Below are 57,671 nucleotides of genomic sequence, written 5' to 3'. Positions count from 1 at the left end.
CCCTGGAAGCTTTGCAGGAGGAGTGTTAGGCGGACTGACAGCTGGTGCATTAACAGGTGCAACAAGTGGAGGATATTATCCAGCTCCATATCCAGTAGCTTATCCATCACCATACCCTGTAACGTATCCAATGCCATACCCAGGTTATCAGCAAATACCATATTCGTATTAAACTAAAAAAGAGGCTATCCTCTTTTTTAGTTTAATACGGTATTTATTTATAAAATACTTCCAAAATTAAGGTGAAAATATGTTAATATTTTGTTATTGTAATTCAAAAACATATACATTGATATAGAGTTTTATATTATTATTCGTGAATAGTTATGTAGTATGGTCTAATTTCTATTTCGTTATTAAAAACAAAGAGATCAGATGTGAGTGGTATTAGTTGGAAACAAGGCTTGCATAGAGCCACTTAAAGAGATTGCAGTATAATAAGGCGCGAAATCATTAGGGAGATGAGAAGCTACTAGTTATAATTGGAACGGTATAATATTGCTTTTTATTACAAATAATATTATGTTATTTTAATCGGTCTATTTAAAAAGATAATTTATGTAATGGGCTAGTATTAGAAAATGAAATATCTCTATTTCTATGAAGAGAAACAGGTTGTGTTTTAGTCAGATAGAAGCAAGGAGAGATGCGCATGCTAGAACAGAGAGGTCATGCATTATATGACTCTTCATTGCGAGATTTAAAGTTAGCATTAGATGAGTCTTCAATTGTTGCAATTACAGATCGAAAAGGTCTTATTACATATGTAAATGATAAATTTTGTGAAATCTCTAAATACAAAAGAGAAGAATTAATTGGAAAAGATCACCGTATTTTAAATTCAGGACATCATCCAAAAAACTTTTTTCAAGAATTATGGAAACGTATTTTGAATGGGAAAGTATGGACAGGTGAGATTCGGAATCGAGCAAAAGATGGTACATATTATTGGGTCAAAACAACAATTGTTCCATTTTTAAATGAAAAAGGAGAGCCATACCAGTTTATCGCAATTCGAAATGATATTAGTAGTAGAAAAGAAGCGGAACATAGATTGCGGCTAAGTGAAAGTCGTTATAGGGAACTTGCCTATCATGATGCCTTAACGAGTTTGCCTAACCGTTTACAATTAATAACGACCGTTAATAAATTGATTGCAGATAAAAAAGAATTTGGTATGATTTACTTTGATTTGGATCGTTTTAAATTAGTAAATGATACATTAGGTCATATGATAGGGGATTTACTTTTAAGCGAAGTTGCTTCAAGGTTGCATTATGTACTAGGAGAGAAAGATGTTCTGGCTAGGCTAGGTGGCGACGAATTTGTGCTGTTAACAAAAAATCATAGACAAGATGATATGAGTCAGTTAGCGACATCTGTGTTGTCATGTTTTCAGGCACCATTTATGCTGGAAGGCCATGAAGTATACATTTCAGCTAGTCTAGGACTTTGTTCTTATCCACAAGACGGACAAGATGTGGAAACTTTATTGAAAAACTCTGACTTAGCTATGTATAGTGCAAAAGAACAGGGGAGAAACGCTGCATGTTTCTTTACAGATGAGCTACGTGCGAAAATAAATCGTAGAATGAAAGTTGAGTTTGCTTTGCAAAAGGCAATTCGTGACGAAGAGTTAGATGTAGCATTGCAGCCTATTATTGATTTGAAAACGAAGAGATATTCTGGTATAGAAGCTCTAGTACGTTGTATGACAGAAGACGGACCTATTTCACCAAGCGAATTTATCCCTGTAGCTGAAGAGTCTGGACTTATTATAAAGCTAGGAGACTGGGTATTAGAAAAATCATGTCGCTTGTTTAAAACATTGCCAAATTATCAAGAAGGACTAAAGTTATCTGTGAATTTATCTATACAACAATTAATGCAGAAACGTTTTATTTTGTCCGTACGTAGCATTTTAAAGAGAACTGGTTTTCCTCCGAACCGTTTAATATTAGAAATAACGGAAAGCATTGCAGTCCGCCATTTTGATTATATTATTGCTACATTACAAGAATTAAGAAATATGGGTGTTTTAATTGCTTTGGATGATTTCGGAACTGGCTATTCTTCCTTATATTATTTAAAACAACTACCACTGGATATTGTAAAAATTGATCGTAATTTTATTCGTGAATTTCATTATGATCACGCACAACCAGAACGAACGATTGTAAAATCCGTTATCGAAATTGCTCATAGTTTAAATTTAGCAGTAGTTGCTGAAGGAGTAGAAACAGTAGAGCAAGAGAGTTTGTTACAATCAATGAGCTGTGATTATGTACAGGGATTTTATTATGCGAAACCTTTATCTGTAGGAGAGCTAAAAGAAAAGTTAATTACAGATTTTTAATAAAAAAGAGAAGCCAGCAGCTTCTCTTTATTTAATCCGTTTTTTGTGAGTCTTTCATTAGTACTGGATAGAGAATAAGGCCTAATACGAATAATCCAATTCCTAAGAAGAATGTTTTTAAATCAGCAGTTCCCGTTTTGATAACCCAAATAGAGTATACCAACGCCAATGTAGTAATGATTCCATCTTTTACTCGAGATCCTGGCAGTATATCATACGTTTCTCCTGTAATAACTAATTTTAATTGGTACAAGGTAGAAACAAGGTATGGAATTAAATAGGCTAATGTTGCTACGACGATAGCGAAACTATACGCTTCTGAAACAGTACCAGAAATCGTTGAAAATAAGAAAATTTGCGTCATTACATTTGTAATCAATAATGATTTTGAAGGACTACCTTTTTTATTTGTTTTCCCGAAAAACTTAGGGAAAAGTCCATTTTTTGCTGCCTGGTAAGGTACTTCTGAACTAACAACGATCCAGCCAACTGTAGATCCAAATAAAGATATAAGAGCGAGTAAAGCCATTATATATGCGCCTTTATTTCCAATTGCTAAATTTAATGCGTCTACTAATGGTTTTTGAGACTCTTTTAAAGCATCTTGCGGAAGAGCTCCCATTGTAAGTAAAGTAATTGACATGTAAATAAGAAGAGCGATAATTAATCCGAAAATCGTAGCTTTTTTTACATCGCGCTGTGATTTTGCACGATTAGAAAGCATAACTGCTGATTCAATACCGATAAATGCCCAGAGTGTTGCAATAGCAGCTGAATTGATTTGTCCACCTAATGAGATTGATTGTCCTGCTTCATTCATAAAGGTTTGACCGTCTCCGAAATTAGAAGCATTGAAAATGAATAATGTAATTACAATAAACATTGTAAATCCGATAATTTTTGCAATGGTAGCAAGTAGATTCATATTTCCAGCTCGATCAATATTTTGAGAAAGAATATATTGAATTCCCCACAGCATAAGGCTACATACGAGGAAAGTTAACCCTTTTCCGAGTTCTAGTGAAAATCCGTTTATTGAAAAAAGAATTTGCTTACTTTGTAAAACTGGAAAGAATGTTGATAAATATCCAGCGAAGGAAATAATAACAGATGCTGTTGCAGCCCAGTTAGCAGCCCAATATCCCCATGCCATACTATATCCTGCAACTTTACCAGCTTTTTTTGAAGGAAACATTGCTTGAGCATAGCTTTGTGGTCCAGCTTTTAATTCTGGTTTACGAATCGCTAAATTTCCAAATACAAGTGCAATCATAAATACGCCAAGGCCTGTAATACTCCATGCGAGTGTAGAACCCATTGGACCTGATACTTGTGCTAAATTTGCTGGAAGCATAAATACGCCACCGCCAACCATATTCCCGATAACAAATGCTGTTAAAACCCATAATCCCCATTTTTTCGTTTTCATTTTTGTTAACTCCTTTGTAGTAAGTTTTGCTTAAACATCATTTTTCACTAGCTTTTTGACAATAAAAAAAGAGCCATGTAGATAAAAAAATACCTACATGGCTCTTTCGCCAAAGCGTAGGTACAACGGGAATAACCCTTGTACCTACGCGTAATTTTTCCGCTAGGTTTCAAGGGTTACGTATGATGATGATGTTTTTGTGCAAATGTAACTACAGTTGTTGTATAAGTAAGCATAGTTCTTTGCTCCCTTTCTCCTCTGATTTTGAAGTTAGTATACTACATGTTTTTTTGAATGAAAAGAAAAATATAAAAAATTTTATAAAAATACGTTTTAAAGATTAAATATTTACCTATATTTTTCTTGTAATGGAAAATAAGTGAGAGATTGGCAGAAGAGTGAAGCATGTTATAATACATATAGAATTATAAGGTGACAAGGGGCTATTGTAGATGATGAGTAAGTATGAACAAATTTATACAGAAATCAGTAAATCTATTGATAATAAACAATTAAAAGAGGGATGCAAAATCCCATCAGAAACAGAATTAATGAAGCAGTATGAGGCAAGCCGAGGCACGGTAAGAAAAGCGGTAGATTTACTGCAAGAGCGTGGATATGTACAAAAAATTCACGGAAAAGGTGTGTTTGTTTTAAAGCGAAAAAATATTGAATTTAATTTTGGTGGTATTGTAAGTTTCCAAGAAGAAAATGAACGTTTAGGGCGTCATTGTATTACAGACGTCGTAGAAATGGAGAAAATTGAAGCGACGAAAGACGTAGCAAAGTTATTAAACGTGAAAGAAAAAACAGTGATTGACCATATTAAACGTGTACGAAATATTGATGGAGAAAAAGTAATTTTAGATATAAACCATTTTGTATCGGAATATATTCCAGGCTTAACGAGAGAAATTGCAGCTACATCGATTTATAAATACATTGAGAAAGAGCTTGGGCTACATATTAGTTATTCACAGAGGGTAATTGAAGTACAGCCATGTACAGAGGATGACAGAAAGTATTTAGATTTAAATGGAACAGACTATGTTGTCGTTGTGAAAAACTTTACACATTTGTATGATGGAAGTCAGTTTGAATATACAGAATCACGCCACCGCTTAGATATTTTTCACTTTTCGGATGTGGCACGTAGGAAGTAAAGAGGTGGAACAAAATATTGTTTCATCTCTTTTTTTTATAAAAAAAACACAAACTCGTACATACGAGTGTTGACTAACTTATATATACGAGTTAATATGTAATTGTAAACGGTATCAAAAAAAGAAAAGAGGGACGGGAATATGGGGAAAGACTATCGTAAAACAGCAGAGGAAGTGTTGCAGTATATTGGTGGGAAAGACAATATTGAACAAGCTGCGCACTGTGTGACGAGGCTCCGTATCGCTTTAAAAGATGAAAGTAAAATAGATAATGATAAATTACAGTCTGTTTCATTAGTGAAAGGAGCTTTTCATAACGCTGGGATATTTCAAATTGTAATTGGTCCAGGGGATGTAGATCGAGTATATGCGGAATTGATAACGCTTGCGGGTATGAAAGAATCGACTGTAGCTGACGTAAAAGATTCAGGTAACCAAAAGTTAAATCCAGCTCAAAAGTTTGTAAAAATATTTTCGGATGTATTTATGCCAATATTACCAGCGATCGTAACAGCTGGTTTACTAATGGGTATTAACAACCTATTAGGCGCAAAGGACTTATTTTTTGATGGGAAAAATTTATTAGATGTTTATCCAAACTTAGGCGGGCTTTGGGATTTAATTAATATGATGGCCAATACAGCATTCGTATTCTTACCAGCACTTGTCGGGTGGTCAGCAACGAAGCGTTTTGGTGGTAGTCCAATACTAGGGATTGTTATGGGATTAATGCTTGTGCACCCGGCCTTATTAAACGCTTGGGATTATGGAAAAGCAGCGACTGGTTTAGAGGGGCAAAAGATTGAGTACTTCAATATTCTAGGACTGTTCCAAATTGAGAAGGTAGGATATCAAGGACAAATTTTACCTGTTTTAGTAGCAGCATTTGTATTAAGTAAAGTAGAAATTTTCTTAAAGAAACATGTACCAAATGCAATTCAATTATTAGTTGTACCAATTACAACAATCGTTGTGACAGGTGTGTTAGCATTAGGAATTATCGGTCCGGTTACACGTCATATTGGAGATTTATTAACAGTAGGATTAGTAGGTGTATATGAAACAGTACCAGTAGTTGGAGCAGTATTATTTGGAGCATTATATGCACCGCTTGTAATTACAGGTATGCATCATATGTTTATTGCAATTGATTTACAATTGATTGCACAACATGGCGGTACATTTATTTGGCCGATGATTGCTCTTTCTAACATTGCCCAAGGTAGTGCGGCACTTGCGATGTTCTGGATTTCTAAAAATCAAAATGATAAAAGTATGGCATCAACATCAGCCATTTCAGCATACTTCGGTATTACAGAACCAGCGATGTTTGGTGTGAATTTACGAAATAAGTTCCCGTTTTATGCAGCGATTATAGGGTCTGCTGTGGCAGCGATATTCATTACATTAAATGGTGTATTAGCACCTGCTATCGGAATTGGCGGATTGCCAGCATTTATTTCTATCATTCCGAAATCGATTCCAATGTTTATTGTCGGAATGATTATCGCAGTTGTAATCCCAGTTACTTTAACATGGTTATTTGCAAAAAGAGTCAAACAGAAGTAGGAGGAAGTTAAACATGAAGGATTGGCATAAAAGTGTAGTCTATCAAATTTATCCGAAGAGCTTTAATAGTTATTACAATAGGGAAACCGGGGATATAAAAGGGGTTACAGAGAAACTAGATTATTTAAAAGAACTCGGAGTGGATTATATATGGTTAACACCGATATACCAATCACCACAAAATGATAATGGATATGATGTAAGTGATTACTACAGCATTGATCCATCTTACGGAACGATGGAAGAGTTTGAAGAACTTTTAGCAGAAGCGAAAGTACGTAACATTGAGATTATGCTTGATATTGTTGTAAATCATAGTTCGACTGAACATAAGTGGTTTAAAGAAGCGAAGGAAGATAAAAATAGTCCATATCGTAATTACTATATTTGGCGTGATGAAAAAAATAATTGGCAGTCTAAGTTTGGTGGATCTGCTTGGAAATATGATGAGAAGACGGAGCAATATTATTTACATTTATTTGATGAAACACAAGCTGATTTGAATTGGGAAAATGAAAAACTTCGTGAAGAAGTATATGATATGATGCGCTTTTGGCTGGATAAAGGGGTAACGGGATTCCGATTAGATGTCATTAATTTAATTTCAAAAGACCAATGCTTCTTAAACGATGAAGGTAATACTGCGACAAGTGATGGACGCAAGTATTATACAGATGGCCCGCGTGTTCATGAATATTTACAAGAGATGAACCGCAATGTTTTTGCAGGAAAAGATGTAATTACAGTTGGAGAAATGTCTTCTACGACAATTGATAATTGTATTAAATATTCTAATCCTGAGCGCAATGAACTGAGCATGACGTTTAGTTTCCATCATTTAAAAGTAGATTATCCGAATGGTGATAAGTGGAAGGAAGCAGAGTTTGATTTCATTAAATTAAAAGAGATTATGTCTAACTGGCAAATTGAAATGCAAAAGGGCGGAGGATGGAATGCGTTATTTTGGTGTAATCATGACCAGCCTCGCATTGTGTCACGCTTTGGTGATGATGGAAAGTACCGAAACGAATCTGCAAAAATGTTAGCGACAGCTATGCACATGCTGCAAGGAACGCCTTATATTTATCAGGGGGAAGAAATCGGTATGACGAATCCTAAATTTGAGTCCATCGAGCAATATCGTGATGTGGAATCGTTAAATATATACGATATAAAGCTAAAAGAAGGGCTATCAAAAGAAGATATTATCGGGATTTTAAAGCAAAAATCTCGTGACAACTCTCGCACTCCGATGCAGTGGAATGAAGAAATAAATAGCGGGTTTACAACAAGTACACCTTGGATTTCAGCGGCTAAAAATTTTAAAGAAATAAACGTAGAGAAGGCACTAGCCGATAAAGAGTCTGTATTTTATCATTATAAAAAACTAATTGAACTAAGAAAAACATATGATGTTATGACAGAAGGAGAATATGCTATTTTAGATAAGAATCATCCTAAGATTTGGGCATATACACGTACTGTAAATGATGAGATATTACTTGTTATCAATAACTTCTATGGAGAAGAAATAAAGTATTCTGTACCAGCTCATGTTCAATTAGATGGAATGAAACAAGAGGTACTACTGTCGAATTATAAAGATTGCAGCAAGGATATTACAAAACTTAACTTAAGACCATATGAATCAATTGTGTATCGATATACGAAATAAAAAGGTTGTATGCCCGAGCGGCATACAACCTTTTTATTTTAAGACACCACTATACAAAATATTTACATCTACCTCAGGTTTGAATTTTACTTTTGCATAATCTTTATTCCAATTTTTTTTCTTCCATAAGTCAGGGTGATAGGCGATAAGGTGTCTTCCGATACCGAAAGCATCACAGTTAGCTTTTTGTAGCTTGTTAGTTATCTTTTTAGCTTCTTTCGTAAGCTGTTTAGACAATTCTTTATTTAGTTTTTTTCTTTCATCCATTTTATAAAGGTTATCTCTTGGAGCTTCAAGCGCTATCACTTTTAGTTGTAGTTTAATGTGAGCATAAACATTTCCTTTTTTATCTGTCGTTATTTTTAAGTCTCGTTTTAACTTTCGATTGCTAATTTCCATTGTTAAATAATCAGATGTCTTCTCTGATTTCTCGCTAGTAAGCTTTTGGGTTATACGCGCACTTGTTCCCATTTTTCCGGTTAATAATACGAATAAAACCGATTGTTTCAAAGGTAAATGCCCAGTTAATTTATCATTGTTAAATAAAGCTAACCCGTTTGTAATTACTTCTTTTCCTTTTATTTTTATGGAAGGGAGTATAAAGTCTTTACCGGGGTCTAACATTTTTGTAGCAGCTGTTTCTAAAGTTTCTTTTGGAAATACACTCATATCTTCTAAGCTTTTCACTTTTTTCTTTAAAAAATCTCCAATTAATAAATTTCCTACTTTCTTTTTTTCGAGTACCTCGGACGTTTCACCATCTACTGCAATAAGCTTTACTAAAGCAGTTGGATTTGTTGGATCCCGAAAACTGACATCTAAATAGGGTAGTATCCCTTTTTTTAGAATTTTGGTTCCTAGTAATTGAACACCATATTTAAAATAGCGAATATTTCCAGTCACATTTTTTTTTAGGGAATCGCTTGTATCTCTTATGTTATGCCCGGTTGCTGAATGTATTTCATTCTCGAATGAAGATTGTTCTCCGCTTGAACTTTTTACGAGCTCGATTGTTTGCTGGAGTTTATTCTCTTCCGTAATATCAGCTCCAATACTATAAGCTAATCTCGCTTCTCTTAATGGTTCTTGATCCCAACAGCCAGAAAGGAGGGAACTAGTACATAATATAAAAAGTAATTTAACTCTTTTTTGGAACATATTGTTCTCCTTTCTTCTTTCTTATTACTGAATAAAGTAGAAATAAAAGAGGGAGGACAACGATGAAAATATAGGTAAACTTATCAGTGAAAGTTGCAATTACTTTTAATTCTTCAGGTGTATCTATAAATAAGGCTACACTAAAAGCAATTATACCAACGATTGGAACAGCTTTTTTATGATTAGCAAGGTTGAATATGTGTCCAATGCCGATAGAAGCAGCACAATAATAACTAGCAATAGAGGCAGCGACAGTTATCATCCAAATTGGTATGAAGATTAGGTCCGTTCGGTCTATAATTCCAATATGCAAGGAGCGTAATAAGTAAGCAACTGGCTCTGGAATAAGCTCAACTTGTTTTGGACTAAATACGATAAAGCAAATCCAAACGGTAAAAGTATAAAAAAGTGTTACAAATCCATTAGCGATAGAAATGGCCTTCAGTTTTGCCACAGAACTCCCGTTTACTTTTGGAAAGGCAATAAGAATAATTTCAAAACCATACATGGCTGTAATTGTTTCTTTCGATGCTTGAATAATATTCCACCACCCAGCCTCTGTAAGTGGGAAAATATAAGAAAAATCAGCTCGGGAAAACCCTAGGGCAATTAAAAGGGCCATTGGAATAATGAGAATAGAGGCCATGACATAAAATCGTACGATGACTTTAAATGTATTATAAGCGACATAACAACAAGCTACTGTACATAATATGAGAATTGCAGACCACGGAGTTGCTTGTAAAACCCATACTTTAATGACATTACAAGCATTTAACATAACCGTCATACCGATAAGTGTAAAATAAAAAACATAAGCAAAACCTAATAGTTTTCCAAACTTATTACCAAATAGCATACAAACACTTTCATACATATTTGCATCAGGAAATCGTTTTAAGAAAAGCCACATAAGTAAAATAATAAGTTGAATTGCCAGACCAGCGATAAGAGCAGAAATCCATCCACCACCTTTTGCTATTAGGTGAAGACGGTTCGGTAGAGAAAGTATGCCCACTCCGATTTGGCATTGAATAACGAAAAAGGTAAATTGAACTAGTGAAATTTTACTTTGCGTGTTTGTCACCGTCCTCATCCTCTCTCGTTACATGTTGGCGTTGCATTTTTTTCGGCTTTGGATCATGTGGTCTTTCCCAAAATGACCAAATTGGTAGTCTTACGAAAGAATCTTTCATATCTTTTATCCGCATCGGGGCAACAGGAGAAAGATATGGTGTATGAAATGAATGTAGCTGACATAAATGAACAAAAGTTATAATGAGACCGAATGATATTCCTAAATATCCGAATATAGCAGCAAGAAGCATTAATGGAAAACGAAGAATGCGAACTGCTGAGCTCATATCATTTGATGGAACGAGAAAAGATGAAATTGCAGTTAAAGCTACAACGATAATCATTGTGTAAGAAACAAGCCCAGCCTTTACAATTGCATCACCAATTACTAAACCACCTACAATACCGATTGTTTGTCCCACTCGGCTCGGCAAGCGAATACCAGCTTCGCGTAACAATTCAAAGATTAATTCCATTAAGAGAGCTTCAAAAATAGGAGGAAGCGGTACTTTCTCTAATGAAGCTTTAATTGTATACACAAGTTCGAGCGGTAACACATCAGGATGAAAAGCGACAGTTGCAATATATAAAGCTGGCAAGAGAAAGGCAATTAAAAAACTTACTAAGCGAATCATTCGGACGAAAGAACCTACAATCCAGCGGTTATTATAATCATCTGGTGATTGATAAAAAGCGAATAACGTAACAGGTACGATGAGCGCTGTTGGGTCCCCATCAGATAAAATTGCAACCCGTCCTTCCATTAAATTAGCAGCGGTCCTATCTGGACGCTCTGTATTTAATTGCTGCGGAAATGGCGAGAAGGACGTATCCTCTATGAATTCTTGTATGTATCCTGGAGGCATAAGTGCATCTGTCTTAATTTTTTCTAACCTTCTTTTCACTTCGGCAACTAGATCGTCATTGGCTATATTTTGCATATAAGCAATTGCCACTTTCGTGTGCATCTCTTCACCGATTGTAAAGTACTTAACAACTAAATTTGGACTCTTAATGAGTTTGCGAATAGAGGTTAAATTCGTTGCTAGATCCTCTACAAAACCAGTATGTGGACCGCGCACAATTCCTTCATTATCAGGCTCTGCTATATCTCTCTTTAAAGATAAAGCTGTTTCGAAAATACAAAAACTATTGACATGTTCATGAAAATATAAGGATTTACCTTGTAATAAAACCTGTACTCCATAATTTAAATTCGTTTCTTTTTTCATATTTAATGTGGAAAAGGCTTTATCTAAGGACAGATCCGATCGAGTTAATAATGGTTCAAGAGCTAATTGATGAATTAAATTTGGATCTGCTAAAGATTCAATATATAAGATTGTTCCTTTTCCGTTTTGAAAAGGGAGATCTAATTTTTTTATATCATCAGAATGAGAAAGTTTATTTTCAATGTAATTAATGTTCTCCGGAAGTGATGGAAACATATGCTTTTGTTTTTTACTCTCTTGTTGTTCTTTTTTCTCTGTCATACTTTCCACCTCTTTTAGAATAAAATTACTTCTGTTAATTTTTGCTTTTTGTGAGAAATTTATGCTTGGATTATTTTTTTAAGAAGAGAATTGAAAGTTACGTTACATTGTCTTTTGTGCATTATTCAATTTCATAGCAGTACTTCTCACGTTTGTGTCGAATTAAGAAGATATATAGGAGGGATATATATGGAAATAGCTGTAGAACGTGTTTTTACAAAGGAAATTTTAGCAAGAGCGGCAAGGGAATTTCATGTAACAGTAGAAGAAAAGCCACTTGGAGATTTTGAAAATTATATTTTTAAGGCAAAGGGTGATAATGATGAAGATTACGTATTACGTTTAACACATTCTTCTCATCGCTCTAAACAAGAGGTAGAGGCTGAACTAGATTTTTTACGATATGTTGCAGAGAATGGGGCAAAGGTAGCAGGACCTCTTGATTCAACGTCTCGAAATCTCGTAGAAGAAATCGTAGCAGAGGATGGAACGTTCTTTTTCGCGTCTTTATTTACATATGCAAAAGGCGAGCAAGTAAAAGGGGAAGGATCACCTTATTGGGGAGATGCTTATTTTGAAGCATGGGGAAAAGCGATTGGACAACTGCATCGCCTAACAATGAACTATCCTAAAACGAATCATCGTGATACGTGGGAAGAAGACGAAAGTGGGATTATTAATGAATTAGAAGATGATCAAGTGAAAAAGATTGCAGCGGTATTAATGGATGAAATTAAGGCTCTTCCAGTTGAAAGAGAAACGTTCGGTCTTATGCACGGTGATATTCATCCAGGTAATTTTCATTATGATGGTAAAGAGCTAACAATCTTTGATTTTGATGATGCGGCTTATAATTACTTTATACATGATTTAGCGATGGTTCTATACTACTCTGTTCTATTTACACCGTGGACAGCAGAAGAGAAAACAGATTTTGCTCGTAAACAGTTACAAGTGTTACGAAAAGGATATGAGTATGAGCACAGGCTGGCGGATAGTTGGTATGAATCGTTACCACTATTTTTACGTTTACGTGACATAGGTCTATACGGCACACTCCAAAAGAAGTTTAAGGGGAAAGATATGCCAGATAACTTCCAAAAATTATCTGAAGAGTTATATGAAAGAATTATAAGCGAAGAAGCAATTGTGAATATATAATACATTTTGTTCAAAACAAAGTATACAAAATAAATGTATACTTTGTTTTTTTATACAAAAATATGTTTGTTTTATTAAAATAATATTGTCCTAGATTCGGTATGCACTTATAATTTTATATATATTCTGAATATTCTTTATAAAGAAGGAGGGGGAATGTTGGAAACTTTCGTAAATTGGTTAAATAATATTGTTTGGAGTCCAGCACTTGTTTATTTATGTTTAGGAGTAGGTTTATATTTTTCCATTCGAACAAAGTTTTTACAAGTAAGACACGTAGGAGAAATGGTGAAGCTGACATTTCAAGGAGAAAAATCAGAGGCTGGTGTTTCTTCATTTCAGGCGTTAGCACTTTCTTTATCAGGGCGCGTTGGGACAGGGAATATCGCTGGGGTAGCAACAGCGGTTGCATTTGGTGGACCAGGGGCTGTATTTTGGATGTGGGCAGTAGCCTTCTTAGGAGCAGGTTCTGCTTATGTAGAATCGACATTAGCGCAAATATATAAGACGAAACATCAAGGACAGTTCCGAGGTGGTCCTGCTTATTACATCGAAAAAGGTTTAGGAGTTAAATGGTATGCTTTAGTGTTCGTTGCAGCGACAATTCTTGCAACAGGACTTTTATTACCGGGTGTACAAGCAAATAGTATTGCTGTAAGTTTAGAAACGGCTTTTGGTATTAATACTACCGTATCAGGGGCTATATTAGTTGTCGTATTAGCTCTTATTATTTTCGGTGGAGTGAAGCGAATTGTTAACGTAGCGCAAGTTGTCGTACCGTTTATGGCAATAGGCTATATTTTAGTAGCTTGCGTCATTGTTGCTATGAATATTGAAAAATTGCCAGAAGCATTTATGTTAATTATAAGAAGTGCATTTGCATTAGAAGCTGCTTTCGGTGGTATTATCGGTTTAGCAATTTCTTGGGGAGTAAAACGTGGTATTTATTCCAATGAAGCAGGGCAAGGAACTGGACCACATGCAGCAGCAGCAGCTGAAGTATCACATCCAGCTAAGCAAGGTTTAGTGCAAGCATTTTCCGTTTACATTGATACATTATTTGTTTGTTCAGCAACAGCATTTATGATGATTATTACAGGCATGTATAACGTATTTGATGCAAGCGGAAAAAACTTTATCGTTAATAAATTAAATGGTGCTCAGCCAGGACCAGGATATACACAGGCGGCGGTAGAATCTGTTTTCCCTGGATTTGGAAACGGTTTCGTTGCAATCTCGTTATTATTCTTCGCGTTTACAACAATTATGGCGTATTACTACATTGCAGAAACGAATATTGCGTACTTAAATCGAGATAAAGATCGTCCTTGGTTGTCTATGGTACTAAAATTTGTTTTTTTAGGAGCTGTATTCTACGGCTGTATTAAAACAGCAGCAACGGCGTGGGCTTTAGGTGATATCGGTGTAGGAATTATGGCATGGGTAAATATCATTGCGATTTTACTATTACAAAAACCTGCATTAGTCGCATTAAAGGATTATGAAAAACAGAAAAAAGAAGGAAAAGATCCAGTATTCGATCCGCAGCCATTAGGAATTAAAAATGCTGATTTTTGGGAGCATGAATACGGGAAAGATAAGAAAGAAGAAGTATCTTAACAGAATAGAAATGAAGAAGCAAAGGGGAAACTCTTTGCTTTTTTTTATGGACAAATTGAAGCTAAAAGTTATTTTTGGGACTATTTTTGAATATAAAAAGAATGTACATGCATTGTTAGGGGAAGGGGGAGTATGTTGATAGAATTTCGTAATGTAAATAAATATTATGGTAACTTTCAAGTTTTGAAAAATATTAATGTGCAAGTGAAAAAAGGCGAAGTGGTAGTAGTTGTCGGGCCTTCAGGATCAGGAAAAAGTACGTTGCTTCGGTGTATAAATCAATTAGAGCCAATTACAGATGGAGAATTAATTGTACAAAATACAGAGGTACACAATAAAAAAACGGACATGAATGAATTGCGGCGAAATATTGGGATGGTCTTTCAACATTTTTATTTATATCCACATAAAACGGTTCTTCAAAATATTACATTAGCACCGATTAAAGTAAATAAAGTTTCCAAAGAAGAAGCAGAGAAAACAGCAATGTTTTATTTAGAGAAAGTAGGAATTCCAGAGAAGGCTAACGTATATCCACATCAATTATCCGGAGGACAACAGCAACGGGTGGCAATTGCTAGAGGACTTGCAATGCAGCCGGAAATTATGCTATTCGATGAGCCTACGTCTGCTCTTGATCCAGAGATGATTGGAGAGGTACTTGATGTTATGAAAGCACTGGCTAAAGAAGGGATGACAATGGTTGTTGTCACGCATGAGATGGGATTTGCGCGAGAAGTAGCGGATCGGATTTTATTTATGGATGATGGCAAAATCATTGAGGATACAACACCGGCGCAATTCTTTGCGAGTCCTGAACAAGAAAGAGCGCGTCTATTTTTAAGCCGAGTGTTAAACCATTAAAGGAGGAGTTTTATGCTTAAAATGAAAAAGTTGTTTATGTTAATCATATTCTCGTGTTTATTCGTACTTGTCGTTGCTGGGTGTGGAAGTAAAAAAGATGAGGCGAAGGAAACAAATACGAAGCAAGGCAGGGCTGTTGAACAAATTAAGAAACGAGGGAAATTAGTAGTCGGGGTAAAGAATGATACGAATTTATTTGGATTAAAAAATCCTTCAACAGGGCAGGTAGAAGGATTCGATGTTGATGTCGCGAAGGCACTTGCGAAAAAGATTCTTGGAGATGAAAAGAAGCTAGAGCTGAAAGAAGTAACGTCTAAAACACGTATTCCAATGCTGAAAAATGGTGATATTGATGCAATTATTGCAACAATGACAATTACGGAAGAACGCAAAAAAGAAGTGGATTTTTCAGATGTATATTTTAAAGCAGGACAATCGTTACTTGTGAAAAAAGGAAGCAATATTAAGAGCGTTGATGATATAAAACAAGGCGTTAAAGTATTAGCTGTAAAAGGATCAACATCTACAAATAACATTCGTCAAAAGTCACCAGAAGCGACTGTATTAGAGTTTGAAAATTATAGTGAGGCATTTACAGCGTTAAAGGCAGGTAAAGGTGATGTGTTGACGACAGATAATGCGATCCTTTACGGAATGGCAAAACAAGATTCTAATTATGAAGTAGTAGGAAAAATTTTTACAGATGAACCATACGGAATTGCAGTGCGAAAAGGGGCAGATGATTTAACGAAAGAGATTAATACTTTAATTAAAGACATGAAAGCAAGCGGGGAGTATGACAAATTATATGAGAAGTGGATTGGACAAAAACCAGAAAAGTAGATAGTAAAAGTGAGAGGATGAGAGTACTCATCCTCTTCTTGTAAAGAAAGAGGGGAGAATATGTGCCTGATTTTTCTATATTAACGAATAACATTGATATGTATTTAGAAGGATTTAAATATACAGTTATGTCTAGTGTAATTGCATTGATAGGCAGTTTTATTTTAGGAGTAATTTTGGCAGTAATGCGTATTGCACCTATTCGTATTTTAAATTGGATAGGATCAGCTTTTGTGGAGTTTGTAAGAAATATTCCACTCGTATTAATTGCATTTATATTCTATTTTGCTTTACCTGTAATAGGAATTACTTTAAATGGTTTTGTAGCAGGAACAGTTACGCTTACGGTATATACGGCAGCTTTTATTGCGGAAGTAATTCGCGCTGGTATTTTATCAGTTGCGAAAGGGCAAATGGAAGCTGCCCGCTCTTCAGGGCTAACGTATGTGCAGGCGATGTATTATGTTGTCTTACCCCAAGCTGTGAAAATTGTAATTCCCCCTTTAGGAAACCAGTTTCTCAATTTAGTTAAAAACTCTTCAATACTTGGAATCATTGCTGGTGCTGATTTAATGTATCAAGGAGATTTAATTTCAACGAAGACGTTTGTTACGTTTGATGTTTATATATTTGTCGGGATGTTTTATTTAATATTAACAATTCCGCTCAGTATGCTAGTGCGTTATTTAGAAAAACGCTTGGCAAAGGAGGCGGTGTAAATGGATTTCAAGGGAGCAATTACAGGAGATCATATTCTATTTTTATTAAAAGGGTTACTTATAACATTAGAGGTAGCGCTCATAGCAATTGTACTTAGTTTTATTATTGGAAGTGTAATCGGTATATTGCGCTACACGAAAATACCTGTCGTCTCACAAGTATTAGGAGTTATAGTTGAACTGATTCGAAACTTACCACTACTGTTAATTATATTTTTCACGTATTTTGCACTTCCAGAAGCAGGCTTGAAATTAGAAATTATAACAGCTGCAATTGTTGCTTTAACAATATTTGAGGCAGCAATGATATCTGAAATTGTTAGAAGTGGTTTATTGTCTATTGAAAAAGGGCAGGTTGAAGCCGCACGATCTTCGGGATTAACTTATGTGCAAGCGCTTTGGCATATTATTTTGCCACAAGCATTAAGGAGAATGGTTCCGCCGCTTGTCAGTCAATTTATTTCATTGCTGAAGGATACGTCGCTAGCGGTTGTTATATCACTCCCTGAGCTTATGCATAATGCTCAAATTATTAGCGGGCAAAATGTGAATTACATGATTCCAACATTTATATTAGTAGCTTGTATGTACTTTATCGTAAATTATAGTTTATCAATTTTATCGAGAAGATTAGAACTTCGTTGACTCTTACAATATATGTAAGGGTTTTTTCCTTGTTTCTCCTTATTTTCCTCTAAATAGAATCTAAATCTTGCAATAATTAGATTTTTTTATATTATTTTATCAGAAAAGTTTTAATTTTATATAGAAAATGTAATCGCTTTCGTGTATATTTTTATTATCAGAAAATTTTAACAAGATATAGGGGTATTGGTAGGGGGAGGATTTAGATGCAGCAACCAACGAATGAGAAATTACATCGCACGATGAAGAGTAGACATTTATTTATGATCGCACTTGGTGGTGTAATCGGAACTGGTTTTTTCTTAGGTTCAGGTTACACTATTAATCAGGCTGGACCAGGGGGAGCCATCCTTTCATATTTAGTAGGCGGATTTATTATGTATTTAACAATGCTTTGTCTTGGAGAGTTAACGGTAGCGATGCCGGTTTCAGGATCTTTCCAAAAGTATGCAACGAAGTTTATTGGACCAGGAACGGGCTTTATGATTGGCTGGTTATACTGGCTTGGCTGGGCAGTAACAGTGGGTCTAGAATTAACGTCAATAGGTTTAATGATGAAAAGATGGTTTCCAAATGTTGATGTTTGGGTATGGTGCCTTGTATTCGGTGTTATTTTATATGCTTCAAACGCAATTTCGGCAAAAAGTTATGCTGAATTAGAATTTTGGTTTTCTAGTATTAAAGTAATTACAATCCTTGCATTTGTCGTTCTTGGTGGTAGTGCATTATTAGGATTTATATCATATGACGGAAAAGAAGCAGCACCTCTTTTCTCTAACTTTGTAAGCGATGGTGGACTTTTCCCGAATGGACTAGCTGCCGTACTACTTACAATGATTACAGTTAACTTCTCATTCCAAGGAACAGAGTTAATCGGAATTGCAGCGGGAGAAAGTGAAAATCCAGAAAAAACAATTCCACGTGCGATCCGTAATACAGTATGGCGCATTATGTTATTCTTCATTTTAACGATGACAATTTTAGTAGGATTAATTTCTTGGAAAGAAGCAGGCGTAATTGAAAGTCCATTCGTAGTCGTATTTGATAAAATTGGTATTCCATACGCAGCTGATATTATGAACTTCGTTATTATTACTGCGTTATTATCTGTAGCGAACTCTGGATTATATGCAGCGACACGTATACTATGGTCACTTGCAAATGAGGGAATGGCACCAACTTCCTTCCAGAAAGTAAATAAGCGTGGTATTCCAATTACAGCGCTAGTCGTAACGATTGCGGTAGCAGGTCTTTCTTTATTCACAAGTTTCCTTGCAGAAGATACAGTATACATGTACTTATTATCTATAGCTGGTTTATCAGCTGTTTCAAGTTGGATCATTATTGCTCTATCGCAACTTCGCTTTAGAAGTCAGTATATAAAAGGCGGAGGAAAGTTAGAGGACTTAAAGTATAGAACACCACTATACCCAATTGTTCCAATTTTAGCTTTAATTACAAATAGTATCGTTGTTATTAGTTTAGCATTTATTCCTGAACAAAGAATGGCGTTATACTGTGGTATTCCATTTATCATTTTCTGCTATATATATTATTATATTAGTAAGAAACGGCAGAAACCGATGAAAGTGGAGATGGAAAAAACAAATGAAACTAACAATCAAACACGATGATATAGAAGCAGATTTATCGTATGATCAATTAGCGATTGGAAAAGAAAACGGGTATTCACCGTTACAATTACTCGTTTCTTCTATCGCAGGGTGTAGTGCAATTGTCTTTCGAACGATTTTAGAAAAGAAACGTATTACATATGATACGTTTACAATCGAAACTGAAATTGGTAGAAGTGAAGCTTTATCGAAGCCAGTTGAAAGTGTTCATTTGCACTATAAAATTAAAGCAGAAAACATTACAGAAGAGCAGCTGGACAAGGCGCTGCAGCTTGCAGTGAAAAATTGTACGATTGTTCAATCTGTAAAAGATAGTATAAAGGTTACGGAAACAATTGAGCTAATAAAGTGAAACATAAAAACGTGAGAGCCGTATTCTCACGTTTTTATGTTTTTAGAAAGAGGGGAAAGTGTAGTGGACTGTTTAGGTTGTAAATTAGCAAACGAAGAGGAAAAAATATATAAAGTATATGAAGATGATTATGTAACTTGCTTTTTAGATCATGCGCCTTTCTACCCAGGACATACTTTAATTGTGCCAAAGCAGCATGTTGTAGAAGTAGACGAATTAGATGACGTTGTAGCAAAATCTATTATGGATGCTTCTAAGCTTATTGCAAAAGCGATTAAGATAGTATATAAACCTGACGGAGTTACAGTTTGTCAAAATGGTGGAGTATTTAACGAGTTAACACATTATCACATGCATGTCGTACCAAGATATAAAGAGCGCTCATTTGCTGAGTTTTATACGGTGCAACCAGAGGAAAAGAAGAATCATAACTTGGAAGAGACAAAGAATTTGTTAAAAGAAGCGATAGAGCATATGCTGCTTACTGAAAAGGCGTAAGAGGGATATTCCTAGGGAAACAGTCAAGAAAATTCTAATATTAAAAAGCCCAATTTCTCAGTTAAAATAGAGAAATTGGGCTTTTGTTTATTTTATTATTAAATTTTATTTATAAATAGATTTTGTAGTGTCACAAAGTATATGGCTCATTCGTTATATAGAGTGAGAGGAGGAATTATATGAAAGTTACAAACAACGATTATGAAAAGATGGAAGAGCTATACGAGTTGTACGAACAAAAAATTTATTACGTAGCTTATTCTATTTTAAATAATATTCAGCAGGCAGAAGATGCAGTTCAAGAGACGTTTATTACTCTTTATAAGAACTTGGAAAAGCTCCATAACTTGGCTACTCAAGAGCTTAAACGTTACATTTTGAGGGTCGCGAAAAACAAGGCAATTGATAGTTACCGGAAAAATAAACGACATGAAACATTTTTAGAAGAATATGAAAGAGAATCAGTAGAGGCAGTAGATAAAAATATTGAAGAGTGGGAAAAACGTAAAATGTCTGAGCTTCAAATTGATGCATTGCTAAAAGAGTTAAATGAATCTAACAGACAGGTGTTTAAGTACAAAGTCTTCTATAACTTAACGTATCAAGAAATTTCAAGTGTTATGGGGATAACGGCGGCAAATGTCCGCAAGCAGTTTGAACGCGCTCGAAAACGAGTCCAAAATATGATAGGAGGTATACAACATGACGAATTCAAAGAACTCCAAAGAAATATATGAACTTGCTGAAAAAATTGCTTTAGATGATTTTGATAAACTTGAAGAACAACATGAATTTTCACATACATATACGCGCAAAAAGAAATTGTTTATGGAGGAAATGAAGCTGCAAGATGGACAACCGCTGAAAAAGTGTAAAAGACATCGTATGTTAATCGCTGCTGCTTGCTTATTGATCGGCATGCCGACAACCGTTTTTGGAGCAGTAAAAGTCTATAATATGATCGTTCAAAAACAAAATTATGAAGTAAATATTTCAGTAACAAATAAGGACTCGAAAAAGGCTGATAAGTGGTATAAGCTGAAAATCGATAAATTACCAGAAAATATGGAAGCAATTGATGACTCTGCTATGAAATATTCCTTTAAAGATAACTACGCAATGGGTGGATTTTCATTCGTTCTTTGGAGAGTAGGAGGGAATTCAGATTTTCCAACCCTGTACTCGAAAAATTATGAAGAAAAAGAGATAAATGGTAAGAAGGCAGTAATTGTCCATAGAGAAAATGGTAATAAAGATTTAATGTTTAATAGAGTAATTTTTCTCTATTTTGAGGAAGAAGGAATTATGTTACAAAGTTATATTGGAAATGATATAAACGAAGAACAAATGATAGATGTGCTAGGGAGCATTTCACTTGAGCCCACGTCAAAAGAAAAGTCATCATATATAAGCGATTATGATAAAAAGTATTTTAGCCAAGAAAGTAAAACAACTAAGGTAATTCCTTTGAAGAAGGATAGCAAACGACTATTTCATATAGGGCAAAAGGTTCCAGTAACGATATCTATGGATAACAGTCAAATTGAATATGTGATAGAAAAAGTTGAAGCCTTTGATTCAATCAAAGATTTTAAACAAGAGAACTTTAATGAAATGGGCTTAGGAATACTAAGCAGGAATCAAGCTTTGGATCAAGCTTTGGATCAAGCTGGACAATTGATACCATATAGAAGGGATAAATATAAAACTGGAAATGGTAAAGATTCAATTGATCAATTAGTAGAATCAAAATTAATTCATCCTAAATTTGTCTACCTGACAACAACAGTGAAAAATATAGGTAAACAGGCGACAGAAGAAATCTATATGACTCCATCTATAAAAGTTCTTGAAGATAAAGGAAATGCATGGCAGTATGCTGGGAAAGATGGAATCGCAGACAAAAATATTATGACAGGCGAAGTTGATTATTTAGAGCCTCATGGAGATGGAAAAAGTTTTTACAATATTGGCAGTATCACACCAGGAGAAACGGTAAAAGTTAATTTAGGTTATTTTGTAGATGAAGATAAATTAGATTCAATCTTTTTGGATGCTTTCAATTACAGAGGGATTGGTGACACTGAAAATATGAATTCGAAAAATCGTTGGTGGTTTGATATTCGTCAATCGTAAACATAATAAAAACAACTAGATTAAAAAGCTGCTTATATTTAGCAGCTTTTTTCGTCTCCATACATATGTAAAACTTCTTTCGCACGCATACGTAAACCATCTATCAATTCTATCGGTTCTAAAACTTTTGCATCTTTTCCGAGTCTATAAAATAAAGGGGTAATAAAATTGATTTCTCCTTTATCAATTGTTGAATGTATATATCCTGTCCCGTTTTCGTTTGTTACAACGAATTCTTCAAGGTAAGGCACGCTTTTACATTGGCGTACGCCTTCTGTTGACAGTAAAACATGTAACTGAGTAGGATTATGTACTACGTGAGAGTTAGAGGCAAACCACTCTTCTAAATTCATGAATGTATCTTCATTTTCTTCCGTTGATAATATAGAAAGAATACGATCGACGCGATACAGTAATGTTTTTTCTACATTAAAATCATAAGCAGGTAAATACCATAAACCATCATGCGCATATACACCGATAGGATGAACGTGTTTTGTTTTGATCCTTGATTTAGATTCGTATTGAAAGTGTAAATTTTTATTTTCAATAGCCGCTGTTAACACTTCGTTTAAAAGTGGTGTCTCAATTGTTCTTTTCGGATTCCAAAAGGCGATATAAGAACGTATTTTGTCAACTTTAGCTTTCGCATCATGTTGTAGGGAGCTATATAGTTTATGTGTAACGGAATTTATTTCTGTGTTAAAAGGCAAGTCTCTGTAGTAGCTTAAAGATTGAAAGGCAAAAAAGATGGAGACTGCTTCTTCTTCGGTAAATAAAATAGGTGGAATTACTCTATTCGTTAATACTTTATATCCTCCGTTGCGACCTTGTTCAGCGTAAATGGGTAATCCCATATCACTTAAATCTAAAATGTATCTATGGACAGTACGAACAGAAATATTAAATTCATCAGCTATTTCTTGCGCTGTAAATGCTTTTTTCGCAGAAGCAAATATAAGAATATCTAATAAGCGTTTAGCTTTTGACAAATGTATCACCTTTTTTCTTTTTAAACATGACATAAATTGTCGTGTTTTATTGTTAGTATATTGTTTACAGCATAATGTTATCAAGATGAGATGTAAGGAGGAAAAAATATGTCACGTGAAATAGTTTTATTTATTGCGGCGAGCTTAGATGGATATATTGCGAAAGAAGATGATGATTTACAGTGGTTAATGGAAACCGAAGGGGAGGGAGATAACGGTTATACAGAAATGTACGAAACGATTGATACAATAATTCTGGGAAAAAGAACGTACGATTATGTAGTAGAGCATATAGAACCATTCCCGTATTTAGATAAAAAATGTTATGTTTTTTCTAACTCAGAAAAAGGTTCAAACGAACACGTGGAGTTTGTAAATGAAGATGTAGTGGAGTTTACAAAAAGGTTGAAAGAGCAAGAAGGATCTAAAATATGGATGGTCGGTGGAGGGAGTCTCTTAAGAGAGTTCTTTAAGAATAATCTAATTGATGAATATGTTGTTACGATTACACCTCACATATTAGGTTCTGGAGTTCCGTTATTTCAAGACAAGAACCCGGAAATTAATTTAACTTTAACGGATACGAAACGTTTTGGGCAATTTGTAAATTTATATTATAAAGTAAAGTGATAAAAAAACACGACTATTGATGATAGTCGTGTTTCTTTATGGATGGTAATGAAACTATAAAGCAAGACCCGTAATCGATTTCGCTCGTTACAGTAATATTTCCGCCGTGTAGTTCTACAATTTCTTTTACGATAGATAGTCCTAAACCAGTTCCGCCTGTAGATCGTGATCTCGCTTTATCAACTCGATAAAAGCGGTCGAAAATGTGAGGGAGATCTTCAGGAGGAATACCTTCGCCTTCATCTTCAATTGTAATAGAAATACTTTTATGTTCTTCTGTAACAGAAATGTTTATATGAGAATGTTCTTTTGAATGTCTATAAGCGTTATTTAAAATGTTCACCACAACTTGTTCAAATCGTTGTTCATCTAAGTTTACTAGCAGTGTAGGAGGACAAGAGAAAGAAACTTTAATGTATCTTTCTTTATATATGGCATTTACTTTTTCGGCTATGCGAGTTAGGAAGGTGTGTAAATGTACTTCCTTTACTTGAATAGAAAAGTTATGTTGTTCCATTTGTGCAAGTGAAAATAAATCTTGAACTAAGTTTGTAATGTAATCAGACTCATCTTTTATAATTGATAAATATCGCAAACGTTGTTCAGAAGGGGTGCTTTCTTTTGAAGCAATGTCAGCATAACCTCTTACGTATGTTAACGGTGTTCGTAATTCGTGAGCAACACTTGCTAGAAATTCACTTCGCTCTGTTTTCATATAATGTAAATCATTTGCGAGCGTTTGAATAGATGATGCTAGTTCACCAATTTCATCATTTCGAGTAGTCGTTAACGAAACTGATAAATCGCCTTTACTCATTTTTTCAGTGGCATGTTTCATGTGTAACAATGGTTTTGTTAACAACCGTGATAAGAGAAAGATAGTGATGGCTGTTAATAGAAACGTAATGACGCCGGCAATAATGAATTGTCTTGTTAGCCCATTCACCATCTCTTCAATGGATTCTGTCCCAAGAAACATGTACACATAGCCTTCATGTTTTCCATCTACTACAATGGGACTAACTGTACATATATAATTAGATGTTTTCCAATGATTCTCTATAATTGCGCCTTCATGATCTGTCCGTGTTTGCATCTTTTTAATATGCTTTTTTATAGTAGTATTTATTTCGTTGGATTTAGCTAGTACATCCTTATTTGCATTTGTAATAACAACAGTCGTTTCGGCTTCGGATTCCATTAGTGCAACATGGGAGATTGTTTGCTTATCAAAATACTTTTCAAGCACATCTCTGTGACTATTTCCGCGCTTTAATAAAGCTGTCATTTCTTCATTTACTCTATTGTTGACAAGGCTATAATAAAGCAAGACAAATAGAACACTTTCGATTAAAAGTGTAACAATTAAAAAATAAAATCCGAGTTGAATAGATATTCGCTTCATCGTTTTGCTCCTTAATCTAAAGTATCAATCCACCGATACCCGACTCCATAAACTGTTTTTAAATGGTGATCAATAGGGAAATTTACTTTTCGTAATTTATCACGTAAATTACGAATATGTGAATCGACTGTGCGATCTTCTGTATTTGTGTTTAACCCCCAAATTCGTTCGATGAGCTGATCACGGTTTAATACGTAGTTCACATGGCGTAAAAATAATCCGAGTAAAGAAAATTCAATTGGTGTGAGAAGGAGTTCTTCATTATGGACAGAAACGAAGTGTTTTGTTTCATCCCATACAATACCGTGATATTGGATTTGTTTATGTTCATTTGTACGTCTTAAAACAGCTTCAATTCTTGCGAAAAGTTCCTCCTCATGGAAAGGTTTCGTTACGTAATCATCGGCTCCAAGTTTTAATCCTTGAACGACATCTACTGTTTGATCACGAGCTGTAACCATAATAATAGGAATGTTACTAAAAGATCGGATTTTTTTGCACGTTTCCCATCCGTCCATCTTTGGCATCATAATATCGAGTAAAACAAATTTAAAGTTTCGATTTTCTATATGTAAAATAGCTTCTTCTCCTGAAGTCGCACATACGCAGTTATATCCAATTGGGGTAAGATAAAGCGTTAATAATGGTTCTGGTGCAAAATTTTTAAAATATTTGAAAACGATCTTCCCAACTTGGTCATACTGGTACTACGACTTTAAAAAAGGTGCGTGATTAGTATGGAAAAAGAAAATATGTTTAAGTGGAAACATTATCAACCGGATATTATTTTGTTAACGATACGTTGGTACCTGCGGTACAATCTTAGCTTTCGCGATTTGGTGGAAATGATGGAGGAAAGGGGTTTATCCCTTTCTCATACAACGATTATGCGTTGGGTTCATCAGTATGGGCCAGAGTTAAATGAGCGTATTCGAAAACATTTGAAGCCAACAAATGATTCCTGGAGAGTGGATGAAACATATCTAAAAATCAAAGGAAAGAAAATGTATTTATATCGTGCGGTGGATTCCGAAGGAAACACAATTGATTTTTACTTAAGTCAGAGACGAAATGCAAAAGCTGCCAAACGTTTTCTAAAGAAAGCTTTGGCAGCTTGTCATGCGAAAAAACCTCGTACAATTACGGCCGATGGCGATAAAGCTTACCCAGTTGCGATATGGAAATTAAAAGAAGACAAGTACCTACCACACGATATTCCACTTCGTGTGAAAAAATATTTAAATAACATCATTGAACAGGACCATCGGTTTATCAAAAAACGCATCCGAAATATGCTTGGATTAAAATCATACCAAACAGCTAGAAAAATGATAGACGGAATAGAAGCTATGTATATGATCAAAAAAGGACAAACTTATCAAGGGGCGAGGTCTGTCCAAAAACAGAATATCTTTATTAATCAACTGTTTGGATTAACAGCATAAAAAAGATTCCGGTAGGAATCCTAGCTTTTTGTTTCATTTATCATTTATTTGCACCAGAACCAGAAATACCAGGTACAATTAGACAAGCGCGTCGGTATCGTATACGGAAAAATGGAGAAGAATTGTTTGGACATTATAGAAAGAAACATCCGAAATTATTTGATAAACAAAAGTTATACACGTATGAAGAGTTGAAATATCGAGCGGTGAACTATTGTTCGTCTCATTTGGTGATTCATCTCTAATCCAGATAGGTCACTATGTATGCATTATGTTCTGAAAAACAGATAAAACGTCTATTTTTTGTGAAGAATAAAAAACGACTGCTCAGATTTATTTTTAACGAAAGAAGACAATCAAGAGAATACATTTCTATGTAAAAAACGTTAAACGCAATTAAGAAAAAACAAGCTGATTATGCAGGGCTATATGTATGTTTAAGTAGTAATGCAAATAATTTCACGTATCATTCGGTATAATAACCAATTATCACCACCAAATATTCATCAAGGGTTGCGTCCTCTCTTCCGTATCCGCTACAATAGAGATAGAATACACACAAAGAAAGGTGACTCACGCTATGAATCAACCTTTAGTCAATTTACGAGTCGATTTTGCTTTCAAGCAATTATTTGGTGTACAAGGTCAAGAGGAATTACTGATTTCTTTTTTAAATGCAATTTTGCATGAATCCTTATCTACACCGATTGTATCCTTAAAAATTGAAGACCCACATTTACATAAAGAATACGAAGAAGATAAATTATCCATACTAGATATATTAGCTACACTTCAAGATGAGACCAAGGTAAATGTGGAAATCCAGTTACGAAATACACAAGAGATAGTAAAACGTTCCCTGTATTATTGGAGTAAACTGTATACATCTCAATTAGAGCAAGGAATGCCCTACCGTTCTTTACGTAAAACGATTGCGATTAATCTATTAGATTTTGATCTCTTTCCTCAATATGATGATATGCATACAGTCGGACAATTTTGGAGTCAACAACACAAGGAAGTGTTACTCGAAGATTTGGAAATCCATTTCATTGAAATTCCGAAATTGCTACAGCAATGGAGAGAAGAAAAAATTAATCCGTGGGAAAATGAATTCGCTCGTTGGTTACTTTTACTACCAGCGCATGAAGATGAACATTTAACCCACACGTTGGAGGATATAGCCATGAAACAAGATCCAATGTTACAGAAGGCAATCCACAAATGGGAAAATATGAGTCAGAGTAGCTCTTTCCGTCTCGCATATGAAGCACGGGAAAAAGTGTTATTTGATGAACAAGCGAAATTAGCACATGCACGTGAGGTTGGTATAGAAGAAGGTATGGAAAAAGGAAAACAAGTAGGGAAAGAAGAAGGGCTTCAAGAGGGTATAGAAAAAGGGAAAATCCAACTTATTCGAGGCATGCATAAAAATGGCATGGATATCGAAGATATTGCGAAGTTTACGAATATGGAACTGTCGGAAATACGCCATATTTTAGACAAGTAAAGTGTACCGTACACTTTGTAACAAGGTTAGATGATTCTTTAGGGCCATCTGAACTTGAAGAACTAATATCGAAAAATAAAACGAATATTCAGAAAACACAGACCGGATGAATCCAGTTATGTTATAATTAGCGTAACCGATATACTGTACTACCTTTTGCTCCCTGATTTATATAACAAGTCAGGGAGCTTTTCGTATGCTTCCTGTTCTACGATTCTATTTTCAGCAGATTCCCATATAAAAGTAATATATTGAAAGTACTGGGGTTTTCGGTATGTGACGACTATTATTTCTCCATCACAAAAGATTCAATTGTTACATTTTTAAAGGTAAACTTATATTATTTTAGTATGTCATAGAAATTGTTTCTTTTCAAATTATTCTCCATGTGAATATTGATTTGCATATTCTACATAACGCTTTACTGATAAATGAGAAAGGAATCCAGTTTTTTTATGACTTCCTCTGTAGACATGTTTCTTTCTAGACAGCGTAGAATATAGGTATTCCGTAAGTGCTGTGCTGAAATTCCTTTTCTCAGTTGCGCTCTGGCTACTTCTAATCGAATCATCTTTTGTACAGCAATGGCTGTTAGTGCTTTCGGAGCATCATTGTCATACACCCAACGAAATGTCTCTCGTTTAAAATCAAATGTAACCAATAACGAATCTGTACTGTGATATCTAGGACGAACTAGTTCAGGTATCGTTTTATAGTACGTAAATAAACATATTTTATCCTCTTCCTTTAACATGATCCTTCTCTCTTTCCCTTTGTTATGTAAAACAGTAATCCTGTTTTTCCAAAGTGCACCTGTTGCATCTGTAACGATACGAGTTCTTGTAGTGTGAGCCCATAATCCAAAAGAAGTGATAGGATGGATACATTTCGATCTAGGAGAAGCGGTCGAATGGAAAGTTGTTCTTCTGACAATCCTTCAGAAGAAGTAAGAATGTTTTTCAACTTTTTCTCTTCTTCCTTCGTAATAAAGGGTTCTGGTGCAAACACAGTGGAATATGAAAAAAGAAAAAGATTCCTAGCGGAATTGAATGTTATGCTGTTAAATTGAACAGATCATTAATAAGATATATCTGTCTGTGGACAGGCTTCTCCCCTTGGAGAGTTTGTCCTTTTTTGATCATATGCATCGCTTCTATTCCAGCAATCATTTTTGTAGCTGTTTGTAATGATTTCAATCCAAGCATACTCCGAATCCGCTTTTTGATAAACCTGTGGTCTTGTTCAATGATATCGGGCTGATAATGTTTCCATTTAAATAAGTTTTCTGGTCCCATACTGATCACACCCCTTTTTGAAGCGTTAGTACCAGTATAGCCAAGTTTGAAAAACACATTTCAAACATTTTAGGATTCTTGCACCAGAACCAAAAATATTGAAGAGGGATTTATGGATATAAAAGAATACAAGTGTGGCTTAAAGCCACATATAACCTTCATTTGAGTTGTAAGCACATTCAAAGTCTGATGAGTAAATTAGGAAAAAACGACCTTATTACGAAAAAAGAGGTGTATGAGATTTCAGATAACTATTTAAATAGAGACTCTCAAGCTTCAAGACCAAATGAGAAATGGAGTAGTTTGTATGTATAACAGCTATTTCAATTACATAAAACATGCGATATTTAGACGAATCGTCTTATTCAGCAGTGTTTACTGAAGAGAGTAATTCTTTCCTTTTTAAATAAAAAATGAGACATGCTTGTTTAAAAAACTTGTATAGAAAATTTTACATTTATTTCAAACAATTTGCTTGATTTATCGTTTACTTACACCAGTATCATATGTTCTGATTATAGTTGATAGGGAAGGGGATTCTACGACCAAGACATAGCAGGTTAAACCGTTTGTCCTGTTATTATATAGCGCCATAAAAAAGAGACAAAATCTAGGTTGAGAGAAGGGGCTCCTGGGTTCTTTCTCTTTCTTTTACGTTCTGATACATTCTCATGAATAGCGTTTAGCGAACCACCATCCTTATTTTTGGTTACATTGACAGCTGAAAGGTGCATGATTTGTGAATGTGATGCCCTCATAGATGCTCCTGGTTGTGCGAGTGGAGTAGCAATCCCAATGGTATTTACCACCATATTTCCTCCTGAAACACTATGTGGTGTGGCTTCTTCATATACCATTTCTTGTAATTCTACCCAATCTATCGTAAATTCCGCACCCTCTGATTGAATAATCAAATCCACTTGGGTCGTATTCGCATCTGGATAGAAATAGAATTATTGGGTTATAAAAGTAGATTGGGTGAAGAATAACATATGTTTTTGATTTCCTGGTGGCACAATGGAAATCGTTCCTTGTCCTTTGGCACGAACGCGAACACGATACTCTGTATTGCCTCCCTTACTTGGTAAGGTAATGATTTGAGAAACTGTGCTATCCCAATCCGATAATGTCAAGACAGGTTTCCGATTGCTGTCTTGTGGGAAACTCACTGTACCGGCTATATTCCCATTTTGTGCTTGTTAGAGAAACAAACCATTTTGAACAATATTCCGTGCTTGTAGTTGATTCCAAGCGCGCAGAGCGGCTTGATAGATTGCTGCTTTTTGTTGTGCATATGGATCTTGCATCGGGATACCTGGCATAGAGCCTTGTTGAGGAGTACTTTGTTGCAGTACCATTAAGTTCTCCACATTGGTATAATTTACATTTGGTCTGATTGTTCCGCTCCAATTTGAGGAATCATACATGGCATTTAATTGATTTGTAGCCTGCTGTAAGCTCGCATTGATTTGTGTCTGTTGCGCCAAATAGGGTTGCAGCCATTGTTCATCTTGGTGCTGTACTTTTCTTATTTCTGCCACAGTTAGTGGGCGTCCCTCTGTCAAGGAAACCTGACTTATTGTTGCGAATCCATTCGGTGGTACGGTAAAACCAACTGTAATACCTATGTTCGCTTCCGGATGTAGCGCACCTACATCAATCGGATATTGGAAGAAGTTAGGGCTACTATTGACATCTTCTGCAGATGTAGGCAGGGAGGTAGAATAGGCTACATTGACGACTTGATTGACTTCATTTCCATAACGGGAAGTCATAATGTGTAACGAATCCGCCTGTAAGACGAAAACGGATAGATAATAGCGTGTATACGGCTTTAATGCTGATTCCGGTACAGTCTGATAAGCATATGATGGATAGACGAGAGAAGAAGGAGGCAACACCAGTTGACGTCCCCCGTATTGTGAGTCTCTTGATGAGATGAATACTTTGCGTCCAATTTGCCATCCTTCACCTGTAAAACTTCCACTGCTCAATACATTTTTTGATTTAATCAGGCGTTTTGCCTGATTCACTTGTGTATTTAATTCTCGTTATAAAATTCTGAAAACTTCACTTGTTATAAGTTCAATTTCTCTTTTCTTTGAAAGAACACAATTAACAGGCGTTTATGGTCTATACTACTGTTCCTATCGATTATTTGATATTGATGATATAATTCTAAATGTTAGTGGAGGCATAATTAGCTTTTATATTGTTTCCATGATTGCATATAATAAAAAAGGGTCTGTTGCAAAGTTTAAAAAAATAGAGAACGGATTATAAAATGGCGTTTCTGCTTATATATAGCCTGAATCATTTCAATCCCTTTTATGCTTGTCAGCAAATTGAACAAACAACGTAAAAGAACTTCCCTACGCCGTCGCAAGCAAAAAGGAAGTTCTAAGAAATACTTATACCTTAATTTTATACTTATATTATAGCATCTGCAAAATCAATTAAAAATCCCACTGCCTAATTAGGCAGTGGGATTTTTAGATTACTCATTGTGAAAGTGTAAAGTAAATTATTAATATTCAAAATAAATATTATCAATTTACTTTATTTTATACTCATGACAAAATATAATTACGCTAAATTTTTCTTTCAATCTTTTCCCTAATAAAGATTGAAGCTATTCACAATGTTTAGCTTGAAAAAGGAAAGCTCATTTCTTGTAAAAGAATGAGCTTTTTCTTTACTCTTTTTCATACATATTCTATCATATAGCTTACGATATTACTGCATTATTCTTATGCGGTTTCTTAGGTTTATCATATATTATTATTTTTGGAGAAACAATAAACATATACACTATGTCAAAAACGATGGTTTTTGATAATTATATTTTTTGATAAAATTAACTTCATGAGGAGGTTATGTTTCATACAAAATCATATATACGGCTATGCCAGGGTCAGTACTCAACAACAAGATTTAATTCGTCAATTAGATTTACTAAAAACTTGTAATTGTACGGAAATTCTTACAGAAAAAATGTCTGGAACAAAAAACGATCGACCGGAATTGTTGAGGTTAAAAGATAAAATTAGAATAGGAGATACTATAATTGTAGAAAGTTTTTCACGGTTAGGGAGAAGTACCGAAGACTTAATTGAATTAGTAGAGTATTTTGAACAACAAGGTGTAAAGCTAATTAGTTTAAAAGAAAACTTTGATTCGAACGCGACTTAATCGTTCAACGAACGAGGGAAGGTTTGGAAAGCTCTAGAGCTAGGGGAAGAAAAGGTGGCCGTCCCAAGGTAAAAGAAAAATACATTGAAAAAGCATTAAATCTATATGCCTCTAAAGAATATAGTATTATTGAAATAGTTGCTATGTCTGGAATTAGTCAAGCTACTTTATATCGCTACATAAAAGAAAAAGGGATAAGAGATAAGGTACATCCTATTGAAAAAGAAAAAATAGCCAAAATTAGAATGTGGCTTAGAATAGAAAATAATAATAAATTTGTTAGGGGAAAAAGCAAGGTACGAAAAGAAGTGGAGCAATATCTCCGATATGATTTTAATATGGAAATGAACGCATCTAATGAATATGTATTTTTCGTTCCCTACAAAGATATTGATGATCTAACAAAACAGGTTGAAGATATTATCTGTGAGATTGCAAATACCGCTGATTGGAGAAATTGTTTCATTGAAGCGGATACATATTGCGATGAATTAAACTTGTATTGGTGAAATATTTTAAATGGTTTATCCTGCATGAATAGGCAGTTGATCCCCCACTTCAAAACTCAACGGAAGCAAAGAAGTTCGGTAGGGATTAACTGCCCGTAAAAGCTCTAATGGTTCAACTAATAATCAGTAGGGAATGAACACATGAATACAAAACTCTTACTGATTAGAGGTTCACTTTATTGGTATTTCTTTAAAAGATAGGAGAACTAATATTGACTAAGAAATTTAGATTATCAAATGAAGAGGAAAAACAATTCAATCAATTTCTTACAACAGATGATTTTGCAGAAATATTAGCAATTATTTGGAGATATGGATCTAAACGAAAAGGGTATTTTTCTATCAGAAATAAAAAAAAAGAAATTCCAGAGCGATTTCGTGAATTAGTTGTAAGAAGTAATTCTGTAAGATACTGCAAGAGAGAACGTGAAGGGAAAGTTAATTTTTGGGAAATCGGGATAAACGAATGCCATCCGCTTGTGAAAAAGATCGAGGAAATGAACTGGACGCCAATTTCAGAAAAAAATCGAACCTTTCCCAAAGGGACTTTTAACGAAAAAGTGTTTGTAGCGACTTATATACGCTTATTACATGATTTAGGAACTGTACATGGCCAAGATAAAGGAAAACTATATAAACGTGCGCGATTACGCATACATGGATCTGTTGATGTATTGAACAACATAGCCCGTGTGTTACATCGTGAATTAGATGTAGGTTTAAAACGCATACAAACAGACGGGAAAATACCGCAAGCAAAACAAATTTATTATCAATCCAAAAAGGAAATTCCATTAATACTGGAGTTTGCGGGAGCAATCGAATCTTTACATAGATTTTATAATTTTCGCCTCGGTTATATCTGTACAAATGAATCAAAGAAAGTATAGGGCTTATGGTATTGCAAATAAAAATGTGTAGGAAAGGCTTATATCAAGATGATATTGTATCCCTGGTTCTTCTCCCAGGGATACAGATGTTCCTTCAATAAAAGAGCATGATAAAGATACATAAGAAGTAAAAGGAAATATCTCATTGCTGAAATCCACATTATTTGCTATACTAACAGAGCTTTCGAATAGCGTTTTACTTGTTCTAGACGAGTATGTACTTGCTGACAAAAAGACTTGGTGTATCCAAGTCTTTTTGTTTTTTATAGTTAAGTGTAATTAGTATCAGAATGAAGATATTTTCATTCCTTCCTCAAAAAGGGGCAGGGCAACGATTCCTTCTTTTTGTGGCTATTTTTGTGATTTGAACCATAAGTTTGCCGTTTCGGCAAGTTTATGGTTCTTTTTGTTTGCGGCAAACTTATGCTTCCAGGATTTGAAGAATATTTTTAATGTCGTTTTTAAATAAATTCAAGATGTTTATAAAAAGACTAAATGTTTTGTCCACTTTGATCTGTCTATCTAGAGAGAGGTTTTTATAGCTAAAAGAAAATCTGAACTGAAAGGTGAATAAAGAAACTGGTGAGCAACAATAAAGTTACTCCACTAAAAGTGGCAGATTCTTGAATAAGCAGGAAAATTTAAGGGCATATATCTTCAAGAAAGAGAAATTCACTTTTTATTGAAATAAAGGATTAATAACCAGAGAAATAATACATTTCAATACAACTATTATTCAGTTCATTTCATTACAGGATAAATTCGATTTTTAAAACAGTATAGCTACCATATTATTCAATCCTAAATATGTAGTTTGTATATCTTAACTTATACTTAATGATTCTAAATTAAAACGTTGACATAGTCCACTAAATATTTTATTATTTGTTGACATAGTCCACAAAAGAGGGAGGGATATTATGAACCATAATGAAAATATTGTTAGTGATATAAGGCGATTTAATCGATTTTATACGAATATACTGGGTTTGTTAGATAAGCATGTATTTAATGGTGAATATTCTTTGACGGAGTCTCGGGTAATTTTAGAGATTGGTTTCATGGAAGAATGTATCGCAAACGATTTAGTCGAAAAACTAGATATTGATCGCAGCTATATGAGTAGAATAATTGCAAAGCTTATTAAAGATGGTCTACTAATTAAGGAAAGTTCGACGGTTGATAATAGAACAAGTCTGATTCGATTGACACCAAAAGGGACTGCTTTTTTTAATCACTTAAATGAAAAATCTAATGAACAAATAGTGAAATTACTACAGGGGCTGTCACAAAAAGAAATAGAAGAAATACATGTTTCTATGTTGTTGATTGAAAAGAAATTAAATAGAATTGAGGAGGATATGAATGATACGATTTGATAATGATTATGCAGAAGGTGCCCATGGGCGAATTTTGAAACAATTAGTTGAATCTAATGAAGAGCAAACACCTGGATATGGTATGGATGAACATTGTGCAAAAGCGAGAGTATATATTAAAGAAGCATGTGATACAAAGAATGCAGATGTACATTTCCTAGTTGGAGGAACACAAACAAATACAACAATTATTGCTTCTATATTACGTCCGCATCAAGGGGTAATTTCTGCAATTACCGGTCATATTGCAGTACATGAAACCGGAGCAATTGAAGCAACTGGTCATAAAGTGCTTACTTTGCCGAGTGATGACGGGAAAATTCGTGCAGAACAGGTAAAAGAATTATATGATGCCCATTGGAATGATGCGACTCATGAGCATATGGTACAGCCGGGCTTAGTATATATTTCTAACCCAACAGAGAATGGAACAACTTACAGTAGATCCGAATTAGAAGAATTAAGCAAGGCTTGTCGGGAATGTGGTTTGCCATTATTTATGGATGGAGCTAGATTAGGATATGGTCTGGTTTCCAAAGGCAATGATTTATCCTTAGCAGATATCGCATCACTTTGTGATGTTTTCTATATTGGAGGAACGAAAATAGGAGCATTGTTTGGTGAAGCAGTAGTCATCATTAATGATGCTATAAAAAATGATTTTCGATATATAATCAAGCAAAAGGGAGGACTATTGGCCAAAGGGAGATTATTGGGAATACAGTTTAAAACTTTGTTTGAAGACGACTTATACTATGATATTTCCAGACATGCTGTGGAAATGGCGATGATGATCCGAGAGGCATTTGTTGAAAAAGGATTTTCATTAAGGTACGATTCCAAAACAAATCAACAGTTTCCTATTTTGCATAAAGATGTAATAACGAAATTGAGCCAAAAATATTCCTTTGCCATTTGGGAGAAAGTCGATGAAACGCACAGTATTGTCAGATTTTGTACCAGTTGGGCTACAAAAAAGGAAAATGTAGAAATGTTGATAGAAGATATTAAAAAATTAGAATCGCGATTTGCGAATGAGTGTATTGATTTGAATCAATAGTTTATCAGTTAAAGGAAGATGCAAAGTGTCAACAAAGGAATTATATGCTGAGAATAGTTATATTAAAGAATGTAAAGCGCAGATTGTTTCAGTAAATGGAAATTTAATTACATTTGACCAAACGATTTTTTATCCAGGTGGTGGTGGACAACCTTGCGATCAAGGGACTATTAAACAGGGAGATGAAATCTACGAAGTAGTAAATGTTAAAAAAATAGATGGTGAAATCGTTCATGAATTAGATCGTCCATTGCAGCACTTAGAACAAGCAGTCATCATGCATATCAACTGGTCTTGGCGTTTTCAAAACATGCGTTATCATACGTTATTACATGTTATTTCTGGTTATTTATTTCAACATTACGGTGCTTTAGCTACAAGCAGTCAGATTGAAAAGGATTATGCCAGATTAGAGCTAGCGTTTTCTCCTGAAGTTATAGAAGAAATACAGTTTGAGGAATTAGAACAATCAATATGTAGGATAACTTCTGAACATCATGATGTTCAGATAAAAACGATAAGTAGAAAAGAAGCTGAGCAGAAAGTAGGGAGTATTAAGACAATTATTAACTTACTTCCAGCTTCTCTTAACGAAGTACGATTAGTTCAAATTGATGATATTGACGAGCAAGCATGTGGTGGAACCCATGTTAGCAAAACAACTGAAATTGGCGACTTTTCCATTATTAAAATTCAAAACAAGGGCGCCACAAAAAGAAGGTTGAAAATTCAGCTTAACTAACAGCTTCTTTTTTTATTGATTGCATCATTTATTGTTTAAATGTCATCAGTGTTTATAAAAAGATTGTTCGGTGTTTTATTTGTTAAAACTTAATTATAAACCCTTATTACACAAAAGAGTGCGATTGTTGAGCAAACACAGGTAGAAAAACGATTAAAATTTCTTATATAAATTATTTACTAGCAACAAATAACCCAAGCATTTTTGATCAATTTTTTTCAAAATGTTTGGGTTTCTTCTGTTGAATGGTCTTTTTTTGTAGCATATTTTTGATTAAAATCTATTACAAAGTACCAGGATTCACGGCAAGTTTATGGGTTAATAATTAATCCATGGCAAAGTTATGATTCCATGTTCTTTGAACAATTAGATAAATATCTTCTAAAAAAAGTAAATTCCGGCAAGTTTATGCTTCCAATTGCGGCAAACTTATAGGTAAAGTGACAATTTTTATTTAATTTGCAGCTTGTAATCCATTAGAAGAAATGGCCATATCAAATTGGATATCGGGTGGTTGACGTCTATCGTCCAATCCATATTTCCCGAATCGATTTATATGGAAGGTAAGGTATGGACTTAAATCAGATAGTACTTCTTCGTCTAATTCATTTCCTTCTTGAATATATTCATGCAAGATACGGGTAAGTTGAAAGACGTTATAAAAAATGATACAATTTGCAATTAAATGATTGTATTTTATAATTTTCCGTTGTTTTTCCCGGTGATTTTCTGCAATAATTCCATCTCCCCCGAAGAATAACCATTTTGTAAACCCATTAAATGATTCGCTTTTATTTGTAGCCGCTTGAATGGTACTTCTTAACTCTTCATCTGATAAATATTTTAATAAAAATAGTGTACGGATTGCACAACCTAATTCACGAAATGCTTGATATAACTTGTTTTTCTTGCTATATGCACTGAGTTTATTAAGAATAGTAGAAGGATGAATACGTCCCATTTTAATTGACATCACAACACGTAACATATCCTCATAATGATCTTCAATTATGTTCCAATTTACCGAAGTTGTAAATAACTCATTAATATGCTGATAATTAGAGTCGTTATGCGGCCTTAATAATTTTAAGTTTTTCCAATTTCGAATCCGGGGCATAAGTTGGATTCCTAATAAATAGGATAATCCAAATATCGGTGCATTTTGTCCTTGCGTATCAGAATGTAGTGTATTGGGTTGAATATCAGACTGATTTTTCATCAGAATATCCAAAATATAAACACCTTCCCAGACACCACAAGGTATAAAGTGACTGAATAAGGCGATATAATTATCTGAAACATGGTAATATCCAATCCCACCATATCCACCGTAACGAATATGATTTTCAGATAATAAATTTTGTTCATAGAGATCCCACTTTGTTCCATCAGCCGACGCACTATTTCCAGTTCCCCAATATTTCGGTAGATTAAATTTATTATAAGCATTAATTAACCATTCAATAGCTTTCTGGATAGTGTCTTCCGTAATGTGTCGTTCATTAATCCAAGAAATTTGCCTTCTATCCACTGTACCAAGGGAACGAGCTGCTTGAGTAGGACCTAAATTACAACCATAACAAAAAGCGGTTGTTAGATAACGTTGAGATGGTTTAGCAATTTTGGCATCATAACCAGAAATAGGACCAAAAAATCTTGTCCAATTTAACCAATACTCTGTGTCACTCAACAAATCTAAAACATTAATAGGTACCATTTTCTCTTCAATTCGTTTTCTAACAGCCTTTAATAACGGTGATATTTTTTTCTTTTTTAATTTTGTTATAAAAGGTTCTCCATTTCGAATGATAACAGCTTTATTTTTTGGAAAAGAAGTATCTACTTTTTTCGCAAGTGCTTCAAGCTTATCATACACTTGTTTTTTAAATTCCCCAGCTGTTGTTGGAAGACCTGCTTGTTCACAAAACGTATGTAAGTTTTGGCGATATTCATCCCAAGATATTAATTGCTCTCGATAATCAGCGTACTGTTCGCTACCTTCAATACATAAATCTCTAGATTTCAATTCATTTCTAACTTGATAAAATACACAAGCTTCAAAGTGTCTTCTATTAATTTTATTTGGATATACATTTTTTCTACGATTAGAGCTAATCCAGCGCCACCAGCCTTCAGGGATCCAGGTTAAATCAACAAGAGGAACTGATTCTAAATCATTATGCATTCCATTCTTACGGGTGTAGATAGTTGAAATCCATTCAGATTTTTTATGTTTATTCTTTAATAGGAAAGAAATTGCTTGTCCTAGGCCTTTATTTTGTGTAGTTGATTTAAACCTTAATGACTCCAACATCTTAATTAATTCAGAACGATTACTTTTTAAATATTTCCACATAAAAGAATAATAGTTATTTCCAGTATAGGCTAGGTGTTCTTCACAGTTCTCTAGAATTTGTTGCCCACGATTTCCACCAATTAGTGTTTCTAATAATTGTAATCGTGTTTCAGAAGAACCTTCTAGTTGATAAGTAGTGATGGTATCACGTAATGTCGTAATGAGTTCGTCTGTTTGTTTTTCTCGTTTTTCTTTCAAAACATAGAGAGCTCTTTCCGCTTTATTTTCAGCTTTAGCAATTCGCTTGATAAACATCGTTCCTATATCATCAATCGTTTTGGCGTATTGAACATGTAATAAAGCTATAGTTAGTGTATATCGTTTATGTTGTTCCAGTTCTTTCATACGGGCTGCATCTAATGTTTTTGCTTCTGCAGCTAATCTTTCTATTTTAGCGGGCGGGATAAATAGCTTTTGAAAAAAATTACTTCCCAGCTGTCGGTCACTCATCCAGTTTTTCCGTGCAACCCATGTCTTGATTTGTTCTAGTGTAGGACGGCCTGGCTCTCGTTTTATCGCATACCAATCAGAATAAGTAGCTCCATCAATCTGTTGAAAGAGTGTATCTATTTTTTCTTTTTCTTCATTACTTAATGAATCTGCAACTCGTTTATATAGAGTACGATAAGCCATACTATGGATATGGTCTACAGATTTTACTAACGTCTGAAATGCTGGTAATTCATAACTATGTTTGATTAATTCATCAATCGCAATATTCACAAGATCACTTTTCGCATCTTTCTCTAACACTGCGTTTTCTATTGCTTTTAACATAATTTGACGGGCTTGATTATCAAATACTTTTGCTTTTCGATAATTCCGAATCATGGTGATTTGACGTTTTCCGGTTCCCGTCCGATGATAAGAATTCCATTTTTCATTACCAGAAAGAGCAATATTAGATGTTCTAGCAATATGCTTAATAATGACAAGGGGAACATCTGTAATGGGAATAAAATAGTTTAAACATTGAAAAGTTTTTAACAAAATTAAAAAGTTTAAATGTGAAAATGGATTACGAGAATGTGTTCTCGTCCAATGTAATTCTTTTAATGTAGGCGAAAATAGCTTATCTAGTTCTTTGGTTGTAAAGTTACTCTTTAATCTTGGATAAGCTGTTTCTTGAACAGTAAGCATGTTGCGGCTCCTTTCTTATGGTAGCGGATTTTGCAATCCCTCGAGATGAAATTTTCATTTCAAATCGTGTATTTTCCTATATAAAGAGGACCTAGATACATTTGTAATTTCACAAATTTGTTTGACTGTCATATTTCCTTCTTCATAAAGCTTCATTGCATAATTCATTCCTGCATGCTTTGTATGATACTTTTTAACTCGTCCTTGATACTTTCCCTCCTTTTTGGCAAGCTCAATTCCCTCACGTTGACGCATACGAATTAAGTCACGTTCCAATTGGTTGACGCCGCCCATTACTGTCATTAAGAAATGACTGTATGGATTTTCTTCAGATAAGTCCAACCAAGTATCTTTTAAGGATTTTAAATTTGCCTTTTTATTTTTTATGTAATCCACTAATTCAAATAAGTCTCTCGTACTACGGGTAATTCGAGTTAAGTCTGTCACATAAATTGTATCACCTTCTCTAAGATCAGTTAGCATATTTTGGAGTTCAGGTCTATCCTGTGTAGCACCTGATAATTTTTCTTCATATATAATATCTATTCCAATTTCCTTCATTTGTTGTAGCTGTCTCTTAGGGTTCTGATCAACAGAACTTACTCGTACATAGCCTATTTTTCTCATATTCTACTCTCCTATTTTGAAACAAGTCATATGGGACACTCTAAAGTACCATTATATCAGAATCAAAAGAACATCCCGATAGGGTGTACTCTATTGGGATGTTTCTGTGATTATTTAATAAAAAGAGATAGAGTGAAAATCATGTACGAAATACATGTAAGTAAAACCAGAAAGAATATAAGCTTCGTATGAGATACATATCGTTCTATTCTTTTTCTCATCTCAATTAGTTTTATTTTTGCAACTTAGAAGGATCAATTAGAATTTGTTCCTTCCAAGATCCGGCTAGCTTTCCAATTTTATTTATATTTACATCTAATGTAAGTGGCTGCTTGAAGGAATCTTTTCCCTCAGGACCTTCCACAAATGTAAGGACACTTTCTGGTCGATCTTTATCACGAATACCTACATGTTCTAAATCTTGCCCTGCCGCTTTTAGCTTGAATGGTAAGCCATTTTCTCCTTGAATAAATGGTAATTGTGAGAAGCTACCATCTTTTCCGTAGTACTCTGGGTTTTCCTCTTGTTGTCCATTTTCCTTGCCTTCACTTTTAAGATTTAATCCCGTTGTATCAAATTCATACGGTACTAAACTTCCATCTGCTTTTTCAATTTTATAATGAACAGATATACGTGAATCTGCCACATATAATTCTTTGAAATGTACCGTAACACCTTGATCTGTGATTTTCTCATCAATCGGAATGTATTGGCCATTTTTCATCATATCTTGTGTGACACCATTTTCATCTTGCATACCTTCATTTACAACCTTATCATTTGAAACTTCATTCGAAAAATAGGAAGCAACATTTGTCGCTGCCACTCGTACTTGTGGAATCATAGCTGTTGTGAAAAGTCCAGCTGCAGCTACCGCCGCATACATAAAGCGTTTTGATTTTTTATTCATATTCGTAAACAATCCCTTCTTCTGTTCAGTTTTTTCATTTATATAAGAAACTTTTTCTAGTTTTGTGCGACTTTCAAATGTTTTCCACGCTTGTTCAATATCAATGTTGATATCTTGTGATGAGTGTATAGTTTCATCCTCTAACATGACATGTTCCCATTGATTTAATTTACTAATTTCAAGTAATGTATTTTGGCATACTTCACATGTATCTAGATGCTTTGTAAATCCTTTTCTTTTATGATGAGGAAGCTCCCCATCTATAAACGCTTGAACAAACCCTTTAGCATAACAATTCATTTGTTATGCCTCCTCTACTTGTTTATACATCTTACGAAACTTCTGTTTGGCTCGGGCCAATAGTGTTCCAATAGAAGATATTGTCAATAACGTATTGAAATTCCCTTTTTTTGACGGAATCAAATTCCCTTTTATTAGCGATTTAATGTTGTTGGCTGTATTCCAGCTTTTTGCTTCTCACGAAGCCTATATGAATCTCCCTTGATATTAAATGTTGTTGCGTGATGTAAGAGTCGATCTAAAATAGCTATTGCTAATACTTCATCTCCAAAAATCTTTCCCCACTCTATAAAAGATTTATTTGACGTTACAATGAGTGCTCCCCCTTTTTCATATCGCTTTGAAATGATTTGAAAGAAGATATTGGCACTTAATTCATCAAAGGGAAAATAGCCTAGTTCGTCAATGATAAGAAGATCAGGACGACTCCAACGTTTGATTACTCGATTCAATAGTCCCTTGGTATGAGCCTTCTTACACTCATTAATAAAATCATCAGCTCTCAAAAAAAGTGCTGTATAACCTTTCATGATAGCTTCGCTAGAAAATGCAATTGATAAATGTGTTTTCCCTACTCCTGGAGGTCCTAAGAGTAGGACATTTTCCCCATTATTAATAAAACGGCATGTTAATACTTCTTTCACTCGCTTTTCGCTAATACTAGGTTGAAAAGTAAAGTCAAATTCATGAATTGTTTTATGAAACGGAAGTTTCGCGTGTTGTATTCGTTTCTGTAAAGCTGATGCTTCTCTTTTTTCAATTTCATGCAAAAGTAGGGTGTTTAGAAATTCAGAATATGGTACATTATGTTTAGATGCATCTTCTAAAAGACCATCAATTTGGTCGGCGGTATGATGCCATCCAACTTTGATTAAGCGTTCAATTATAAGCTGAGTGGTCATACAGAATCACTCCCTTCTAATTGTTCATACACTTGAAGAGAACGTTGTTCTACTTCGAGCTCATCGGGTTGAATGTGACGGGTCGCCAAACCTTTTGTTGTCGCATTCAGCCCTTTATAATGTTCAAGGCTTACATGTGTTTCAGTCTTACCTGTAAGAATTGGATGTATTGCGACGCACTCTAATTCATCATATATTTCAAGATGATGATCAAGTGTCTCTTTTATCTTCACTTGTTTGCCCACGAATCGAAACGGTACAGAGTAACGTTTTCCTTGATAAGAGATAAAACAATCCTTACTAACCTCTCGTATTTCCCATTTTGTAATTGGAAAGGCTGGTTTTGTATTAGACTTTCCTAGATACTTTTCCTCGACTTGATATCTTGCGATTGGAGCTTCTTTTGTTGTTCCATTTGGTTTACGATTTGCCGTTTTATTTAGCCAATCCCTGACGTCATCATTTAATGATTCTAAAGTAAATGTATGCTTACGCTGCATAAAATTCTTTTTAAGATACCCTACTACATTTTCTACTTTTCCTTTTGTTTGTGGACGATATGGCTTACACGCCTTCGGCACAATCCCATAATAGGATAGAAAATCTTCGAACCTTCGATTAAATCTAATCTCTACTGGTGTATGTTTAATTACAACAGTTTTCATATTGTCATAAAGGATTTGTTCAGGAACCCCATTAAAATAAGCAAATGCATTCATATGGCATTTCATTAAAGTTTCTAAATCCATACTTGTAGTAAATTCAACATATTTCATTCTGGAGTACCCTAATACCATTACAAACGCGTATACATCTTGTTCTTTTTCGTTAACTTTTATGTTCCCTATGTATCCCCAATCCATTTGAGCCTGTTTACCAGGTGGTGTTTCAAACCGTAAGGTTGCTTGTTTTTTAGGGGTTTGTCGATGAGGTCTGACAAAATCGCGCAAAATGGTAGCCTTCCCTGGGTATCCCATTGATACAATTTCGTCGTATAACACTGCGCAATTTGTAGTACCTTCTTTAATCCTTTGAAGGAGGTATGGTTTATATGGATCTAGTTTACTTGGTTTTTTCTCTACTTTCTTTTTTGATGGTAATGCATCTTGCTGGATATATTTCCGAATAGTTTTTGGATCAAATCCTGTTTCTTCAGATATCGCTTTGATTGTCCATCCTTTTTGATACAATTCTCTGATCATAAAAAATTCCCCAATCTTGACCATAGCTTCTCCACTCCATCATTGTCGTTTTGAAACCATTGTCCGTTATTTTTGGGGAATTTGGAACCGTTGTTATAAAGGATTTTACCACCGTTACTAACAAATAGATATTACAAAAAGCTACATGTTACCACTACAGCACAGTTAGCATTTAGTGAATAATAATATTTTTCACATTGAGTATTTCATTACGAGCATGATAGCTCCTTACTAACATTTATAGGAGAGAATTTCACATTAAAATATTCTTATTTAAAATTACAAAGCAATCTACAGCTCTAACAACAGAGTTTCATTTCGTACTATTTTTTATTATAAAAAACAAACGTATTACAATAAAATCTAATATCTAAAATGCTTTTATAAAATTAAATTATCTTATTCTAAACAAAATTGATTTGTAAAATTTTTCAAACGGCATTTTATTCATCTTTTTTGGGTGTATTGTACAGACAATATTTTTAGAAATACACATATACAATAAATATTAGACGAAGTAAATATTATAAAATAATAAACTCAAAATATTATTATTTAAGAACTCACATTGATTTAAAAAGAGTTTTTATAGGAGGGGATAATGTGCAAGTAGTTATTTTATGTGGTGGAAAAGGACTAAGAATGAGTGGACTCTCAAAATCTATTCCGAAAACTCTGGCCAAAGTCCAAAAAAAGCCCATTATTTGGCATTTAATGAAATTATACGGACAGTATTCTTATACCGACTTTATTTTACCTCTAGGATATCAAGGAGACACGATAAAAGAATACTTTATGCAATATCACTGGAGGGATAAAAATCTAAAAATCAACCTTTCTAATCAAACATATACTCCATTAGAAAAAGATGAAGATTGGAATGTTACTTGCATAGATACTGGAGAAGATACTATGACAGGAGCAAGAATCAAAAAAATTGAAAAATATATCCTTGATGATACTTTCATGATTACCTATGGAGATGGATTAGCTGATATTAACATTAATGAATTAATACATTTCCATAAAAAAATGGGAAAAGTAATGACGCTCACGAGTGTGAATCCCCTTAGCCAATATGGGATATTGCAATCAGAGGATGGGGTTGTGACTGCATTTTCGGAAAAACCACAAAAAAACGAAATGATTAACGGTGGATTCTTTGTATGCAATAAAGAAATATTCAATTATTTAGACACAAATCCCGATTGTGTTTTAGAAGAAGAACCTTTTCGGAAATTAATTAAAAATCGAGAATTAGCTGTATATCATCATAAGGGAAGTTGGATTTCCATTGATACTTATAAAGATTTGATAACAGCAAATGAAATATGGCATACCTCAAAAGGAGGTCCACCACAGTGAATAATTTTATACAAAATTTACTGAAAAAGCTAAAATGGGATTCTTTTTTTACACACAAAGTTTTAGAAGATACCCTGCAAGAAAAAAATATCGATTCAACACCTTCCGAGTTTTCCACACCAATAATCCCTTTTCTAACAGAGAATACTCCGTTATTAGAAAAACCAGAGGATGAAGAATGGGAAACTCAAGTTTCTCCCACAAAAGATGAAATGGATATAGTCAACTTGGAAGGTTTTCATTTTTGTACAATTGTAGGAAAACACTATCTTTTTAAAGTATTAGCTTTATATGAATCACTTCATGAGCATACTGAAAATTTTACACTATTTATTTGCTGTATCGATGAACTAACTCTTTCGACTCTACAAAGTAAAAAGTTAGAACACGTGATTTTGATACCTGTACAAAACTTAGAAAATAAGCTACTAAAAAAAATCAAATCAGAACGTAAAATAAATGAATATTGTTGGACATTAAAAGCTCCTTTCATAGAATTTTTATTCCGAACATACAACATACCAAGAGTTCTATATTGTGATAGCGATTTATTTTTCTTTTCAAACCCTAAACCAATTTTTGATGAGTGGAGAGAATTTGCAGCTTTTTTATGCCCTCAAAGAGATTCACAATTTGTAGAAGATCGATTTGGAAAATTTCAAGCTGGCCTTATTGGATTTAAAAATAACTTTCATGGCAGAAAAAGTTTGAAATGGTGGAAAGAGCAATGTTTAAATTGGTGTTATCAAGAAAGTGATGGAGTAAATTTTGGTGATCAAAAATATTTAGATAAACTTCCCTTGTATTTCCATCACATTAAAATTTCAAATCACTTGGGAATCGATGCTGCACCTTGGAATTGTATTTATAACAATAATTATAATTTTAAACAGCAACAAAATGATATATATATTGAAGATGATAAGTTAATTGTTTTTCATTTTGCCTGTTTATCAATTTTTAATCAAAATCAATTCGACTTGTGGTCCCTTAGTCCATTAATGATTAATAAATTTATTAAAAATAATATCTATATTCCTTATTTACATGCATTACGTCGAAGTATGGATGAAATTAGACAGATTAATAAAGACACTTTTAATCAATGCATACATCAAGAAAATATATCTACAGCAAAAAATTTTTATAATTATAGTCAATTACGTCGACAGATGGATCAACATGATTATTTCCTTAATTTTACCACGATTGTAAGTCAAAAATATGTTATTAAATTTTTAGCGTATTATTCATCGCTAGCAACTAATATGAAAAATTTTCATATCTGGGTTCTTTGTATGGATCCTAACACGTATAGCGCATTACAAAAAATGGAATTACCTAACGTTATATTAATAAATATTGAAAAAATAGAAAATACACTTCTTAAATCCATAAAAAATACTCGAAGCCTAAAGGAATATTGTTGGACATTAAAGCCATTTCTATGCTCATACATTTTATCTAATTATCTGGAAGCAGATCATATTATTTATTGTGATGCAGACATGTTTTTCTTCTCTGATCCGACAGTATTATTAACAGAATGGAGCACATATTCTATATTTTTATGCCGGCAAAGAGGTTCCAATAATCTTGAAAACAAATTTGGGATTTATCAAGCTGGATTAATAGGATTTAAACGAGAAAAAAATAGCTTAGATATACTCGATTGGTGGGAAATAAAATGTCTCGATAGATGCTCTAACACTTATGATGAATACTATGATAGCTGGGGAGATCAAAAGTATTTAGAAACCATTCCTCTCTTATTTAGCAATATAAAAATTCTAGAAAATATAGGAATAAATGTAGCACCATGGAATTCAGTGATGAGCAATAATCATTTGATTTCCAAAACTAATAGCAAATTATATATTGACGACCAACCACTTATTTCATATCATTTTGGAAGTCTATTAATGATTAATAAACAAGAGTATGATACCTGGTATCACGAACCCTTGAATTTTACACCGCCTATTCTTCAATTTGTTTACACCCCTTATATTAAGTCTATCAAACAAGCAACTAAAAAATTACAAAAAACATTAGGACAAAAAGATGTCTCACAATTTTATGCTTCAGTACCATCGAATTATATACCTAAAAACCGGTTCCAGATTTAATATTCAGGCTAAGAGGAGAATATGAATGAAAAATAGTAAAATATTAGTCACAGGTGGACATGGCTTTATAGGAGCACACTTGGTACGTAGACTTTTACAGGAAGAGGCACAAGTATCCATATTAGCTAGAGAGAATGCAAATTTGTGGCGGATTCAAAATATATTAAAAGATATTCAAATCTGTAATGGAGATATTGTAGATACGCAAAAAATAAACAATATTTCAAGAAAATTGAAACCTGATTATATTTTTCATTTAGCTGCTGATAGTGGGTGTTCCTCTAAAACAACTAGTATTCAGAAGATTAAAACTAATATTTTAGGTACAGCCAATATAGTAGAAGCAATAGCACAAATAGGTTGTAAAAAAATAATTAATTTAGGCAGTAGTTCAGAATATGGAGCATCATTACAAAAGATTGATGAGAATACTGATATAAATCCAATTGATATATATGGAATAACTAAATCTACCGCTACTAAAATTGCTCATAACGTTGCGCTTAAACATAAAATGGATATAGTTACACTACGACCATTTAATATTTTTGGTGAAGGAGAATCATCAGAGAGACTTTTTCCCTATGTTATTTTGCAATTACTACAAGGGAAAAATGTGCATCTAACTAATTGCACACAAACAAGAGATTACTGTTATATTGAAAACCTTATTACAGCTTTAATATTAGCAGCTAAAAAAACCAATATAAAAAATGAAATTTTTAACATTGGGAGTGGGATAACACACTCGCTACAGTACTTTGTCGAAATCATTTTTGAGAATTTTGAAACCAATAAAAAACCTCTATATGGATTTTTACCATATAAAGAAAATGAAAGAATGAATGTTTCCTCTGATGTTAGTAAAATAAAAAAAATTCTTAATTGGGATATTACAACACCTTTAGAAAAAGGTATTCAAAATACTATTAAGTGGTATAAAGAGAATTTTGAGTGGTATTTGAAAAATACAAAATAAATGTAAAAGGATAGCATAAAATGAGAACAATAAACCCTTCTGTATTTAAAAATAAAAAGATTTTGATAACCGGACATACGGGATTTAAAGGCTCCTGGCTAACATTATGGCTAACCCAATTAGGTGCACAAGTAATAGGAGTATCTTTAAATTCTGGACATGAAAAGGGAATTTTTAATTCTTCAAAAATAAAAAAAGACGTTATTGACATACGGGGAGATATAAGAGACTATGGCATGCTAGAATCTATATTTAAAAAATATAATCCTGATATTATTTTTCACCTAGCTGCTCAACCTTTAGTTAAGTATTCTTATCAATATCCTCAATATACGTATGATGTTAACGTTATGGGAACTCTAAATGTTTTAGAAGCAATGAGAGTAAATGGAAATGCACAGGCTGCTATTTTTGTAACAAGTGATAAATGTTATAAAAATAAAGAATGGACATGGGGATATCGTGAGAATGATCCAATGGGGGGGATTGATCCCTATAGCTCTAGTAAAGGATGTTGTGAATTACTCATCGCCTCTTATCGTGATTCATACTTTAGTACTCAAGAATTTCAAAATCATCAGACAGTAATAGCTACTGTTCGAGCTGGTAATGTCATTGGCGGAGGCGATTGGTCATTAGATAGAATTATTCCAGATACTATTAAATTTTTAAAAGAAGATAAGGATGTAATCGTTCGTTTTCCACATGCAGTAAGACCTTGGCAACATGTATTAGAAGCTTTAAGTGGGTATATTATATTGACTGCAAATTTATTAGAAAAAAACATAAAATATTCCGGATCATGGAATTTTGGTCCTTATTCAAAAGATATGATTTCTGTTAAAGAGTTAGTTGAATTGTTCATTCAAATATGGGGATCCGGAAAATGGAGAGAAGAAAACATTTCAAATGCAGTACATGAAGCTCAATTTTTAAGTTTAGATATTAGTAAAGCAAACAGACAATTACATTGGTTCCCTAAATGGGATATTTATGAGTCTATTGAAAAAACTGTAGAATGGTATAAACAATATGAAACCTCATCCCTTGATGAGTTATGTCATAAACAAATTAACGAATACTGTAATCTTTAAACTATTCCCTTTTAATTATCTTTCGGTCTATTTAAGATGGGATATTCATATGAATACCGATGTATCTTATCAGGCTCCACATATAGTTCTGTTTTTCAAAACTTTAATCAACTTAAAAATGATTGAACCTCGAGAATTTTACAATCGCAAAAATTATTCTATAATTTATCTTTTCAAGTTTTTTAAAGGTATCTGTAACAATATATAATAGTAACCAATTTTGCATTATCCCACCTTAAACTCTTAAAGGTGGGATTGTTTTTTTAGTAAATAGGTAATTTGTGTCCTAAAGTCAAGAATAGTAAGTTAATTTATAAATATAAAATATAATTTGACTATTCGAAATAACAATATTGTAATTAGACATAAAGGTTTTTTAACTTTTCAAGTTATCTCTCCGAAAATTAATATTCTTTTAAAAGAATACAAGCAAGATCTTTTACATTTTCCGGAACTCTTTCCCTGATTTTATACATATCGTGAGATTTCCTCCAAATCTCGTTGGACAGGGATATCAGAAATTAAAATAATAGGTATAGAACCCATTTTTTGAGTGAGTATTGTATCTGTAATAATACATGCTATTTCATCAGAATTTAATTTTGTATTATCTAGCTGATCAAAATTAATATTCAAATAATCCATATTTTTATTGAAATATAGGTTTAAATATTCTTGCATATATTTTTCCCAACTTTTACCGGAACTTAAGATTAATACTATCTTTTTATTTTTTATTTTTCTTTTCATATGTATTGCTTCTATATGCATCGTTAAATTTGCTATTTCATTTTCTCCAATATGGGCTCCCATATTATATTTCTTTTGCCATTTACTAATAATTACTTTTACTTGATTGAAGGTGTTTAGATGTTTCTTTTTTATATAGAATGTAGTGGGGCGAATATAATTTTTATCAGTAAATATTTTTGATTTATAAACATGTGGTTTCATTGTACATACTATATAGAAAATAAATTCATCATCACATAGTAAATTTACACTAAATGAATGTTCTAATGTTTGTATTAAATCTTTAAGATTTTTATAAAGAGCTCTCTTTCCTTTCATAATACAAGCTAAATAATCTTTTTTGATGATTTCTTGTCTTTCATAGTAATATTCAGAATGATTTATAGCAATGATTAAAACTACTATATCTTGACACCTTAAATTTATACCATATTTTTCAAAAACAGAAGTAGTAACCACGGAAATTTCTCTATACACGGATGAAGACATACAATCCGAAATAGTTTTTTTATCTAGAGGAATTGCATATCTATTTTTTTTTCGCATTAAATATATGGAAATAAAAATAGATAGTTTTCTAATACTTTCTTTATAAAACTTAATACCCATAATTTTTTCTATTTCTTGTAAAAAAACTGTAAACATATTTTGTTTGAATTCCTGAAAAGGCCATTCTTGTTTATCATAGGATTTTAAGTAAAGTTTATAATACATTAAAAGTAAATTAGTTTCATTACCTTCTATTCTTAACGGTCTTTTTTTCAATTTTAAGTCATATTGATTTAAATAGGATTCTACTTCTACTAGAACAGATCGCATTTTTGTAGTTTGTATATACAAGTTACGTGCTAGTTCATCAATAGTTTTCATATTATTACATAATAATTTTTTAAGAGTCTGAACAAGTAAAGTATTTTTAAAGTATTCTATTCGAATAATATCTATAGATGAAAAAGCAGGTTTTTTCAGTCTAATTTCCTTTCGTTTCGATGTTTGAATAGACCAATCCGCTGGTAAATAATCTGTGATTTGTATTAAATCTCTTTGAATGGTTTTAGTAGAACAATTCAAATGTTCAGCTACTTCCTGTAGAGAAAACCATCTTTTTTCATATGAGATAAATTTTAATAAATCATAATGCCTTTTTAAAAACATATTACTATAATTTGTTGTTAATCAACAAATTTCCTCCTTTGATGCTTAGTACTTAAGATGCACTTCTTAAATACAACTGACTAAAATTAAAATATTTTAGATACTATAGTCTTTTAATTTGTTAGTCATATCAATTCACTTTATATTCCAGTTGCATTTTTTTATATACAAAACAATTTTAATTTATTGGATTATCCTTTTTTTTTTCTAATGAAACTCTTATTCTCAAGATTAATATATAATAAATTATTTAAGAAGTTTTTTTGTTTATCACATTAATAAAAACAATATTATCTCAAAATATTGTTCATGATTTGTAATTGTAGTAATAATTCGTTTGCTAGTGGTTTATTCAAATTATTTTTCTGTAAAAAAAGCAACCACCTTTTAACTTCCATTATTTTATATTTCACACTATATAATTGTTGATTATCAAATTCAATTATAAGTTTCATAAGTATTGATTCTATCTCTAACATCTTATAATCAATGGTTGCTAAAATGATTTCAATAATATTGTTTGAAATTGTAGTCATATCTCTTCCCCCTGAATAATAAATTTATTAAATTTTATTGTAATATTAGTTTATCTTTGTTTAAATTAGAATTAAATCTAATATTTGTCTTTTATGAAGACAAATGCATTACCTTTCTATATAATGTATATAAAATAAAAAGATATAACGATTTTTCGTGGTAGATATCTAAGATTGATAGGAATCTTTAACAATTTATTTCGAAATGATTATTTTTCGATTCCGTATAACAAATGGTGTAGATAGTAGGGGGCATTGAGATTTATTTTACAAGTGGATGAGATGTATATTGAAATTAAAAGAATAATATTTTGATATACAGTATAGAAAAAACGACGTTCACAACAATCAAACGTCGTTTTTTCTATATACAATTAATTTAAGTTGTTTTCATAATGTCTTGGATTAAAACTATATTTAAAAAAAGTGTCCTGCTTTTTTATTTCACAATCGTATTTGTGTAAATATATTTACATTCGTATATGAAAATTCAAGTTGTTTATTTAATATAATTATTAAGTTGAAAATTTATTGTTTTAACCAATTATAAAATAAAAACTTTCCCTTATATGATTCTTTATTTTGGCGTATAAATGCTTTTGCAATTTCAATAGTATTTTCGCGATTAATAACCATTTCTAAGCGTCCTACAAAAAACTTTGTAGGCGAATTTATAGGGTCTGAAGTTTGAGCACGTTTATGTACTTCAGTAAGAAATTCATTAATAGATTGATCTACTTGTCTTAATGTACCTATCCGTATGTTTTTATTATGTAAAGTTTTTAATACATCAAGTAGAGAATCTTTTTTAGTAAAGATTTTTTTTTCATTTAATCGTTCAACAACAGATTTATAAAATAAATCTGACATTTGATTTAAGTATAATTCTTCTTCATCTTGTAAATTTAATTCATCTACTATATGAATTAAATTATCTATATTAGATGAAGAAGAATTAGTATAACTCTCTAATGTATTTTTTAATGTAATTTCTGTAGTAATCTCTGGTAATGTTGTTTCAAATTGAAACTGGTTGTTTCGTTTTGAAACTGGTTGTTCTATTTCGAAACAATCAGTTTCATTTTGAAACTCTGACGTTCTGTTTTGAAACATCAGAGTTTCATTTTGAAACTCTCTAAAATCAAATTTATAACCCTCTAGAAAATAGCCTAATTTGAATAAATCTCTTTGAATTTTCAAAATATCAACTCTATATTGATAGGTATTGTCTCCTTTCCAATTAGGATTATTTCTACGTTCTAGCCATCCATTCTGTAAGAGGCTTTCTAAATGTCTCCCTATGCTGGATTTACTCATGCCAAGCATAGTTTCTAGACTCATATCTTCTGCACTTTTATATATCCAACCATGTGATAATTCAATTTGTTTTAATAGTTCTGCGCGTTGTTTCTCCTCAGTATTCATAGCCATACGTGCACGTTTTTTTTCTTCTTCAATAAATTTATCATAGTCATTAACACGTTCACTCCAATAAATTAATTGATTTAATAAAACTGCTTTCTTAAAGTCTCCAGTCAATACCACTAATTCTTCTTTTATCACTGCACGTTTTAGTTTATTAGCCATAATAAAAAACCTCCATATCAACCCGGTTTTAAATTTGGGCATAAGAAACTAGAGGTTTTGTAGTTTACGTTTTTTTTAAGATATGATACTATTTAAGTATTGATTTTATTTACGTAAGTTACAAAACCTTGGATTCTAGTTTTTAAATGGTGGGCGGCCAACCTAACAAACATTTAAAAACGGTTACCGGGTTTTTTTTATTAGAATGTATATATTTAAAAATCTGTGTATCTATTCATCATCATAGCAGAGATTGAAAAAAAAAAGAAGGAAAAATAGAACAAGGTCCTATTATATCTTAATAATTTTAAAGAATTAAAATTTCACTAATTTGGTATACTGTACAAATCAAAATTATTATTAAGAGAAATATCCAGTACATTATAAACTAACTTACAATTTGAGTAGTACTATTTTTAGGAACAAAATAGTTAACTTTAGTATATTTATTTTTTTACTATAAGGCCTTTTGTATGATAGCCAAGTTTATTCACAAATATTTTAGCTGCACGTATAATAAATTTGTCAAAATTATTATACATTTATATATAATAATTAAAATTCCATCTAAATTAGAACGTGAATAATTTGGAATTTAAGTCATAATAACAAATATTTATTGTAAATGATGATGTAGCATTTGGAATTTACCCCCTATTTTTTCTATTTTTCTCTCAGAGAGATTTGCAATCGAACACGATATTTATCATGTAAATCCACTTAACCTATGGAAAGGTAAATAAGATAAGATTACGAATCGTCGCGTAGGATTTCAATTTTTAGCCATAATCTTTGGAAAACAGATCTAGGAAGAGTTTGAAAAAATTGAATGTTAAGTTTAGTAAACTTCAAAATTAAAAATCGGAAAATCTACCATAATGCAGAAAAAATGTTATCTATTGTATGTTCAGATGAGTTTTAATTCCTAATAGGGTATATTCTTTTGTTTTTTGAAATTGGATTGTAAAACCAAATGACTATTTTTAAGATATAATTTTATTCATTCGAATAGAATTATATATGGTATAAAAAATCCAAGGGTTTCTGATGTGGATTTTCGGAAAATAGAGTGAAGAAAATTCTAAAATAAAATGTTTTAAGAAAACAGTTTAACGTATTCCCCGAAAGAATTCTTCTTCCTCAAGCGTGTGAAGGGCGTAGCCAAAAGGCTTTGCTTTTTATTTTTCCTCTGACAGAGTCAGTCTTATAAAGAATAAATATTAGTATATCAATGAAATTAGATAATAATAATCATTCGGTGTTCTTGCTATAGTATCACCTTGTATTGGTTGTAAAATTCAGAAGAAATGTGTTCAATGATGATATATCAGACTATGCAAAAGACATGTTTGTCAGATTATCTGAGAATTACAACATAACATTGGTAGAGTGGCATCATGATGTAGATCATGTTCATATTTTGTTCAAGGCTCATCCGAATACAGAAATGACAAAATTTATTAATGCTTATAAAAGTGCAAGTTCTCGACTCATCAAGAGAGATTTTCCACGAGTGAAAACGAAACTTTGGAAAGAGATGTTTTGGTCAAGAAGTTTTTGCTTATTAACTACTGGCGCTTCTCCAATAGACGTAGTAAAGAAATATATTGAAAATCAAGGTGAAAGGTGAGGTGAAATGATATGACAAAGCACAATAAAGCATATACATTCCGTTTGTATCCAACAGAAGAACAAGCATATCTTATGCGTAAAACCTTCGGTTGTGTACGTTTCGTGTATAATAGAATGTTAGCTGAACGAAAAGAAGCGTACGAAAAATATAAAGATGATAAGGAACAACTAAAGAAACAAAAGCCTCCAACTCCCGCGAAATATAAAGCAGAATTTGAGTGATTAAAAGAAGTGGATTCATTAGCTTTGGCAAATGCTCAACTAAACTTGCAAACTGCCTATAAGAATTTCTTTAGTGGTCAAAATGACTTCCTAACATGCAAAAGTAAAAGACAGAAAGTCTTATACAACGAATGCAGTAAACGGAAATATTATGTTGCTGAATGGTCATATCAAATTGCCAAAACTGAAAATGGTACGTATCAAACAACATAGAGAAATGCTACAAGATTATAGAATCCAATCATGTACGATTTCTATGACTCCTACGGGTAAATACTATGTGTCTATCTTGACTGAATATGAAAAAGAAATTATACAAAAAGAAGTAGAAACAGTTGTGAGGTTAGACTTTACGATGGATGGATTATACGTTAGTTCTGAGGATGAGAAAGCCAATTATCCTAATTTCTATCGTAACATGTTAGAACGATTAACAAAGGCACAACGAGTATTATCAAAGTGACCTGGTCAAGAAAAACTGGAACATGAAATAGATTATGCAATTGATTTTGAATACTGATACGGAGTCATTCCATTTAATGATGAGTGCGGACGAATGGAATGGTAATACATATAAATAAATTCAGCTACTAACTGAGTTACTTGAGCGAGAGAAATCAGTTTTTCTCCATGCAAACATTCACGTTTAAAGATGCTAAAAAATGATTCGATCACAGCGTTATCCCAACAGTTCCCCTTGCGGGACATACTTTGTTGAATCTTTTGTTGCTTACAAAAATCAGTAACTGTATAACTGGCAAACTGGGATCCTTGATCACTATGAAATAAAATCTTTTTGTGACTTCCATAAACATTTTTAACTTGCTGAATTGTGTCCTTTACTAATTGCGCATCTTGGTGAGTATCCAAAGAGTAACCAAGCACCCGCCGGGTGCTAATGTCTAATGCAGCACAAAAATACACTTTCAATCCATTTACTAAACGAAATTCTGTAATATCACATACAACTGTTGGAACGTCTTTCTTACCAGGTTTAAAGGAGCGCTCTAGTACATTTGGGAATGTATAATGGTCTTGCTTTCTTTTTTTATAATACGTGACAACTTTTGACTTTAATCCAGCTCGACATAAAGCTTGTCTTACTTGAGATAAGCTCACCATAACATCTCTATTTATAAGATAACGGTACAGTTTTCGATACCCCATTCTACCTTTTAAACGTTTAAATTGCATGACAATATAAGCCGCTGTCTTTTTACGTTGTTTCTGACCTTCAGTGGCTTTACGATGAAAATAGTCGTAAAAACCACTCGCAGACACTTGTAATCGATAGCAAAGCCAGCGCACTCCAAATATGTGGTGATATTGTTTGATAAACTG

At 33.2% G+C, this 57,671-nt stretch carries 47 protein-coding genes and 8 pseudogenes (2 of these 55 running past the window's edge); 33 read left to right on the top strand and 22 right to left on the bottom strand.

What is annotated here, in order from left to right; all coding sequences use genetic code 11:
* Both F3I02_RS29220 and F3I02_RS29215 read left to right on the top strand, forming a co-directional pair.
* Positions 1-172, top strand: partial view of a hypothetical protein gene (locus tag F3I02_RS29220; protein ID WP_001106370.1) — the 3' portion only. Its footprint begins 167 nt before the window's first position; 172 of the gene's 339 nt are visible here — the last part of the coding sequence; its start codon lies off the left edge, out of view; its stop codon occupies positions 170-172.
* 480 nt (positions 173-652) lie between these two features.
* Positions 653-2,356 carry a putative bifunctional diguanylate cyclase/phosphodiesterase gene (locus F3I02_RS29215; protein ID WP_000893344.1) on the top strand — a complete coding sequence of 568 codons (1,704 nt, stop codon included), beginning with the start codon at positions 653-655 and terminating at the stop codon, positions 2,354-2,356.
* Positions 2,357-2,387: 31 nt separating this feature from the next.
* Here F3I02_RS29215 and F3I02_RS29210 read toward each other — a convergent pair whose 3' ends face one another.
* The gene (locus F3I02_RS29210; protein WP_196478676.1) at positions 2,388-3,785 is read right to left on the bottom strand and encodes an amino acid permease; all 1,398 of its coding nucleotides are present in this window, start codon (positions 3,783-3,785) and stop codon (positions 2,388-2,390) included.
* Between the two features lie 452 nt (positions 3,786-4,237).
* Between F3I02_RS29210 and treR the strand changes: the two genes are divergently transcribed.
* From treR to treC, 3 genes are all read left to right on the top strand, one after another.
* On the top strand, positions 4,238-4,948 hold the full coding sequence (treR, locus tag F3I02_RS29205; RefSeq protein ID WP_000987236.1) for a trehalose operon repressor: 711 nt from the start codon (positions 4,238-4,240) through the stop codon (positions 4,946-4,948).
* A 141-nt stretch (positions 4,949-5,089) separates the two neighbouring features.
* Positions 5,090-6,517, top strand: coding sequence for a PTS system trehalose-specific EIIBC component (gene treP, locus F3I02_RS29200; RefSeq protein WP_196478675.1), 1,428 nt, complete (start codon positions 5,090-5,092; stop codon positions 6,515-6,517).
* Positions 6,518-6,530: 13 nt separating this feature from the next.
* A complete protein-coding gene (gene treC, locus F3I02_RS29195; protein WP_196478674.1) occupies positions 6,531-8,192 on the top strand; it encodes an alpha,alpha-phosphotrehalase in 1,662 nt (553 codons plus the stop codon).
* Between the two features lie 33 nt (positions 8,193-8,225).
* Here treC and gerKC read toward each other — a convergent pair whose 3' ends face one another.
* The 3 genes from gerKC to gerKA are packed head-to-tail and all read right to left on the bottom strand — an operon-like array spanning position 8,226 to position 11,920.
* On the bottom strand, positions 8,226-9,350 hold the full coding sequence (gene gerKC, locus F3I02_RS29190; protein ID WP_000486845.1) for a spore germination protein GerKC: 1,125 nt from the start codon (positions 9,348-9,350) through the stop codon (positions 8,226-8,228).
* A complete protein-coding gene (locus tag F3I02_RS29185; RefSeq protein ID WP_000185767.1) occupies positions 9,331-10,437 on the bottom strand; it encodes a GerAB/ArcD/ProY family transporter in 1,107 nt (368 codons plus the stop codon). The genes gerKC and F3I02_RS29185 overlap by 20 nt, the downstream gene beginning before the upstream one ends.
* Positions 10,418-11,920 carry a spore germination protein GerKA gene (gerKA, locus tag F3I02_RS29180; RefSeq protein ID WP_000136664.1) on the bottom strand — a complete coding sequence of 501 codons (1,503 nt, stop codon included), beginning with the start codon at positions 11,918-11,920 and terminating at the stop codon, positions 10,418-10,420. The genes F3I02_RS29185 and gerKA overlap by 20 nt, the downstream gene beginning before the upstream one ends.
* Before the next feature lie 189 nt (positions 11,921-12,109).
* Here gerKA and F3I02_RS29175 point away from each other — a divergent pair, with 189 nt between their 5' ends.
* The 11 genes and pseudogenes from F3I02_RS29175 (at position 12,110) to F3I02_RS29125 (ending at position 22,392) form a co-directional block, all read left to right on the top strand.
* Positions 12,110-13,081: a phosphotransferase enzyme family protein gene (locus F3I02_RS29175; RefSeq protein ID WP_000401633.1), complete on the top strand. Its 972-nt coding sequence runs from the start codon at positions 12,110-12,112 to the stop codon at positions 13,079-13,081.
* A gap of 159 nt (positions 13,082-13,240) precedes the next feature.
* Positions 13,241-14,701: an alanine/glycine:cation symporter family protein gene (locus tag F3I02_RS29170; protein WP_000447398.1), complete on the top strand. Its 1,461-nt coding sequence runs from the start codon at positions 13,241-13,243 to the stop codon at positions 14,699-14,701.
* Positions 14,646-15,565, top strand: a pseudogene (locus F3I02_RS29165) (amino acid ABC transporter ATP-binding protein). The gene F3I02_RS29170 and the pseudogene F3I02_RS29165 overlap by 56 nt, the downstream one beginning before the upstream one ends.
* A 12-nt stretch (positions 15,566-15,577) precedes the next feature.
* Positions 15,578-16,408 (top strand): glutamine ABC transporter substrate-binding protein GlnH, encoded by an 831-nt coding sequence (gene glnH, locus F3I02_RS29160; protein ID WP_196478673.1) that lies wholly within the window; start codon positions 15,578-15,580, stop codon positions 16,406-16,408.
* Between the two features lie 62 nt (positions 16,409-16,470).
* Complete coding sequence (locus tag F3I02_RS29155; protein WP_001112667.1) at positions 16,471-17,127, top strand: amino acid ABC transporter permease; 657 nt, start codon at positions 16,471-16,473, stop codon at positions 17,125-17,127.
* Positions 17,128-17,772 (top strand): amino acid ABC transporter permease, encoded by a 645-nt coding sequence (locus F3I02_RS29150; RefSeq protein WP_000345957.1) that lies wholly within the window; start codon positions 17,128-17,130, stop codon positions 17,770-17,772.
* A 206-nt stretch (positions 17,773-17,978) separates the two neighbouring features.
* The gene (locus tag F3I02_RS29145) at positions 17,979-19,406 is read left to right on the top strand and encodes an amino acid permease (RefSeq protein ID WP_001187097.1); all 1,428 of its coding nucleotides are present in this window, start codon (positions 17,979-17,981) and stop codon (positions 19,404-19,406) included.
* Positions 19,381-19,758, top strand: coding sequence for an OsmC family protein (locus F3I02_RS29140; protein ID WP_000778819.1), 378 nt, complete (start codon positions 19,381-19,383; stop codon positions 19,756-19,758). Before F3I02_RS29145 ends, F3I02_RS29140 begins: the two co-directional genes overlap by 26 nt.
* A gap of 63 nt (positions 19,759-19,821) precedes the next feature.
* Positions 19,822-20,256 carry an HIT family protein gene (locus F3I02_RS29135; protein ID WP_061883775.1) on the top strand — a complete coding sequence of 145 codons (435 nt, stop codon included), beginning with the start codon at positions 19,822-19,824 and terminating at the stop codon, positions 20,254-20,256.
* Between the two features lie 179 nt (positions 20,257-20,435).
* Positions 20,436-20,993, top strand: a complete 558-nt coding sequence (locus tag F3I02_RS29130; RefSeq protein WP_196478672.1) for an RNA polymerase sigma factor — start codon at positions 20,436-20,438, stop codon at positions 20,991-20,993.
* The gene (locus F3I02_RS29125) at positions 20,959-22,392 is read left to right on the top strand and encodes a DUF4367 domain-containing protein (protein ID WP_196478671.1); all 1,434 of its coding nucleotides are present in this window, start codon (positions 20,959-20,961) and stop codon (positions 22,390-22,392) included. Before F3I02_RS29130 ends, F3I02_RS29125 begins: the two co-directional genes overlap by 35 nt.
* A gap of 38 nt (positions 22,393-22,430) precedes the next feature.
* Here the strand turns inward: F3I02_RS29125 and F3I02_RS29120 are convergent, their stop codons facing one another.
* A complete protein-coding gene (locus F3I02_RS29120; protein ID WP_003299997.1) occupies positions 22,431-23,417 on the bottom strand; it encodes a helix-turn-helix transcriptional regulator in 987 nt (328 codons plus the stop codon).
* A 75-nt stretch (positions 23,418-23,492) separates the two neighbouring features.
* Here F3I02_RS29120 and F3I02_RS29115 point away from each other — a divergent pair, with 75 nt between their 5' ends.
* Complete coding sequence (locus F3I02_RS29115; RefSeq protein WP_196478670.1) at positions 23,493-24,014, top strand: dihydrofolate reductase family protein; 522 nt, start codon at positions 23,493-23,495, stop codon at positions 24,012-24,014.
* Positions 24,015-24,027: 13 nt separating this feature from the next.
* Here the strand turns inward: F3I02_RS29115 and F3I02_RS29110 are convergent, their stop codons facing one another.
* Positions 24,028-25,419: a sensor histidine kinase gene (locus F3I02_RS29110; protein WP_196478669.1), complete on the bottom strand. Its 1,392-nt coding sequence runs from the start codon at positions 25,417-25,419 to the stop codon at positions 24,028-24,030.
* Between the two features lie 11 nt (positions 25,420-25,430).
* On the bottom strand, positions 25,431-26,102 hold the full coding sequence (locus F3I02_RS29105; RefSeq protein WP_196478793.1) for a response regulator transcription factor: 672 nt from the start codon (positions 26,100-26,102) through the stop codon (positions 25,431-25,433).
* Between the two features lie 54 nt (positions 26,103-26,156).
* Here F3I02_RS29105 and F3I02_RS29100 point away from each other — a divergent pair, with 54 nt between their 5' ends.
* The 3 genes and pseudogenes from F3I02_RS29100 (at position 26,157) to F3I02_RS29095 (ending at position 28,374) form a co-directional block, all read left to right on the top strand.
* Positions 26,157-26,864 carry an IS6 family transposase gene (locus F3I02_RS29100; protein WP_196478272.1) on the top strand — a complete coding sequence of 236 codons (708 nt, stop codon included), beginning with the start codon at positions 26,157-26,159 and terminating at the stop codon, positions 26,862-26,864.
* Between the two features lie 47 nt (positions 26,865-26,911).
* Positions 26,912-27,109 (top strand): annotated as a pseudogene (locus F3I02_RS34230) (hypothetical protein); the annotation flags it as partial.
* Between the two features lie 335 nt (positions 27,110-27,444).
* Positions 27,445-28,374 carry an Rpn family recombination-promoting nuclease/putative transposase gene (locus F3I02_RS29095; RefSeq protein WP_050845592.1) on the top strand — a complete coding sequence of 310 codons (930 nt, stop codon included), beginning with the start codon at positions 27,445-27,447 and terminating at the stop codon, positions 28,372-28,374.
* A 377-nt stretch (positions 28,375-28,751) separates the two neighbouring features.
* Here F3I02_RS29095 and F3I02_RS29090 read toward each other — a convergent pair.
* Positions 28,752-29,370 (bottom strand): annotated as a pseudogene (locus F3I02_RS29090) (tyrosine-type recombinase/integrase); the annotation flags it as partial.
* Between the two features lie 56 nt (positions 29,371-29,426).
* Positions 29,427-29,621, bottom strand: a pseudogene (locus F3I02_RS29085) (DDE-type integrase/transposase/recombinase); the annotation flags it as partial.
* Between the two features lie 156 nt (positions 29,622-29,777).
* On the opposite strand from F3I02_RS29085, the gene F3I02_RS35195 reads away from it, so the two are divergent.
* Complete coding sequence (locus tag F3I02_RS35195; RefSeq protein WP_483862131.1) at positions 29,778-29,984, top strand: hypothetical protein; 207 nt, start codon at positions 29,778-29,780, stop codon at positions 29,982-29,984.
* 245 nt (positions 29,985-30,229) lie between these two features.
* Here the strand turns inward: F3I02_RS35195 and F3I02_RS29080 are convergent, their stop codons facing one another.
* From F3I02_RS29080 to F3I02_RS29070, 3 genes are read right to left on the bottom strand one after another with little or no spacing between them, the layout of a single operon-like run.
* Complete coding sequence (locus F3I02_RS29080) at positions 30,230-30,589, bottom strand: hypothetical protein (protein WP_196477601.1); 360 nt, start codon at positions 30,587-30,589, stop codon at positions 30,230-30,232.
* Positions 30,590-30,622: 33 nt separating this feature from the next.
* Complete coding sequence (locus tag F3I02_RS29075) at positions 30,623-30,838, bottom strand: hypothetical protein (RefSeq protein WP_196477602.1); 216 nt, start codon at positions 30,836-30,838, stop codon at positions 30,623-30,625.
* Between the two features lie 30 nt (positions 30,839-30,868).
* The gene (locus F3I02_RS29070) at positions 30,869-31,702 is read right to left on the bottom strand and encodes a hypothetical protein (protein WP_196477603.1); all 834 of its coding nucleotides are present in this window, start codon (positions 31,700-31,702) and stop codon (positions 30,869-30,871) included.
* 13 nt (positions 31,703-31,715) lie between these two features.
* On the opposite strand from F3I02_RS29070, the pseudogene F3I02_RS34225 reads away from it, so the two are divergent.
* From F3I02_RS34225 to F3I02_RS34755, 6 genes and pseudogenes are all read left to right on the top strand, one after another.
* Positions 31,716-31,952, top strand: a pseudogene (locus F3I02_RS34225) (VanZ family protein); the annotation flags it as partial.
* Positions 31,953-32,552: 600 nt separating this feature from the next.
* Positions 32,553-33,370 (top strand): annotated as a pseudogene (locus F3I02_RS29060) (recombinase family protein).
* 212 nt (positions 33,371-33,582) lie between these two features.
* The gene (locus F3I02_RS29055; RefSeq protein ID WP_196477604.1) at positions 33,583-34,260 is read left to right on the top strand and encodes a hypothetical protein; all 678 of its coding nucleotides are present in this window, start codon (positions 33,583-33,585) and stop codon (positions 34,258-34,260) included.
* 917 nt (positions 34,261-35,177) lie between these two features.
* Positions 35,178-35,639, top strand: coding sequence for a MarR family winged helix-turn-helix transcriptional regulator (locus F3I02_RS29050; RefSeq protein WP_196477657.1), 462 nt, complete (start codon positions 35,178-35,180; stop codon positions 35,637-35,639).
* A complete protein-coding gene (locus tag F3I02_RS29045) occupies positions 35,626-36,699 on the top strand; it encodes a threonine aldolase family protein (RefSeq protein WP_196477605.1) in 1,074 nt (357 codons plus the stop codon). The genes F3I02_RS29050 and F3I02_RS29045 overlap by 14 nt, the downstream gene beginning before the upstream one ends.
* A 25-nt stretch (positions 36,700-36,724) precedes the next feature.
* Positions 36,725-37,441 (top strand): alanyl-tRNA editing protein, encoded by a 717-nt coding sequence (locus tag F3I02_RS34755; RefSeq protein WP_196477606.1) that lies wholly within the window; start codon positions 36,725-36,727, stop codon positions 37,439-37,441.
* Positions 37,442-37,895: 454 nt separating this feature from the next.
* Here F3I02_RS34755 and F3I02_RS29035 read toward each other — a convergent pair whose 3' ends face one another.
* The 6 genes and pseudogenes from F3I02_RS29035 to istA all read right to left on the bottom strand — a co-directional run bounded on the left by F3I02_RS29035 (position 37,896) and on the right by istA (position 44,902).
* Positions 37,896-40,937 (bottom strand): Tn3 family transposase, encoded by a 3,042-nt coding sequence (locus F3I02_RS29035; protein ID WP_196477607.1) that lies wholly within the window; start codon positions 40,935-40,937, stop codon positions 37,896-37,898.
* Positions 40,938-40,991: 54 nt separating this feature from the next.
* Complete coding sequence (locus F3I02_RS29030; protein ID WP_196477608.1) at positions 40,992-41,564, bottom strand: recombinase family protein; 573 nt, start codon at positions 41,562-41,564, stop codon at positions 40,992-40,994.
* A 232-nt stretch (positions 41,565-41,796) separates the two neighbouring features.
* Positions 41,797-42,774, bottom strand: a complete 978-nt coding sequence (locus tag F3I02_RS29025) for a DUF4179 domain-containing protein (protein ID WP_196477609.1) — start codon at positions 42,772-42,774, stop codon at positions 41,797-41,799.
* Between the two features lie 3 nt (positions 42,775-42,777).
* A pseudogene (locus F3I02_RS29020) lies at positions 42,778-42,861 on the bottom strand (RNA polymerase sigma factor SigX); the annotation flags it as partial.
* 47 nt (positions 42,862-42,908) lie between these two features.
* The gene (gene istB, locus F3I02_RS29015; RefSeq protein WP_196477522.1) at positions 42,909-43,676 is read right to left on the bottom strand and encodes an IS21-like element helper ATPase IstB; all 768 of its coding nucleotides are present in this window, start codon (positions 43,674-43,676) and stop codon (positions 42,909-42,911) included.
* On the bottom strand, positions 43,673-44,902 hold the full coding sequence (gene istA, locus F3I02_RS29010) for an IS21 family transposase (RefSeq protein WP_196477521.1): 1,230 nt from the start codon (positions 44,900-44,902) through the stop codon (positions 43,673-43,675). The genes istB and istA overlap by 4 nt, the downstream gene beginning before the upstream one ends.
* Before the next feature lie 579 nt (positions 44,903-45,481).
* Between istA and F3I02_RS29005 the strand changes: the two genes are divergently transcribed.
* The 4 genes from F3I02_RS29005 to rfbG are packed head-to-tail and all read left to right on the top strand — an operon-like array spanning position 45,482 to position 50,445.
* The gene (locus F3I02_RS29005; RefSeq protein ID WP_196478241.1) at positions 45,482-46,243 is read left to right on the top strand and encodes a sugar phosphate nucleotidyltransferase; all 762 of its coding nucleotides are present in this window, start codon (positions 45,482-45,484) and stop codon (positions 46,241-46,243) included.
* Positions 46,240-48,372 carry a glycosyl transferase gene (locus F3I02_RS29000; RefSeq protein WP_196478240.1) on the top strand — a complete coding sequence of 711 codons (2,133 nt, stop codon included), beginning with the start codon at positions 46,240-46,242 and terminating at the stop codon, positions 48,370-48,372. Before F3I02_RS29005 ends, F3I02_RS29000 begins: the two co-directional genes overlap by 4 nt.
* Positions 48,373-48,397: 25 nt before the next feature.
* On the top strand, positions 48,398-49,351 hold the full coding sequence (locus F3I02_RS28995; protein ID WP_196478239.1) for an NAD-dependent epimerase/dehydratase family protein: 954 nt from the start codon (positions 48,398-48,400) through the stop codon (positions 49,349-49,351).
* Between the two features lie 20 nt (positions 49,352-49,371).
* Entirely contained in the window at positions 49,372-50,445 is a 1,074-nt protein-coding gene (rfbG, locus tag F3I02_RS28990) for a CDP-glucose 4,6-dehydratase (protein WP_196478238.1), read from the top strand.
* Positions 50,446-50,913: 468 nt separating this feature from the next.
* Here the strand turns inward: rfbG and F3I02_RS28985 are convergent, their stop codons facing one another.
* The 3 genes from F3I02_RS28985 to F3I02_RS28975 form a co-directional block, all read right to left on the bottom strand.
* Positions 50,914-52,353, bottom strand: a complete 1,440-nt coding sequence (locus tag F3I02_RS28985; RefSeq protein WP_196478237.1) for an AcpB/EbpR/MafR family transcriptional regulator — start codon at positions 52,351-52,353, stop codon at positions 50,914-50,916.
* 290 nt (positions 52,354-52,643) lie between these two features.
* Positions 52,644-52,889: a hypothetical protein gene (locus tag F3I02_RS28980; RefSeq protein WP_196478236.1), complete on the bottom strand. Its 246-nt coding sequence runs from the start codon at positions 52,887-52,889 to the stop codon at positions 52,644-52,646.
* 528 nt (positions 52,890-53,417) lie between these two features.
* Complete coding sequence (locus tag F3I02_RS28975) at positions 53,418-54,476, bottom strand: MarR family transcriptional regulator (RefSeq protein ID WP_196478235.1); 1,059 nt, start codon at positions 54,474-54,476, stop codon at positions 53,418-53,420.
* Between the two features lie 1,285 nt (positions 54,477-55,761).
* On the opposite strand from F3I02_RS28975, the gene tnpA reads away from it, so the two are divergent.
* Together tnpA and F3I02_RS28965 are read left to right on the top strand one after the other, a co-directional pair.
* On the top strand, positions 55,762-56,106 hold the full coding sequence (gene tnpA, locus F3I02_RS28970) for an IS200/IS605 family transposase (protein WP_230876788.1): 345 nt from the start codon (positions 55,762-55,764) through the stop codon (positions 56,104-56,106).
* A gap of 11 nt (positions 56,107-56,117) precedes the next feature.
* Positions 56,118-56,790: pseudogene (locus tag F3I02_RS28965) on the top strand (RNA-guided endonuclease TnpB family protein); the annotation flags it as partial.
* Positions 56,791-56,825: 35 nt separating this feature from the next.
* Here F3I02_RS28965 and F3I02_RS28960 read toward each other — a convergent pair.
* Positions 56,826-57,671, bottom strand: partial view of an IS3 family transposase gene (locus tag F3I02_RS28960; protein WP_196477923.1) — the 3' portion only. 54 nt of this gene lie beyond the right edge of the window; the window shows 846 of its 900 coding nt (coding positions 55-900); the start codon falls outside the window, past its right edge — the gene reads right to left on this strand; its stop codon occupies positions 56,826-56,828.

It is taken from the genome of Bacillus sp. SRB3LM (assembly GCF_015712745.1).
GTDB lineage: Bacteria > Bacillota > Bacilli > Bacillales > Bacillaceae_G > Bacillus_A > Bacillus_A thuringiensis_K.
Note: the sequence above shows the minus strand (reverse complement) of the source record. Positions and strands in the feature narration are given on the sequence as shown.

Coding starts and splice junctions, on each gene's coding strand:
- F3I02_RS28985 (WP_196478237.1), bottom strand. CDS start 52,353: ATGTTTTTAAAAAGGCATTATGATTTATTAAAATTTATCTCATATGAA.
- F3I02_RS29045 (WP_196477605.1), top strand. CDS start 35,626: ATGATACGATTTGATAATGATTATGCAGAAGGTGCCCATGGGCGAATT.
- F3I02_RS29025 (WP_196477609.1), bottom strand. CDS start 42,774: ATGAATTGTTATGCTAAAGGGTTTGTTCAAGCGTTTATAGATGGGGAG.
- F3I02_RS29215 (WP_000893344.1), top strand. CDS start 653: ATGCTAGAACAGAGAGGTCATGCATTATATGACTCTTCATTGCGAGAT.
- gerKC (WP_000486845.1), bottom strand. CDS start 9,350: ATGTTCCAAAAAAGAGTTAAATTACTTTTTATATTATGTACTAGTTCC.
- istB (WP_196477522.1), bottom strand. CDS start 43,676: ATGACCACTCAGCTTATAATTGAACGCTTAATCAAAGTTGGATGGCAT.
- treP (WP_196478675.1), top strand. CDS start 5,090: ATGGGGAAAGACTATCGTAAAACAGCAGAGGAAGTGTTGCAGTATATT.
- F3I02_RS29035 (WP_196477607.1), bottom strand. CDS start 40,937: ATGCTTACTGTTCAAGAAACAGCTTATCCAAGATTAAAGAGTAACTTT.
- rfbG (WP_196478238.1), top strand. CDS start 49,372: ATGAGAACAATAAACCCTTCTGTATTTAAAAATAAAAAGATTTTGATA.
- F3I02_RS28975 (WP_196478235.1), bottom strand. CDS start 54,476: ATGGCTAATAAACTAAAACGTGCAGTGATAAAAGAAGAATTAGTGGTA.
- F3I02_RS29095 (WP_050845592.1), top strand. CDS start 27,445: ATGAATCAACCTTTAGTCAATTTACGAGTCGATTTTGCTTTCAAGCAA.
- F3I02_RS29125 (WP_196478671.1), top strand. CDS start 20,959: ATGACGAATTCAAAGAACTCCAAAGAAATATATGAACTTGCTGAAAAA.
- F3I02_RS29030 (WP_196477608.1), bottom strand. CDS start 41,564: ATGAGAAAAATAGGCTATGTACGAGTAAGTTCTGTTGATCAGAACCCT.
- F3I02_RS28980 (WP_196478236.1), bottom strand. CDS start 52,889: ATGACTACAATTTCAAACAATATTATTGAAATCATTTTAGCAACCATT.
- F3I02_RS29150 (WP_000345957.1), top strand. CDS start 17,128: ATGGATTTCAAGGGAGCAATTACAGGAGATCATATTCTATTTTTATTA.
- F3I02_RS29100 (WP_196478272.1), top strand. CDS start 26,157: ATGGAAAAAGAAAATATGTTTAAGTGGAAACATTATCAACCGGATATT.
- F3I02_RS29115 (WP_196478670.1), top strand. CDS start 23,493: ATGTCACGTGAAATAGTTTTATTTATTGCGGCGAGCTTAGATGGATAT.
- F3I02_RS29130 (WP_196478672.1), top strand. CDS start 20,436: ATGAAAGTTACAAACAACGATTATGAAAAGATGGAAGAGCTATACGAG.
- glnH (WP_196478673.1), top strand. CDS start 15,578: ATGCTTAAAATGAAAAAGTTGTTTATGTTAATCATATTCTCGTGTTTA.
- F3I02_RS29145 (WP_001187097.1), top strand. CDS start 17,979: ATGCAGCAACCAACGAATGAGAAATTACATCGCACGATGAAGAGTAGA.
- F3I02_RS29210 (WP_196478676.1), bottom strand. CDS start 3,785: ATGAAAACGAAAAAATGGGGATTATGGGTTTTAACAGCATTTGTTATC.
- F3I02_RS28995 (WP_196478239.1), top strand. CDS start 48,398: ATGAAAAATAGTAAAATATTAGTCACAGGTGGACATGGCTTTATAGGA.
- F3I02_RS29175 (WP_000401633.1), top strand. CDS start 12,110: ATGGAAATAGCTGTAGAACGTGTTTTTACAAAGGAAATTTTAGCAAGA.
- gerKA (WP_000136664.1), bottom strand. CDS start 11,920: ATGACAGAGAAAAAAGAACAACAAGAGAGTAAAAAACAAAAGCATATG.
- F3I02_RS29120 (WP_003299997.1), bottom strand. CDS start 23,417: ATGTCATGTTTAAAAAGAAAAAAGGTGATACATTTGTCAAAAGCTAAA.
- treR (WP_000987236.1), top strand. CDS start 4,238: ATGATGAGTAAGTATGAACAAATTTATACAGAAATCAGTAAATCTATT.
- treC (WP_196478674.1), top strand. CDS start 6,531: ATGAAGGATTGGCATAAAAGTGTAGTCTATCAAATTTATCCGAAGAGC.
- istA (WP_196477521.1), bottom strand. CDS start 44,902: ATGGTCAAGATTGGGGAATTTTTTATGATCAGAGAATTGTATCAAAAA.
- F3I02_RS29140 (WP_000778819.1), top strand. CDS start 19,381: ATGAAACTAACAATCAAACACGATGATATAGAAGCAGATTTATCGTAT.
- F3I02_RS29110 (WP_196478669.1), bottom strand. CDS start 25,419: ATGAAGCGAATATCTATTCAACTCGGATTTTATTTTTTAATTGTTACA.